Below are 56,423 nucleotides of genomic sequence, written 5' to 3' on the forward strand. Positions count from 1 at the left end.
TTCGCGACACAAGGCCGCTTCTACAGACGCTGCAAAATCAGCTCACCCTCGGCGCCAGCCAACCCAGGCTGCCCTTCCTGCCCCGGTCGGCCGTTAGCCCCGGCATCGGTGCGATACACCAGGCAACCTTTGCTCGCTCCGCCTTTACCGGCCTTGCCGGCAGCCCCGGCCTTGCCCGGCGCGCCCCCCTCCAGGCGTACCACCACGCGCTCCTGCGGGAACCCCTGTGGCAGGCTCAGGCGAATTCGCCCGCCCGGCGCACCATCATGCCCGTTGCCACCGTCATCGCCATTCGCCCCTCGACTTGCCTGGCCCCAGGTACAACCGCCAGCCTGGCCATTGGCGCCATCAAGGCCCACGTAACCCGGCGCACCGGCACCACCCCGGGCATCGATGGCCAGGCGCTCGGCGTCCACCGCAGCGAGCTTCAACTCCAGGCTGCGCCCGGCGCGGGCAGCACGCTCATAAGTGCCGGGCGCCCCTGGCGCGCTGATCTCGCTACCCTCGCCCAGCACAGCACTGCGTACATCGATCAGCAGCGGTGCTTCAGCAGGTGCAATGGCAATCCGCGCATCGCGGCCCAGTTGTAGGTGATCGACCTTCAGCTCGGTCAATGTGGCCGGTAGCAGCAAGGTCGCCGAATCCGCCACGCGCAATTGCTCCAGGTGCACGCTTGCCGACTTGTTCGGCAGACGCAGCATGGAATGGGAGGCAACCTCCAGGCTCTGCGCCTGGGCCATGGGTGCGGCCAATACCGCCAGCAACATCAATTTACGCATGGCGAGGCGCCTCCTGCGGACGGGGAATGGACATGACATGAAAGATACCGGTCAGCAGGATCTGCAACCGGTCGAACCAGCGATGGCTGCGGCCGCGCAAGGTGCCATTGAAAAACAGCACCTCAAGAAAATGCAGGCTCAGGACCAAAATACCCAACGCGTTGATCAGCAGATTCAACGGCAATGGTTGCGGCATCATCAGATTGAAAAGCACCACGCCCCAGAACGCCACGGTCAGGACCTTGCCCAGGCCCAGAATGAACTTCATACCCCGCCCCTACGTGTCTATTTATTGTTATGACTACGCGGCCCGAGCAAGCGCGCCGCGCAGCCAACACTACCTGCATGCCCACGCACACGCCAGCGTAGTCAGTTGAGGTGCAGGTCCACCCGTCGGTTGTGCGCACGCCCTTCTTCGGTGGCATTGTCAGCGATTGGCTCATGGGCGCCACGGCCCTCGCTGGTCACTTTCTGTGGCGCCACCCCCTGACGGATGAGGTACTCGGCGACACTGGCGGCACGGCGTTCGGACAGCGCCTGGTTATAGCTGTCAGAGCCCACGTTGTCGGTATGACCGACCACCTTGATACGGCTGACCCCCAGCTCATTGAGGCGCGGCAGCAGGCTTTTCAAGCGCTCCTCGCTACCCGGCGTGAGCTCGGCGGAATTGAAGGCAAACATCACCTGGCCCTGGTCGTCGAGGGTGATCACCTCAGGCTTGGGCTGCGGCGCGGGTTGCGACGGTGGATATTGCGGCAGTGGGCAGCCCATGTGGTTAACCGCAGTATCGGCCGGGGTATCGGGGCAGAGGTCGCGACGGTCGAACACGCCGTCACCGTCTTCGTCGCCATCCTGGACGTAGCAGATCAGCCCACCGGCGATCGCGCCGAGGGCACCGAGGCCAGCCGCCCAGCTCGAGTTTTCGATGGCGCCAAGACCACCACCCACCGCACCACCGAGCACGCTGCAGAGGGGCCAAGTCCTTTGATTGAGGGGCGCACTGCCGTCACTGTGGGTGGCGCAGCCTGCAAGCAGGCTGGTGACCAACAGCAACGGCATGGCCGCCTTCGACATTACACTCATGATGAATGCTCCTGTGTCATCGGCCGCAACCGGCTAGCAGGATTAAAGACGCGCCCGCGCCACTTCTCAAGGCGCGGGCGCAGGGACGTCAACGCTGGATCTTGATCTCGGTGCGACGGTTCATGGCACGCCCCTCGGCCGTGGCATTGTCTGCCACTGGCTGGGTTTCGCCAGCACCTACCACCGATACGAAGCTGGCACGAGGCACACCGCTGTCGATCAGGTAATCGGTTACGGCGTGGGCACGGTGCTCGGACAATTTCTGGTTGTACTTGTCGGAACCTACGCTATCGGTGTGGCCGGTCACGGTCAGACGGGCGCTCGGAGCCTCTTGCTTCAGGCGAGTGGCTACCGTGTTCAGGCGCTCCTTGTCGGCCGCCGTCAGGCGCGAGGAGTTGAATTCGAAGTGCACGTCACGAATAACGATCACTTCTTCCTTCTGCACGACCACTTCCTCGACCACAGGAGGGGGCGCTGGCGGACAGCCATTGGCATCGACCTTGACGCCACGCGGCGTACCTGGGCATTTGTCACGGCTGTCCGGCACGCCATCACCGTCTTCGTCACCATCGCCGTGAGCCCAGCAATAACCTGCCGCCAGGCCACCGCCGAGCAGCGCGCCCCAGCCAGCCCAGCTGGAACTCTCGATGGCACCCAGACCGGCACCGGCAACACCCCCGACGGCAGCACACTTCGGCCAGTCGGTTTTTTGCAAACCTGCACAACCAGTCAACACACTGGTGAGCAGTACCAGGGGTAACGCTGTGCGTACTATGCTCATTTTCGTAGCTTCTCCTAGGGGAATCGGCATAAGGCCGATCTCTGGGAGTAAAGACCGCGCAATCCATCCCTGCCAGCAATAAGCCACGACACGGCCACTTGCCTCTATGCCGGCGGACAGCAGCCCGCTAGTCTTGGATGACTTGAACGAGGATTGGCAATGATCGACGGTTTTTCCCAGCGCACGCCGCAACAAGCCCTGGCCGCCCTGCTGGAGCGTTTTACCCCGCAACGCCTGCTGCTGGTGGGTACCCGCTTCCCGGCGCTGGATGCCTTTGCCCAGGCTCACCCACAGGTGACCATCGAAACCTGCGCCCCGGGGCCCTTGCCGGCAGCGCTGGCGGCCCAGCGCTTCGACCTGGCAATGCTGGTGGACTGCCTGGAGCACTTGCCAAAACGCACCGGCCTGCAGTTGCTGGGCGGCATCCGCAACCTCAACGCCAGCCGAGTTGCAGTGCTGGCCGACTTGCCCGCCTGCGGCTGGCAAGACACCGATTTCTTCTCCCTGGCGCTGTCGGCCAGCGAGAAATTCCGCCGTGATGAGCAGGTGTTGAGCTTGTTCACCTATGATCTACATGACTACAAGCAGGTCCCGGACTGGCTCAACGCCAGGTTCTGGGCCAATCCTGAAAACTTCGGCAAGTATTGGTGGTGATGATGAGTGTCTCGGTTTGCCCTTGTGGCAGCGGCAATCTGCTTGACGCCTGCTGCGGGCATTACCATGCCGGCACCCCGGCTCCCGACGCCCAGACGCTGATGCGTTCGCGCTACAGCGCCTATGTATTGGGGCTGGTCGACTACCTGGTCGCCACGACCCTGCCAGCCCAGCAGGCCGGGCTGGACCGCACCGCCATAGCGGCATGGAGTGCCCAGAGCACCTGGCTGGGCCTGGAGGTGGAAAGCGCCGAAGTGCTCGGCGGCCAGCCCGAACACGCCTTCGTGACCTTCACCGCGCGCTGGCATGACCAGGCGGGCGACCATCAGCACCGTGAGCGTTCTGCTTTCGTGCAGCACGAGCGGCGGTGGTACTTCATCGATCCCACCGTCGCGCTCAAGGCCGGCCGCAACGATCCCTGCCCCTGCGCCAGCGGGCAGAAATTCAAGAAATGCTGCGCCAGCTACGTCGGTAACTGAGCATGATCGCCGCCATCCGCCTGCTCTTGCTCAGCACCCTGCTGGCACTGCTGGCGGGCTGTGCCAGCTGGGGTGAAGACTGGCGCGAGCCGGAACTGCACCTGGACCAGGTCGAAACGGTGAAGGCACGGCTGCTGCAGCAGGAGTTCGTGCTGCACCTGCGCGTCGACAACCCCAATGACAGCCGTCTGTTCATTCGCAACCTGAGTTACTCGGTGTGGCTCGACGACCTGCTATTGGCGCAGGATGAGGTCAGCCTCTGGCGCAGTGTCGGCGGGCATGCCCGGCGCACGTTCAAGATCACGGCGCGGACCAACCTTTGGCAGCACCTGAAACCATTGGCCAAGCTGCTCAAGAGCGGGCAGCCGCTGCATTACCGTTTGCAAGGTGAACTGGAGACCGGGCTGATCATCCATCAGGACCTGCACTTGTCGCGCAGTGGTGAGATAATCCCCGGCGATTTCATACCGGAGTAACCCTGCAATGACCCAGCAACCCCATGTTCATGGCCCGGACTGCAACCACGGTCACGATCATCATGATCACGACCACGGCCATGTACACGGCCCGCACTGCAACCACGGCCACCAGGAGCCGGTGCGCAACGCCCTGAAGGACGTTGGCCGCAACGACCCATGCCCGTGCGGCAGCCAGAAAAAGTTCAAGAAGTGCCACGGCGCTTGATCGAGCTTTAAGCGGCAGCTTCAAGCTGCAAGTAAAAGCAGATCTGGTTCTGTCTTGAGACTTGAAGCTTGAAGCTGATAACCGCTCGTAAATAAAGCTCCACCGCACCTTGCAAGGCGCCTGCGCGCTCACTACCTTAGCGCCTTTCGAACCCCGCCACGCCTTGCAGGAGCCCTTGTCATGGCCGCCCCCGTCCTTCCTCCCTTCCGCCCGCGGTTCACCGCCGCCGCCACGTTGCTCGGCATGCTCGGGCTCGCCGGCTGCCAGATGGGTGGCTATCAGGACAGCGTGCCACCGACCACGGGCGTGCAACCGCTCAAGGGCCTGGCACAGAACGTCTCGGTCCGGCGCAACGCCATGGGCGCGCCGCTGATCGAAAGCAGTAGCTTCCATGACGCCCTGTTCACCCTTGGCTATGTACATGCCGGCGATCGCATCGAGCAGATGCTCGCCATGCGCCTGCTCGCCCAGGGCCGCCTGGCCGAGCTGGCCGGCAGCGAAGCGCTGGACATCGACCGGCTGATGCGCGCCGCCAACCTCAAGCAGAGCGCCGCCCAGCAGTATGCCGATGCCTCGCCACGCCTGAAGCGCTTTTTCGAGGTGTATGCCCGTGGGGTCAACGCCTATCTGTTCCGTTATCGCGACAAGCTGCCGGCCAACCTGGCCAGCAGTGGCTATCGCCCTGAATACTGGAAGCCTGAAGATTCGGCACTGATCTTCAACCTGTACGCCTTCAGCCAGTCGGTGAACCTGCAAGAAGAGCTCAGCGCCCTGACACTGGCGCAGAAGGTCGGCAACGACAAGCTGCACTGGTTGCTGCCTGGCGCACCGGACGAACCCCTGGCTGAAGCCGAGGTGGAAAAACTCAAGGGCCTCAACCTGAGCAGCCAGCTGCCCGGTTTGCCCGCGCTGGCGGCGGCCAGCCAGAAACTCGCCGACCTCGACCTGCTCGGCAGCCCCGGTTCGGCCAACCTGGCGCTAGGCCCGCAACGCAGCCGCAGCGGCAAGAGCCTGCTGGCCAGCGACAGCCGCGCCGCCTGGGCCCTGAGCCCAGTGCAGATCCACACCGCCAAGTACCAGGTTGCCGGCCTGTCACTGCCAGGCCTGCCCATCGTGCTGGCCGGCTACAACGGCAAACTGGCCTGGAGCAGCAGTGCGGTGATGGCCGACAACCAGGACCTGTACCTGGAGCAGCTGCGTCATGCCGGCAGCCAGGTGACCTACCTGGCCGACGGCAAGTGGCTGCCGGCCCGGGCCCGCAGCGAAACCTTCTTTGTTCGTGGCCAGCGCCCGCAGCGCGAAGTGTTCTACGACACCCGCCATGGCACCCTGCTCCCCCAGGCGGGCAACGCCAGCCTGGGCCTGGCCCTGAGCCTGCCGCAGATCAAGGGCGACCGCAGCCTCGACGCACTGTTCGACCTGACCCGCGCACAGAACATCGAACGTGCCTTCGACAGCACCCGTGAAGTCGCCACCGCCGCCCTCAACTTCGTCTTCGCCGAGCCTGAGCACATCGGCTGGCAGGTCAGCGGCCGCTACCCGAACCGCCGTGAAGGCCAGGGCTTGCTGCCCTCTCCGGGTTGGGACGGTCGCTATGACTGGGACGGCTATGCCGACCCGATGCTGCACCCTTATGACCAGGACCCACCGGCCGGCTGGATCGCCCACGCCAACCAGCGCAGCCTGCCGCGCGGCTATGGCATGCAGCTGTCCAGCACCTGGTACTACCCCGAGCGCGCCGAGCGTCTGGGCCAGCTGGCCGGCAACGGTCGCCACGACAGCCGCAGCCTGATGGCCCTGCAGAACGATCAGGTGACGCTGCTGGCTGACAAGCTCAAGCAGATGTTCGATGCCCCCGGCATGGCCCAGCCACTCAAGCAGGCGATCGACGCCCTGCCCCCGGCCCAACGCGACAAAGCGCGCGACGCCCTGGCCCGGCTGAAAGCCTTCGATGGCCGCTTGAGCCCGGTGTCGGCAGATGCCGCGCTGTACGAGTTGTTCCTCCAGGAAATAGCCCGCCAGACATTCATGGATGACCTCGGCCCGGAATCGAGCCCAGCCTGGCAGGCGTTCGTCAGCAACGCCCGCCTGTCGTACTCGGCCCAGGCCGACCACCTGCTGGGCCGTGACGACAGCCCGTTCTGGGATGACCGCAGCACGCCGCAAAAGGAAGACAAACCCACCATCCTCGCCCGCAGCCTGGCGGCCGCCGTGGATGCCGGCACCGCGCAACTGGGCAGTGACCGCCGCGCCTGGCAGTGGGGCAAGCTGCATCAGTACCGCTGGCCGGCCCCTGCCTACCACGGGTTGGGCGATGCACTGAGCCGCTCACCACTGGCCGCCGGTGGCGACTTCAGCACCCTGGCCCTGACCCCTTACGCGTGGGGCAGCGACTTCGACACCCGACTGCCGGCCTCGGCGCGGATGATCGTCGACTTCGGCCAGGCCGAGCCGCTGCAGGTACTGACCAGTAACGGCCAGTCGGGCAACCCGGCCAGTGCGCATTACAGCGACGGGCTGGATGCCTGGTTCAAGGGCAGGTTCATGAGCCTGCCGCTACAGCCGCAGAACTTTGGCCGGGCCTATGGCAGCCAACGGGTGACGTTGGTGCCGGGCCGCTAGTGAAAATAAGCCGCCTGGACTGGCGGCTTTTTCTTAGGGGCTGTCAAGCCGTGACGACAGCGAGTTCGATTCGCTGACCGAGCACATGCAAGGCATGCTCGACCTGCTCGATCTTTGAACGATGCAACAGATCCACCAAGCGATCCACCTGAGGGCGATTGACGCCCAGTCGCCGAGCCATCTCGGTCTTGCTCACTTTCTGTTCAACCATTGTGTTCCAGAGGGCTGCCTTCGCCGCTGTCAGAGCCGGCAAGCGTACGACGGGCTGATCAGCCAATTTCATTGCAGGAAGCGGTATCGCAATCTTCTGGTCAACATAGAACGAAAGCGCGGACTCCATGGCGTCTACAGCATCGAACAGCGCCTCTTCCTCGGTATCGCCTGCACTGGACATCTCAGGCACATCCGGGCAACTGATCCAGACACTGCCCGCCTCTCGATGAATGACTACTGGATAGTCGAAGGTCATGGTGTTCTCCCCTAAATTCAACATTCACTCAGGCCCAGATCTTTGAGGATCTTTCTTCTCAGCCCCTCGCCAATCTCTTTGGCGCCGTGGTCGGGAAAAATCGTTTGGCGATTACCGAGATAAACCTTGAAGTGGCTGCCTTTGGCCGGAACGAACGTAACACCTCGGGCGCGTAGCCATCGGCGAAATTCACTGTATTTCATACGGGCCTTCGATGCTCAATGTGCGTTAAACGCACGCTAAACGCAACATTTTTGTTGCACTGTACACATGTGAGCCCGTAGTAAACCGCGAATCGCGCGTCTGCGTTTCCGAACGACTTGTAGTCTTTTTCGCTGCTTCGCAACGTTCGGGGAGGTCGCGGCCAGCGGTTGACGCTGGTGCCGGGCCGCTAGCGGCCAGAGTTCCTTCTGATCCCCCGCGAGTCAGCTGCTTAGCATCCTGTCGTACTGCGTTTGCCCTTCGGCGAGCGCAGCCCGACTCAATCCAAAGGATGACTTACATGAGCAGCGAAACCCTCAAGCTCGAAATCTCCTGGCCAGCATCGATGGCCGTTCCCGAAGGCGCGACCATCAATGCGCAACTGTGGGCCGGCAATGCAAGCGCTGGCTACAACCTGATCGGCGAGCTGGACGCCTCGGCGGCAGCTGGCAGCTCGCCGGCCACACTGGAAATTGCCTTTAGCCAGGAAGACCTGCAGTCCTATGACGGCAAGAGCACCTGGGACTACTTCCACACCTCACCCTATCTGGCACACGGCAACAAACGCCTGAACATCAGCTATACCGAAAAAATCAGCATTGCCGATGCCAAGGCCAACGGCTGGAAAATAAACCTGCGCTAAGCAGTCGAGGCGCCAGCCCTGCATCCAGGCTGGCGCTCGTCATCAGCCGAACTTCCCTCACCTCATGACGTTCTCAACTGGTAAGCCCTCTACCCAGGCATTGCCATGGACCTCGTCATCGCCCGCCCCGAAGGCCTGTACTGCCCACCCGGCGACTTCTACATAGACCCGTGGCGCCCGGTCGAGCGCGCCGTGATCACCCACGGCCATGGCGACCATGCCCGCACGGGCAACCGCCACTACCTGACTGCCGCCCCGGGCGCGGGCATCCTGCGCAGCCGCCTGGGCCAGGACATCGACCTGCAGCCGCTACCCTACGGTGAGCGTATCCGACACCACGGCGTCACCCTGAGCCTGCATCCGGCCGGCCATGTGCTGGGTTCGGCACAGGTGCGCCTCGAGTACCAGGGTGAAGTCTGGGTCGCTTCAGGGGATTACAAAGTCGAGCCGGATGGCACCTGCGCTGCCTTCGAACCCGTGCGCTGCCATACCTTCATCACCGAGTCGACTTTCGGCCTGCCCATCTACCGCTGGCCCAGCCAGGCAAGCATCTTCGCCGGGATCAATGCCTGGTGGCGGAGCAACTGTGAGCAAGGCAAGGCCAGCGTGCTGTTCTGCTATGCCTTCGGCAAGGCTCAGCGAATCCTCCATGGACTGGACCCGGACATCGGGCCGATCCTCGTGCACGGTGCTGTCGAGCCGCTGAACCGGGTATACCGCGATGCCGGAGTGCACCTGCCAACCACCCGCTATGCCGGTGATATCCCGCGCAACGACCCGCTACTGCGCCAGGCTTTGATCATGGCGCCGCCCTCTGCCGCAGGTAGCAGCTGGATGCGTCGTTTCGGTGACTACAGCGATGCCTTTGCCAGCGGCTGGATGCTGTTGCGCGGTACCCGGCGCCGGCGCGGTGTCGACCGTGGCTTCGTATTGTCCGACCACGCCGACTGGCCGGGGCTGCTGTGGGCCATCGAGCAGACAGGGGCCGAGCGCGTCATGGTCACCCACGGCTCGGTGAATGTGCTGGTGCGTTACCTCAACGAACAAGGCCTGGATGCCCGGGCCTTCATCACCGAATACGGCGAAGAGGATGACACCACGACCACGGAGCCTGCGGTATGAAAGCCTTCGCCGAACTGTACCTGCGCCTGGACGCTACCACCTCCAGCAACGCCAAGCTCGAAGCCCTGCGCGACTACTTTGCGGCAGCGCCCGCCGAGGATGCCGCCTGGGCCGTCTACTTTCTTGCTGGCGGGCGCCCCCGCCAGCTGGTCCCGACCCGCGTGCTGCGCGAGCTGGCCACGGCATTGGCGGAGTTGCCCGAGTGGTTGTTCGAAGAGAGTTACCAAGCCGTAGGTGACTTGGCCGAAACCATCTCGCTACTGTTGCCGCAAGCCTCCCATGCCAGCGACGACGGCCTGGCACACTGGGTCGAGGCCCATCTGCTGCCCTTGCGCGGCCTGCCACCAGAGGACATCCAGCGTCGCCTGCCCCCTCTGTGGGCACAACTGGACCGCCCCAGCCTGATGCTGTGCCTGAAGCTGATTACCGGCAGCTTCCGCGTCGGGGTGTCCAAGCTGCTGGTCACCCGCGCCTTGGCACAGCTGGCGGGTCTCGATGCCAAACGCGTGGCCCAGCGACTGGTCGGCTATACCGATATCGGCCATCGCCCAACGGCCGCCAGTTATCACAAACTGATCGCCGATGAGTCCGCAGACGAACATAGCCAGCGCGGTGGCCAACCCTACCCGTTCTTCCTGGCTCACGCCCTGCAGGCTCCGCTGGAGCAGTTCGAAGCCCTGCTCGGTCCGCCCGCTGCATGGCAGATCGAATGGAAGTGGGATGGCATCCGTGCCCAGGTCGTCAAGCGCGATGGCCAGTTGTGGGTCTGGTCACGGGGCGAAGAGCTGGTCACCGAGCGCTTTCCCGAGCTGCATGGCCTGGCCGAAAACCTGCCGGATGGCACGGTGCTCGACGGCGAGATCCTGGTCTGGAAGCCTGGCGTCGATGCCAGCCTGCCGGCAGTGCAACCGTTCGCCGTGCTGCAGCAACGTATCGGCCGCAAGACCCTGGGCAAGAAGCTGCTGACTGACGCCCCGGTGGTGCTGCAAGCCTATGATTTGCTGGAATGGCGAGGCGAGGACTGGCGCAGCCGCCCGCAACACGAACGGCGCCAGCAGTTGCAGCGGCTGGTGGCTGAGCACCCTTTGGCCCCGCTGCTGCTTTCACCGCTGCTCACAGGCAACGACTGGAGCGACCTGGCCCGCCAACGCGAGCAGTCGCGCAGCCTGGGTGTGGAGGGTTTGATGCTCAAGCAGCGTGAGGCCCTGTATGGCGTGGGCCGGACCAAAGACATGGGCCTGTGGTGGAAGTGGAAGATCGACCCGTTCAGCGTCGATGCGGTGCTGATCTATGCGCAACGGGGCCATGGCCGGCGTGCCAGCCTCTACAGCGACTACACCTTCGCAGTGTGGAACGCGCCCCCCGGCACGCCCGACCGCGCGCTGGTGCCTTTCGCCAAGGCGTATTCAGGACTCAGCGACGAAGAGATGCGCAAAGTGGATGCGATCATCCGCAAGACTACCGTGGAAACCTTCGGGCCGGTGCGTAGCGTCACCCCCACGTTGGTGTTCGAACTGGGCTTCGAGGGTATCGCGCTGTCCAAGCGCCACAAGAGCGGTATCGCCGTGAGGTTTCCACGGATGTTGCGCTGGCGCCTGGACAAGCCAGTCGATGAAGCCGATGACCTGGCAAGCCTGCAGGCATTGCTGGTCTGAAAGAAGGCAACGCGGTGAGGCGCGATAACGGAAATTATGCTTCTATCTTTGAGCCGACCCGTGTCGCAGTCCGTTTTCGCCACGCAGCCAGGACCACCATGCACCATTCGACCCACGACTTGCTCTCGCCCGTACCGGGCATTACCCGCCAATTGCACAGCTTCCACTTCGGCCCACGGGGTGGTGCCAAGGTGTATATCCAGGCCTCGCTGCATGCCGACGAACTGCCCGGCATGCTGGTAGCCTGGCATCTCAAGCGCCGCCTGGCCGAGCTGGAGCTGCAGGGTCGCCTGCTGCGCGAGATCATCCTGGTACCGGTGGCCAACCCGGTCGGCCTGGAACAGGTGATGCTGGATGCGCCCCTGGGGCGCTTCGAACTGCAGAGCGGCGAGAACTTCAATCGCAACTTCGTCGACCTGTCCGACAGCATCGGCGACCAGATCGAAGGCCACCTGACCCAGGACCCTGCTCACAACCTGGCACTGATCCGCGAGTACCTGCGTCGCGGCCTGGATGCCCACCCGGCGCGCACGCCGCTGCAGTCCCAGCGCCTGACCTTGCAGCGGCTGGCCTGCGATGCCGACCTGGTGCTGGACCTGCACTGTGATTTCGAGGCTGTCGAACACCTCTACACCACCCCGGAAGCTTGGCCACAGGTCGAGCCACTGGCCCGTTACCTGGGCGCCCAGGCCAGCCTGTTGGCTACCGACTCCGGCGGGCAATCATTCGACGAGTGCTTCAGCCTGGTCTGGTGGCAACTGCAACAACGCTTCGGCAAGCGCTACCCGATCCCGCTGGGCAGCGTCGCGGTGACCGTCGAGCTGCGTGGCCAGGCGGATGTAAGCCATGACCTGGCCAGCCAGGACTGCCAGGCGATCCTCGACTACCTGACCCACGTTAACGTCATCGAAGGTAGCGCCGCCCCGCTGCCGGAACTGGTGCGCCCCGCCACACCGCTGGCCGCCGTCGAACCCGTGGCGGCCCCGTTGGGCGGGCTGCTGGTGTATCACGCCCGACCCGGCCAGCACCTGGAGGCAGGGCAACTGATTGCTGAAGTCATCGACCCACTCAGCGACCGGGTCACTGCCGTGCACAACAGCCAGCCCGGCCTGCTCTACGCCCGTAGCGTGCGGCGCATGGCCACGGCCGGCATGGTCATTGCCCATGTCGCTGGTGAACAGGTGTTACGCAGCGGCTACCTGCTGGCCAACTGATCGGTTAAAACCAAAGCGTGCGGCGAGTGGTCTGTAGAAGCACAGCCTTGTCAGGACCACTCGCACGCATGTCCATCTCTTCTGACCTCGCCAACGCCTGGTTCACCGCCCGCGGCTGGAAGCCTTTCGCCTTCCAGCGCCAGGTGTGGGCAGCGGTTGGGCGCGGTGAATCGGGGCTGCTGCATGCCAGTACCGGAGCGGGCAAGACCTATGCGGTCTGGCTGGCCGCATTGCGTGCCTTCGCCAAGCCAGCCAGCGGCCGCCAGCCCGCTGCGCTGCAGGTGCTGTGGATCACCCCCATGCGGGCACTGGCAGCCGATACCGCGCGTGCCTTGCAAACGCCGCTGGATGAACTCGGCCTGAACTGGAGCGTCGGCGTGCGCAGCGGTGACACCGGTAGCGCCGAGCGCGCACGCCAGGCCCGGCGTTTGCCAAGCACCTTGATCACCACACCGGAAAGCCTGACCTTGCTGCTGACCCGGGCACAAGCCAGCGATGACTTCGCCAGCCTGCGACTGGTGGTGGTGGATGAATGGCATGAACTGCTCGGCAACAAGCGCGGCGTGCAGCTGCAACTGGCCCTGGCCAGGCTGCGCCGCTGGCACCCGGGCCTGATGACCTGGGGCTTGTCAGCCACGCTCGGCAATCTGCCGCACGCCCTGGAGGTGCTGTTGCCGGCTGGGGGCCAACTGGTGAAAGGCCGCCAAGACAAACAGCTGGTCGTCGACACCTTGCTGCCCGATGCCATCGAGCGCTTCCCCTGGGCCGGGCACATGGGTCTGAAAATGCTCGGCCAGGTTGCCCGTGAGCTCGATACGAGCACCAGCAGTCTGGTATTCACCAACACCCGCGCCCAGGCCGAACTCTGGTATCAGGCGTTGCTCGACGCCCGCCCCGACTGGGCTGGGCAGATTGCCTTGCATCATGCTTCACTGGCCCGGACGACCCGCGATTGGGTAGAACAAAGCCTCAAGCAAGGCACGCTCAAGGCCGTCATCTGTACGTCCAGCCTCGACCTAGGGGTGGACTTCCTCCCGGTCGAACGGGTGCTGCAAATCGGTTCGGCCAAAGGCATTGCCCGCCTGATGCAGCGCGCCGGGCGCTCTGGCCACGCACCGGGGCGCCGCTCGCGCATCACCCTGGTGCCGACCCATAGCCTGGAGCTGGTGGAAGCGGCGGCCGCCCGCGCCGCACTGGCTGCCGGCCATATCGAAGCTCGCCGCTCGCCACGCCTGAGCATGGACGTACTGGTCCAGCATCTGGTCAGCATGGCGCTGGGTAGTGGCTTTCGCCCCGATGAGCTGCTTGCGGAAGTGCGCAGCACCTGGGCGTTCCATGACCTTCGCGACAGCCAGTGGCAATGGGCGCTGGACTTCGTCAACCACGGCGGCCACACGCTGACTGCCTATCCCGATTATCAGCGGGTCGAGGCGCACCCCGACGGGGTCTGGCGGGTGGCCAGCGAACGTCTGGCACGTCGTCATCGCATGGGCATCGGCACCATCGTCAGCGACGCCAGCGTGCAACTCAAATACTGGAGCAAGGGGGGCGGTGGCAAGCACCTGGGCAGTGTCGAGGAAGCTTTCATTGCTCGCCTGCGCCCTGGCGATACCCTGGTGTTCGCCGGCCGGGTCCTGGAGTTGGTACGGGTAGAAGGCATGACCGCCTACGTGCGACGCAGCACGGCACGCAAAGCCGCCGTAGCACGCTGGAATGGCGGGCGCATGCCGCTGTCCAGTGAACTGGCCGACGCACTGGTCGAACAACTCGACGCAGCTGCGCACGGGCACTGCATCGGCCCGGAAATGCAAACCGTCCGGCCACTGCTGGCGTTGCAGTCGCAGTGGTCAGCCTTACCCACTCGCTGCACGCTATTGGCGGAGACGCTGGGATCGCGCCAGGGTTCGCATTTGTTCCTCTACCCTTTCGCCGGGCGCATGGCCAACCTGGGCCTGGCCAACTTGATCGCCTGGCGGGTGAGTCGACTGCAGCCACTGTCTGTATCCATCGCCGTGAACGACTATGGCTTCGAGCTGCTCAGCCCCAGCACCGTAGACTGGGCCAGCTGCCTGCCAGACGCGCTGTCGGGCGACAACCTGCTGGAGGACGTGCTGGCCAGCCTGAACGCTGGCGAAATGGCGCTGCGGCGTTTTCGCGAAATTGCCCAGATCGCGGGGCTGGTGTTCGGCGGCTACCCGGCAGCGCAGAAGAGTACACGGCAGATCCAAGCCTCCAGCGGGTTGTTCTACGAAGTGTTCCGCAAACATGATGCAGACAACCTGTTGCTCGGCCAGGCACGCGACGAGGTGCTGAGCGAAGAACTGGAGATCGAACGCCTGCACCGCCAGTTGCTCAAGCTGCAGCGCCTGCAATTGGACCTGCGCGCCCTCCAACGCCCCAGCCCCATGGCGTTTGCCCTGCTGGTCGAAGGCATGCGCGAAACCTTGAGCACGGAAAAGCTGGCAGACCGCATCGCGCGAATGGTGGCCGACCTGGAGAAAGCGGCAAGCCGATCATGAATACCTACCTGCCTATCGAGCACAGTGGCGAAACGCTCTGGCTGTTGCCGGACAAGGCTATCTATTGGCCTGCCCGCCGCACCCTGCTTGTGGCCGACGTTCATATCGGCAAGGCGGCCAGTTATCGGTTGTTGCATCAACCTGTTCCGCGAGGCACCACAGCCACTACCCTGGCACGCCTGGACAGGTTGCTGACCCGCTATGACTGCGAGCAGCTGATCATCCTCGGAGATTTTTTTCATTCGCGCGCTGCGCACTCGCCACACACGCTGGCCAGTCTGCAAGGGTGGATAAGCCGCCATGGCGCGCTGAAGGTAGTGCTGGTGCGTGGCAACCATGATCGCCACGCCGGTGACCCGCCTGCGGAACTCGGTATCGAAGTACGAGATGAACCCTTGCTGCTGGAGCCCTTTGCCCTGCAGCACGAACCCGTAGCTCACCCCAGCCACCCGGTACTGGCCGGGCACGTGCATCCGGTGTACATGCTGCGGGGGCGAGCCCGGCAAAGGCTCAGACTGCCCTGCTTCCTGATCGATGCTCAGGTCAGCCTGCTGCCGGCGTTCGGCGAGTTCACCGGCGGATGGTTGGTCGAGCCGGGCCAAGGCACCCGCGTATTCCTCGCCGGAGGCGATCAGGTGTGGGCGCTGGCCAACTGATCAGGCGACAGGCGCAGGTGGTGGCTCATCAGGAAGAGTTGGCTCACCTGGCTCCATCGGCGGATGCTCACCGGGCTCTGGCGGCTGCGGCGTATCGGGATCAGGCTGGTGCGGCACGCCACCTGCCTGCATGGGCAGCGGGTGTGCCAGCAGTGACCACGCCAGCAACCCGATCTGGTTGGGCTGCAATACGGCCAGCTTCGCACTGATTGTGGGGTCGAGTTTCATTGGCAGCTCCTGGCGAGGGCCGATACGCTTCATGCATATCGGCACTGTTCACAGCGTTGGAGTGCCATCAGGGAAACTAATTCCCCGCGCTCGTCGGCTCAGGTGCGTGGCAGGGTGACGCCGCGCTGACCCTGGTACTTACCGCCACGGTCCTTGTACGACACTTCGCACTCTTCGTCGGACTGCAGGAACAGCATCTGCGCCACGCCTTCGTTGGCGTAGATTTTCGCCGGCAGCGTAGTGGTGTTGGAGAACTCCAGGGTCACGTGGCCTTCCCACTCCGGTTCGAGCGGGGTGACGTTGACGATGATGCCGCAACGGGCGTAGGTGCTCTTGCCCAGGCAGATGGTCAGCACGTCACGCGGGATGCGGAAATACTCGACGGTGCGGGCCAGTGCGAAGGAGTTCGGCGGGATGATGCAGACGTCACTCTTGATGTCGACAAAGCTGCCGGCGTCGAAGTTTTTCGGGTCGACAGTAGCCGAGTTGATATTGGTGAACACCTTGAATTCGTCGGCGCAGCGCACGTCATAGCCGTAGCTGGAGACGCCGAAGGAGATGACACGGCTGTCTTGCTCGCCGCGCACCTGGCGCTCGACGAAGGGTTCGATCATGCCGTGTTCCTGCGCCATGCGGCGAATCCACTTGTCCGATTTGATGCTCATGGCGGGGGTGTCCTGAAGAGTTGCGAGGGGAAAATCCAGACGCGCATATTACCGGTCCCGGCGCCCGGGTTAAAGTTCCAGTGCCTCATCCCGCGCCGGACGGGGGCTGTAGCCGCCGTCGATCCGAATTTGCGTAAAGCGTTCACAGACCATTGGCAGCTCGCGGAAAGTGGGGTAAGGTGGCGCCACTGTGCTGCACGTGACACCGAGAATCTCTAGTTTGATGCACGATCCTGATCGGCCCATCGCTGAATTTTCTGCTCTCTTTGCGCTCAGTCCCGGCCAGGGTTTTTCCTGACCGTTATCAAATTGTCCAAGGAGACAGAAAAATGTCCAACCGTCAATCCGGTGTTGTTAAGTGGTTCAACGATGAGAAAGGCTACGGCTTCATCACCCCTCAGTCGGGCGACGACCTGTTCGTGCACTTCAAAGCCATCCAAGCTGACGGCTTCAAAACCCTGAAAGAAGGCCAGGCTGTTACTTTCGTCGCTACCCGCGGCCAGAAAGGCATGCAGGCTGAAGAAGTTCAGATCGCCTAAGTCGATCTCAGCTTCCTAGCTTTCAAAAAAACCCGCCTTCTGGCGGGTTTTTTTATGGCTGACTGAAAATCGGTGCTGGCTTCTTCGCGGGCGAACCCGCGAGAAGTCCAATTCAAGCTTCAGTCTTCGCTGATGGTAATGCTCGGCATCGCTGGAGCAGCCGCTTCCTGCAGCACGATCCGTGCGCCCACCTGGCGGGCCAGTTCCTGATAGACCATGGCAATCTGGCTTTCCGGTTCGGCAATCGCTGTCGGCTTGCCGCTGTCGGCCTGCTCGCGGATCAGCATCGACAGCGGCAGCGAGGCCAACAGGTCGACGCCGTACTGCGCCGCCAGCTTCTCGCCACCGCCCTCACCGAACAAGTGCTCGGCATGCCCGCAGTTCGAGCAGATGTGCACGGCCATGTTCTCCACCACGCCCAACACCGGAATGTTGACCTTACGGAACATCTCCACGCCTTTTTTTGCATCGAGCAGGGCCAGATCCTGTGGCGTGGTGACGATCACTGAACCGGCCACCGGCACCTTCTGCGCCAGCGTCAACTGGATATCACCGGTACCCGGCGGCATGTCGATGACCAGATAATCCAGGTCATCCCAGGCAGTCTGAGTCACCAGTTGCAGCAGCGCCCCGGACACCATTGGCCCACGCCAGACCATCGGCGTGTTGTCATCGGTGAGAAACGCCATGGACATGACTTCCACGCCGTGGGCCTTGATCGGCACGAACCACTTCTGCTCGCGGATCTGCGGGCGGGTACCCTCGGGGATACCGAACATCACGCCCTGGCTGGGGCCATAGATGTCGGCATCGAGAATGCCCACGCGGGCACCTTCACGGGCCAGGGCCAGGGCAAGGTTGGCGGCGGTGGTCGACTTGCCGACCCCGCCCTTGCCCGAGGCCACGGCGATGATGTTCTTGACGTTGGCCATGGCCGGCACCTGGGCCTGGGCCTTGTGCGCAGCAACTTGGCAATCGATCGACACCTGGGCCGAACTGACACCGTCGAGGTTTTCGATCGCAGTCTGCAGCACCTGGGCCCAGCCGTTCTTGAACAGGCCCGCGGCATAGCCCAGTTGCAGCTGCACGGCGACCTGGCCACCCTGGATGTCGATCGCGCGCACGCAACCGGCGCTGACCGGGTCCTGGTTCAGGTAAGGGTCGGTGTACTGGCGAAGCACGCCTTCGACGGCGGCACGGGTGACGGCACTCATGGACACTCCCATTGGCAAACTGAGTACAAAACAGACGCCTATCCTAACCCGTCAATCGTCAGCAGATGCGAGCTTGGGGTGAAATATCTTCGCCGGCCCTTTATAGTGGCCGATCACCCTCATTTTTACCCGAGCCAGATAAGTAGCCGAGCCACCATGTCCGAGCCACGTCAGATTCTCGTCACCAGCGCCCTGCCCTATGCCAATGGATCCATCCACCTTGGCCATATGCTGGAGTACATCCAGACGGACATGTGGGTGCGCTTCCAGAAGCTGCGCGGTAACCAGTGCATCTATGTTTGCGCCGACGATGCCCACGGCTCGGCCATCATGCTGCGCGCCGAGAAGGAAGGCATCACGCCAGAGCAGCTGATCGCCAATGTCCAGGCCGAGCACAGCGGCGACTTCGCCGACTTCCTGGTGGACTTCGACAATTTCCACTCCACCCACAGCGACGAAAACCGCGAGCTGTCGAGCCTGATCTATGGCCGTCTGCGTGACGCCGGGCACATCGCCACCCGTTCAGTGACCCAGTACTACGACCCTGAAAAGGGCATGTTCCTCGCTGACCGTTTCATCAAGGGCACCTGCCCGAAATGCGCGGCTGAAGACCAGTACGGCGACAACTGCGAGAAGTGCGGCGCGACCTATGCCCCGACCGAGCTGAAGAACCCCAAGTCGGCGATCTCCGGTGCCACCCCGGTGCTGCGCGATTCCCAGCATTTCTTCTTCAAGCTGCCGGACTTCCAGGCCATGCTGCAGCAGTGGACCCGTAGCGGCACCCTGCAGGATGCCGTGGCCAACAAGCTCGCCGAATGGCTGGATTCCGGCCTGCAGGAGTGGGACATCTCCCGTGATGCGCCGTACTTCGGCTTCGAGATCCCGGGCGAGCCCGGCAAGTACTTTTACGTCTGGCTGGACGCGCCGATCGGCTACATGGCCAGCTTCAAGAACCTCTGCGCACGCCGCCCGGAGCTGGACTTCGACGCGTTCTGGAACGAAGGCTCCAAGGCCGAGCTGTACCATTTCATCGGCAAGGACATCGTCAACTTCCACGCCCTGTTCTGGCCAGCCATGCTCGAAGGCGCCGGTTTCCGCAAACCGACCGCGGTCAACGTGCACGGCTACCTGACCGTCAACGGCGCCAAGATGTCGAAGTCGCGCGGCACCTTCATCAAGGCACGCACCTACCTCGACCACCTGCAGCCGGAATACCTGCGCTACTACTACGCCGCCAAGCTGGGCCGCGGCGTCGATGACCTCGACCTGAACCTCGAGGACTTCGTGCAGAAGGTCAACTCCGACCTGGTCGGCAAAGTCGTCAACATTGCCAGCCGTTGCGCCGGCTTCATTCACAAGGGCAATGCTGGCGTGATGGTCGCCGGCGATGCTGCGCCGGAGCTGACCGAGGCCTTCCTCGCCGCCGCCCCGTCGATCGCCGAGGCCTATGAGGGCCGCGACTTCGGCCGTGCCATGCGCGAAATCATGGCCCTCGCCGACCGCGCCAACGCCTGGATCGCTGACAAGGCGCCCTGGTCGCTGGCCAAGCAAGAGGGCAAGCAGGACGAAGTCCAGGCCATCTGCGCCCAGGGCATCAACCTGTTCCGCCAGCTGGTCATCTTCCTCAAGCCAGTGCTGCCGCTGCTCGCCGCTGATGCAGAGGCATTCCTCAACGTCGCCCCGCTGACCTGGAACGACCATCAGTCGCGCCTGGAGAACCACCAGCTGAACCCGTTCAAGGCACTGATGAGCCGTATCGAACCCGCCAAGGTCGAAGCCATGGTCGCTGCCAGCAAGGAGGACCTGTTGGCTGCTGAAGCTCAACAGGCCCCAGCCGGCAATGGCGAGCTGAGCAAGGACCCGCTTTCGGCGGAGATCGAGTTCGACACCTTCGCCGCCGTCGACCTGCGCGTCGCGCTGATCGTCAAGGCTGAAGCCGTCCCTGGCGCCGACAAGCTGCTGCAACTCACCCTGGACATCGGTGACGAGCGCCGCAATGTGTTCTCCGGCATCAAGTCGGCCTATCCGGACCCGTCCAAGCTGGAAGGCCGCCTGACCATGATGGTGGCCAACCTAAAACCGCGGAAAATGCGCTTTGGCATGTCCGAAGGCATGGTCATGGCGGCCGGCCCAGGCGGCGAAGAGATCTACCTGCTCAGCCCCGACAGCGGCGCCAAGCCAGGCCAGCGCATCAAGTAACACCCCTGCCCCGGCCTCAACGCCGGGGCAGTTCCATCTGCTGCGCCAATGCCGGACGATCACGGCGATTCCCGGCTATTGTCATTCACATGAACGACTACATTCTGATCCTGGCCAGCGCTGCGCTGATCAGCCACCTGCTCTTGCAACAACAGCCGCTGAGTCAGCTACGCCTGCACGTGTGCGGCCTGGCGGGTGCCTTGTCGATTGCACTCGGGGTAGCCGGTGCGCTAGTGCTCGAACGACTGTTCGTGGCGCCCTGGCATCTGCAAGACCTGCGTCTGTTCCTGCTGCTGCCCTGGCTGGGCTTGCTGGCATGCGGCGTGCCGCAGGTGCTGGCAAAACTACGCCCACAGTGGCCCACCGAGCACCTTGCGCCGCCCTTGATGGGCAATGCCTTGCTGCTGGGCCTGGCACTGCAAATGGCGAGCGAGCGGGCCACAGTGCTTGCAACGTTGAGCGAGGGCACCGTGGCCGGCCTGGGCTTCTGGCTTGCGCTGGCGCTGTTCAACGACCTGCACCAGCGCAGCCAGCACGCTGAAGTACCGGCAGCGCTGCGCGGCCTGCCCATCACATTGCTCGGTACGGGTGTCATGGCCCTGGCGTTCTCGGGATTCAACGGACTATTCACGCAATGATCTTGATTCAACGCATCGACGCCCTGTTGCCGCAGACCCAATGCGGAAAATGCGGCCACAATGGTTGCCGGCCCTACGCCGAAGGCCTGGCGGCGGGCGAGGCCATCAACAAGTGCCCGCCCGGCGGCAGCGAAACCATCGCCGCCCTCGCCGCGCTGCTCGAGGCGCCGCTGATGGCGCCTGACCCTCAGCGTGGTAGCGCACCGCCTCAGGTAGCCTACATTCGCGAAGCCGAATGCATCGGCTGTACCAAGTGCATTCAGGCCTGCCCGGTAGATGCCATCATCGGCGCCGCCAAACTGATGCACACGGTCATCGCCAACGAATGCACCGGCTGTGACCTATGCCTGGCACCCTGCCCGGTCGATTGCATCGACATGCGCCCGCTACCGGCGACAGTGGTGCCGATTGTCAGCGGCCTGGCCCATACCCCCGAGCAACTGCAAGCCCGCCATCTGCGCCGTGATCATGCGCGCCAGCGCCACGAGCAGCGCAGCGCCCGTCTGCAACGCGACGTGGCGCGACGGGAAGCGCAGCGCCTTGCACGTACGGCCGAAGCCGCAAACGGCGCGGCCGACCCGATCAAAGCCGCCCTCGAGCGGATCAAAGCGCAAAAAGCCGCCGCTGCCGATGCTGTGCACACAGCGGCCGGGCACGACAATGGCAAGCCCTGACCCACGGTTACGCAACGCCATGGGCCTGGTACTGTTGGCCTGTATGCCCGGCTTGCTCGCGTCCTTCTGGACGCAAGGCTGGGGGGTACTGTTCAGCTTGCTGCTATGCGCCTGCAGCGCTTTGTGCTGGGAAGCGGCACTGCTGGCTGTGCGGCGCCAGCCTGTGCTGCCGGCATTGAACGACGGCAGTGCCCTGGTGACTGCCGTGCTCCTGGCGATCGCCCTGCCAGCCCCGGCGCCCTGGTGGTTGCCGGTCACGGCGGCAGGCATTGCCATCGGCGTCGGCAAGCAGGCTTTCGGCGGCGTGGGCCGTAATCTGTTCAACCCGGCAATGGTCGGATACGTCTTTGTGCTGCTGAACTTTCCGCTGCAGATGACCCACTGGCCCAGCCAGTCACTCGGCTTTATCGATAGCGTTCAACAGGTGTCGGGCAGTGCTCCCCAGATCGATGCCTGGGCAGGGCCGACCCTGCTCGACGGCCTGCGCCACAACCGCAGCCTGACCATCGACGAGCTGTTCGCTAACCACCCGGGGTTTGGCAGTATTGGCGGCCGCAGCAGCGAGTGGGTCAACCTGGCGCTGCTGTGCGGCGGGCTTATTCTATGGCAGCGCAAGGTTATCAGCTGGCATGCCCCGGCAGGCCTGCTTGGCGGCCTGTTGCTGTTCAGCCTGTTGGCCTGGAATGGCTCCGGTTCGGACTCGAACGGCTCACCGCTGCTGCACCTGTTCAGCGGCTCGACCATGCTGGCGGCATTCTTCATCGCCACGGAGCCGGTGTCCGGCCCCCGCGCCAATCTGGCCAAGCTGCTATTCGGTTTTGGGGCAGGCACACTGATCTACCTGATCCGCACCTGGGGCAGTTATCCGGATGGCACGGCGTTCGCCATTTTGATAATGAACCTGGCGGTGCCCGCCTTGGATCGGTTCGCCTCTCAACGACGGCAGGTCTTTCCATGATCACATCGGTTCGCAGCAACTTGCTGTTACTTGCCATCGGGGGATCGGCTGTAGCAGTGACGCTGGCCTGGCAGCACTGGACCCGCCTTGCCATCGCCGATGCCGAGCACCAGCTGCGAGCCAGCCAGCTTCTCGCGGCCCTTTCGGCGCGGAGCTACGACAATCACCCGCTGGACAGCCCATTGCCATTGCCGGCCGATCAGCCAGTGCATAGCAAAGTACTCGCTGCCTATCGGGCTACACTCGGCACCTCGCCAACCGCCATCGTGTTGGTGAGCCAGGTACGAGGTTATGCAGGCCCTATCAAGCTGACCATTGCGATCGGCGACGATGCCCGCCTGATCGGTACGCGGGTGGTCGAACAGCAGGAAAGCCCCGGGCTGGGCGGCCAGATTGCCGATCCTCAGTCGGCTTGGCTAACACAGTTTGCCAGGCGTGGCCTTGGCGACCGTTGGGCGATCAGGCGCGACCAGGGCGACTTTGACCAGTTGGCCGGTGCGACCGTCACCTCTCGGGCAGTCATGCAAGCCCAGCAGGAAGCATTGCGCTATTTTGACCAGCATCGCAGCGAATTGCTCGGAGCGCCCGACCATGAATAGGTTCTGCTTGCTGGCAACCGGCCTGGCTCCGCTGCTGGGCGCGACTGGAACCTTTTCTCAGGCTGTAGCCATCGGCCTGTGCATGCTCGTGCTGCCTCTTCTTCACCAAGGCTTGTTGACCCCGCTGCGGGCAACACTCAGTGGCACGAAGTACTGGCTGACAAGCCTGCTGCTACTTGCTGCGCTTTCCAGTTGCCTGCAGCTGGCACTGCGTGCCTGGGCATTGCCATTGGCGCTGACGCTTGGCTACTTCCCGGCGCTGATCTGCCTGCACTGCCTTGCCATCGACACACGGTTGCCACGCGAAAGGCGCTGGCGACAACTACTGCATCATTTGACTGGCTTGCTGCTCGTCTGCCTGCTGCTAGGTGCTGGTCGTCAATGGCTGGACCAGGTCGCTGGCATGCACCAGGCCAACCTGCCGTCAGGTGCACTGCTACTGCTCGGCGCGCTGCTGGCCTTGTACAATTGGCTCCGCCCCACCCTCACACGTCGTCAAGGAAAGCGTTGACCCCATGAATGCCGCCAAACGCCTGGAGATCTTTCGCAGGCTGCACGAAGACAATCCCGATCCGAAAACGGAATTGGCTTACACCACCCCTTTCGAACTCCTGGTTGCCGTGACGCTTTCCGCTCAGTCCACGGATGTCGGCGTCAACAAGGCCACCGCGCGCCTGTTCCCGGTCGCTAATACACCGCAAGCCATCCATGCGCTCGGTGTCGAGGGGTTGAGCGAATACATCAAGACCATCGGTCTCTACAACAGCAAGGCCAAGAATGTGATCGAGGCATGCCGACTGTTGATCGAGCGCCATGACGGCGAAGTCCCGCAGACCCGTGAAGCACTGGAAGCGTTACCGGGCGTTGGACGCAAGACTGCCAACGTGGTGCTCAACACGGCCTTCCGTCAGCCGGCCATGGCTGTGGACACGCACATATTCCGGGTCAGCAACCGCACCGGCATCGCGCCCGGCAAGACGGTGCTCGAAGTGGAGAAGAAACTGCTCAAGTTCGTCCCCAAGGACTATCTGCTCGACGCCCACCATTGGCTCATCCTGCATGGCCGCTACGTTTGCCAGGCACGTAAGCCGCGTTGTGGCAGCTGCCGCATCGAAGACCTGTGTGAATACAAGCACAAGACCTCCGACGATTGAGCCAATAGCGAAAACTCCTGCATCACGATTGAAAAAATCTTTTTTACCGGACTTCGCTTTCTCGCTATAAGGACGGCCAATGGCCCTTTGGCTTGGAGCGACTCATGAGCACCGATAAAGACGACCTGGCGATCGAAGATGATTTTGTCACCGCTGACGACGAAGCGGAGCCGCAGGTAGAAACCGCGAAGACCAACCTGAGCAAGCGTCGCACCATAGACAACCTGCTCGAAGAGCGGCGCCTGAAGCGGCAACTCGCCGACTTCGACTACGACCTGTAGCTGCACACCAAGCCTCCCTCACGGAGGCCTGGTGCATGCCAGGCTCAGCTCAGACCATGACGCCGGGCCAGTTCGATCAGATCCACCAGCGAGTGGGCATTGAGCTTCAGCAGCAGGCGGGTCTTGTAGGTGCTGACCGTCTTGTTACTGAGGAACATGCTGTCGGCAATCTCCTTGTTGGACCGCCCCCGTGCAAGCTGCTGGAGCACCATCATCTCCCTCGCCGACAAGCGATCGACCATGTCCGCCTCACTTGCCCCGCCCACCCGACCCCGCGACTTGTGCAATGCCTGGTTCGGGAAATAACTGTACCCAGATAGCACAGCCTTGATGGCGCTGAGCAGTTCGGTGAGCTCTTGCTGCTTGCACACATAACCGGAAGCCCCCGCCTGCATGCAGCGCATGGAGAAATGCCCGGGCGCCTGAGAAGTCAGTACCAGAACACGGCTGCGAGGGTTGGCCGCGGCCATACGAGCAATGACCTCCAGGCCATCGAGTTTGGGGATGCCGATATCGAGTACGACAACATCGGGAAGGTGTTCGCGGGTGAGCTGCAAGGCCGCTATGCCGTTGTCGGCTTCAGCGACAACATCGTACCCATGCCGCTCCATCAGCATGCGCACTGCCAAGCGTATGACCGGATGATCATCCACGATAAGGACTTTATTCATGCGATATCCATCATTCGTTATTTTGCTTTGACGACCGCCTCACCATAACCGAGCAGAACGCTCAATGGCGCGCACATTCCCCGCACAAATAGCCGAATAGATGAACCCTACGTCGGTTTGGGAATTTTCCTACAAGAAAAAATTTACAGTTTCCTCGCATAAGTACCTACGAGCAGGCGAATGAACAATAATCGACGCGCGCATTCATCGGCCCCGTCGAAAAATCCCCTCACCCGGAAAAACTCCACAATTTAGTTGAGGCGACCAGTAGGTTATTGATAAGCCGAACTTGCAGGAGGCATTAACATGACCGATAACCAACCTGTTGCGCCGTTGACGATAATCGCCATTTTCGCTGGCATCATTGAGGCTTCTGCATTGGCAACCCTGCCTTTTCTCAGCGAGAGAAGTCAGACGTACTACACCTGGTTCCTCGTGGGGTTTCCGTTCTTTCTCACCGCTCTGTTCTTCCTGACCCTGAACTTCAACTACAAATCTTTTTACAAGCCTGACCCGACCGAGCAAAAGAGCGCGCCCGAACCAGCGGGGCGTGCGGAACCGACAGAAACTGTAACCATGATGTTTTCCGGCCCCGACGCGCAGACACTGATTCAACAACACGTCATGCAGGCCATTGCCCAGCCGCATGTCGAGAACAGACAGTGGCGTTTGTGCAACATGGATCTACACCAATGCGTTGTTCTATCAACCACCCGCCTGCCGGAGGATCCAGCCTATGGGCAATGAGCAGAACACCGCCCGGAAGGCAAAAAAAACCCCGGCCAGTGCCGGGGTTTCATTTGCCAGTTCGGGGCAGATGCTTAGAGCATCCCGCGGCCCTTGTTGGCAGCGATGCGCATGCGCAGCGCATTGAGCTTGATGAAGCCAGCAGCATCGGCCTGGTTGTAGGCGCCGCCGTCTTCTTCAAAGGTCGCGATGTTGGCATCGAACAGCGAATCGTCCGACTTGCGGCCGACCACGATGACATTGCCCTTGTACAGCTTCAGGCGCACGACACCGTTCACGTTGACCTGCGAAGCGTCGATCATCTTCTGCAGCATCAGTCGTTCCGGGCTCCACCAGTAGCCGGTGTAGATCAGGCTGGCGTACTTCGGCATCAGCTCGTCTTTCAGGTGAGCGACTTCGCGGTCCAGGGTGATCGACTCGATGGCGCGGTGCGCCTTGAGCATGATGGTGCCGCCTGGGGTTTCGTAGCAGCCACGGGACTTCATGCCCACATAGCGGTTTTCCACGATGTCCAGACGGCCGATGCCGTTGGCGCCGCCGATGCGGTTCAGTTCGGCAAGTACGGTAGCCGGGCTCATGTCGACGCCGTCGATGGCGACGATGTCACCATTGCGGTAAGTCAGCTCCAGGTAGGTCGCCTGGTCCGGGGCGTTCTCTGGCGAGACGCTCCAGCGCCACATGTCTTCTTCGTGCTCGGTCCAGGTATCTTCCAGGACACCGCCTTCGTAGGAGATGTGCAGCAGGTTGGCGTCCATCGAGTACGGCGACTTCTTCTTGCCGTGACGCTCGATCGGGATACCGTGCTTCTCGGCATAGTCCATCAACTTCTCGCGGGACAACAGGTCCCACTCGCGCCATGGCGCGATAACCTTGACGCCTGGCTTGAGTGCGTAGGCACCCAGCTCGAAGCGCACCTGGTCGTTACCCTTGCCGGTAGCGCCGTGGGAAATGGCGTCGGCGCCGGTCTCGTTGGCGATTTCGATCAGGCGCTTGGCGATCAGCGGACGAGCGATGGAAGTACCCAGCAGGTACTCGCCTTCGTAGACGGTGTTGGCGCGGAACATCGGGAAGACGAAATCGCGCACGAACTCTTCGCGCAGGTCGTCGATGTAGATCTCTTTAACGCCCATTGCCTGCGCTTTGGCACGAGCCGGCTCGACTTCTTCGCCCTGACCCAGGTCAGCGGTGAAGGTCACCACTTCGCAGTTGTAGGTATCCTGCAGCCACTTGAGAATCACCGAAGTATCAAGGCCGCCGGAATACGCCAGTACGACCTTTTTTACGTCCGCCATGCCATCACTCCACGGGGTTGTACGGAAAGGGGCCGATTCTACCGGCGTTGCGGATAAATTTACAGTGGGGCGACAGCTTCTGACGACAAAGCGACAGGAACTGTCGGTGGGGCGACGTGTTCGCCGCTAAAGGTTCAGCACCTGGCGGCCCTGATGCAATCCCGCTTTGATATCAGGGTGTCTTGGTCCCAGCCGGCGCCGCAGCAGCTGGCGGGACAGCAGGTGCAGCCTGCACCGGTTGCTGCACCGGCTGGACCATCGGTTTTTCTGCCATCGCCACCCGATCCAGCTCGATATTCACCCGCCGGTTACGCGCCCGATTGGCCGGGCTGTTGTTCTTCACCAGCGGATACCGCTCACCATGGAAACGCACGTCTATCTGCTCTTCCGGCACACCATGGGCCTTGAAGTAATCGGCAACGGCCAACGCCCGACGCCGCGATGTGTCGCGATTGGTCAGCCGGTTACCACTGTTGTCGGAGTGACCGTTGAGTTCGATGTGGTTCACCGTCGGGTCGGCCTTGAGGTAATCGAGGATCACGTCCAGCCTCGCTCGGGCATCGGCGTCGAGGTCGAAGCCCCCCCCCGGGAAGCCGACCTGGGTCTGGCGAACCTGGTCATAGTTCATCGGCAGCATCTTGCTGGCACAGACCTGATAGTCGCTGTATGCCTTGACGAAGCTCACCGGTAATACCCGTACTTCCATCACTCGCCCACCTTCGCCGGCGTAATTGCGTACCACCGTGCTGCGCCCGTCGAGCAAGCCATTGATCAGGCGGCTGGCCTGGCTTTGCGACGAGCTGAACAGCACGCCGCTGCGGGCCATGCGCACAGCGCCGAGGTTCACATCACCCCGCCCCGGTTGCCAAGGGGCTGCGGCAGCCAGCAAGGTGGCGGATCCTGCGCCCAGCACATTGCTGTGCGACCGAAGCTGGAACACGGGCTGCTCACCGGCCTTGCGCACGAACTCGCCACTGCCGAAACCGTCAATCGGCTGAATCAGGCGGCATTCGAACTGGTCACCCTCGACTTGCCAGGCGACATTCTCCATGCGGGTCTGGAAAGTCAGTGCACCGGCCGGCAGGCTGGCGACAAGGGTCAACAGGGCTAAGTAACGCTGGCGCACGAGGGGCTCCACAAATTCTGACGGCTTACAGGCAGGCTATCGGACACTTGCCGGAAAACTTGATAGCCGTGCTCGGACCGGGGTTTTCCGGTAGCATTGGGGCCTGAGTTCGACCCGCCTGGAATCCCCAATGTCCGATCGCCTGACCCTCCTGCGTCCCGACGACTGGCACATCCATCTGCGCGATGGTGCCGTCCTGCCCCATACCGTTGGCGATGTGGCGCGTACTTTCGCCCGTGCCATCATCATGCCTAACTTGGTCCCGCCGGTGCGCGATGCCGTCGAAGCCAGCGCCTACCGCGAGCGCATCCTTGCCGCCCGCCCGGCTGGCAGCCGCTTCGAACCGCTGATGGTGCTGTACCTCACCGACCGCACCAGCCCCGAGGACATCCGCGTGGCCAAGGCCAGCGGCATCGTGTACGCCGCCAAGCTTTACCCGGCCGGTGCCACCACCAACTCCGATTCGGGCGTCACCAGCATCGACAACATCTTCCCGGCCATCGAGGCACTGGCGAAAGTCGGCATGCCACTGCTGGTGCACGGTGAAGTAACCCGCAGCGAGATCGATGTATTCGACCGCGAGAAGCGCTTCATCGACGAGCACATGCGTCGTCTGGTCGAGCGTTTCCCGACCTTGAAAGTGGTGTTCGAACACATCACCACCGGTGATGCCGCGCAGTTCGTCACCGAGGCTCCGGCCAACGTGGGCGCCACCATCACTGCCCAGCACCTGCTGTACAACCGCAACCACATGCTGGTCGGCGGTATCCGCCCGCACTTTTACTGCCTGCCGATCCTCAAACGCAACACCCACCAGGTGGCGCTGCTGGACGCGGCCACCAGTGGCAACCCGAAGTTCTTCCTCGGCACCGACTCGGCACCGCACGCCCGTCACGCCAAGGAAGCTGCTTGCGGTTGCGCAGGCTGCTACACCGCCTATGCGGCGATCGAGATGTACGCCGAGGCGTTCGAGCAGCGCAATGCGCTGGACAAGCTGGAAGGCTTCGCCAGCCTCCACGGCCCGGCTTTCTATGGCCTGCCGGCGAACACCGACACCATCACCCTGGTCCGTGAAGAATGGACCGCCCCGGACAGCCTGCCATTTGGCGAGCAGACCGTGATCCCGCTGCGTGCCGGTGAAAAACTGCGCTGGCGCCTGCTGGAGGAAAACGCGTGAGCGAAGACCTCTACGAAGACGACCAGGACGGTCAAGGCGGCGGCGGCTCGCGCCACCCGATGGCTGAGCGCTTCCGCGGCTATCTGCCGGTCGTGGTGGATGTCGAGACCGGCGGCTTCAACAGCGCCACCGACGCCCTGCTGGAAATCGCCGCAGTGACCATCGGCATGGACGAGAAGGGCTTCCTGTTCCCCGAGCACACCTACTTCTTCCGGGTAGAGCCGTTCGAAGGGGCCAATATCGAGCAGGCCGCGCTGGAGTTCACCGGCATCAAGCTGGACCACCCGTTGCGCATGGCGGTGAGCGAGGAAAGCGCGCTCACCGACATCTTCCGCGGTGTGCGCAAGGCGCTGAAGGCAAACGGTTGCAAGCGGGCGATCCTGGTCGGTCACAACAGCAGCTTCGACCTTGGCTTCCTCAATGCAGCGGTTACCCGCAACGATATCAAGCGCAACCCGTTCCACCCGTTCTCCAGCTTCGACACCGCCACCCTGGCTGGCCTGGCGTATGGCCAGACCGTGCTGGCGCGGGCCTGCCAGAGCGCCGACATCGACTTCGACGGCCGTGAGGCACATTCGGCGCGTTACGACACCGAGAAGACGGCCGAGCTGTTCTGCGGCATCGTCAACCGCTGGAAAGAAATGGGCGGCTGGCGCGACTTCAACGATTGAACTGAAAATCTTCGCGGGTAAACCCGCTCCCACAGGTACCGCATCGGCCTCAGCCATTTTGCGATTCCTGTAGGAGCGGGTTCACCCGCGAAGAGGCCAGTACAAGCTGGCACAAAAAAACCGGCCACATGGGCCGGTTTTTTCATGCGCGTGGCAATTACAGCTTGCCAGCGTTCTCGCTCAGGTAAGCAGCAACGCCTTCGGGCGAAGCGGTCATGCCCTGGTCGCCTTTCTTCCAGTTGGCCGGGCAGACTTCGCCGTGCTCTTCGTGGAATTGCAGGGCGTCGACCAGACGCAGCAGTTCGTCCATGTTGCGGCCCAGTGGCAGGTCGTTGACGATCTGCGAACGGACAACACCGTTGGTGTCGATCAGGAAAGCACCACGGAAGGCTACGCCGCCTTCGGACTCGACGTCGTAGGCCTTGCAGATTTCGTGGGTGATGTCGGCAGCCAGGGTGTACTTGACCTGGCCGATACCGCCGGCGTTGACCGGGGTGTTACGCCAGGCGTTGTGGGTGAAGTGCGAGTCGATCGAAACGCCGATCACTTCAACGTTGCGCGCCTGGAAGTCAGGGATGCGGTTGTCCAGGGCGATCAGCTCGGACGGGCAGACGAAGGTGAAGTCCAGTGGGTAGAAGAACACCAGGCCGTACTTGCCCTTGATGGCCGAAGCCAGGTTGAAGCTGTCGACGATTTCGCCATTGCCCAGGACGGCTGGGACGGTGAAGTCGGGGGCTTGTTTGCCAACGAGTACGCTCATTGCAATCTCCTAGTGAGAGTGGAAAACCGTTTGCCGGGCCAAGCAGGCTTGCCCGACATCCAACAAAGGCTGACCATCATACACGGCTTCCGGTGACAGGCCGAATGCAACCGTCGGTCGCTCAAGCACGGCCCTTTCAGAAAGTCCTTTGACAAGCATTCTCATTAACATTAAGCTCCAACCCATCGACTCAACCCGCGATGGTCAGCCCTTATGTATGTGTGTCTTTGTGTCGGCGTCACCGACGGACAGATCCGCGATGCGATCTATGAAGGATGCTGCAGTTACAAGGAAGTCCGAGCTGCGACCAACGTCGCCAGCCAGTGTGGCAAATGCGCCTGCCTGGCCAAAGAGGTGGTCCGTGAGACCCTCACCGAATTGCAGGTGAGCCAGCACGCCGCCCTGCCCTATCCGGTGGAATTTACTGCTGCCTGATGTTACAGAATTCGAAGAACCGGACCTTGTGTCCGGTTTTTTTATGCCGGTATATCAACAAGTTAGCGCTTCAACGCGGTTCACAAACATTCTTATTCCTATTAATTTTCACTTATTATTCAAATACTTAGGTTTGACAGCCCCCAGTTACAAGCTCAAACTTCCCTGTATTGGCACACTTCTACAGGGCAGGAACCCGTCATGAAAGGCGACGTAAGCGTCATCCAGCATCTCAACAAGATCCTCGGAAACGAGCTGGTCGCGATCAACCAGTACTTCCTGCACGCACGCATGTACGAAGATTGGGGCCTGAACAAGCTCGGCAAGCACGAGTACAAAGAGTCCATCGACGAGATGAAGCACGCTGACAAACTGATCAAGCGTATTCTCTTCCTCGAAGGCATCCCCAACGTTCAGGACTTGGGCAAGCTGCTGATCGGCGAGCACACCAAAGAGATGCTCGAGTGCGACCTGAAGATCGAACAGAAAGGCCTGGTTGACTTGAAAGCCGCCATCGCCCACTGCGAAACCGCTGGCGACTTCGGTTCGCGTGACATGCTCGAAGACATCCTCGAGTCCGAGGAAGAGCATATCGACTGGCTGGAAACCCAACTCGGCCTGATCGACAAGATCGGCATCGAGAACTACCTGCAGTCGCAGATGGGCGAAGAGTAATTTCCCCGCCCATAAAAAAACCCGCCTTGAGCGGGTTTTTTTGTCTGGCTGAACGTCAGGCTTCGGAAGCCTTGGCCTTGGCGGCGGCGTCCTTGATCAGGGCCTGCAGTTCACCCTTCTCGAACATTTCCAGCATGATGTCGCTGCCGCCAACCAGCTCACCGGCTACCCACAGTTGCGGGAAGGTCGGCCAGTTGGCGTATTTTGGCAGGTTGGCGCGGATTTCCGGGTTCTGCAGGATGTCGACGTAGGCGAACTTCTCGCCGCAACCCATCACAGCCTGCGATGCCTTGGCCGAGAACCCGCACTGCGGGGCATTCGGCGAGCCTTTCATGTAAAGCAGAATGGTGTTGTTGGCAATCTGCTCTTTGATCGTATCGATGATATCCATCTAGCACCTCAGCTGAACTTTCCGACGCGATCGTCGGCACGGTGACGCATTGTATCGGAAAGCCGAGCAGCGTGCTCGGCCTTACCATTGCTCATGCGGCCTCGACCTGCACCGGTACGCCATTGAGCGCAGCGTTACCGGAAACCGCGTCCCGTAGGCGTTCATCGGTGAGGTCGTTGGCACTCACACCCGCTTGTGCCTGGGCAACCTGCAAGCGCACACCCTGGCGACCATGGCCGAACCCATGGGGCAGGCTGACCACCCCGGGCATCATGTCTTCACAGGCCTGCACTTCGACCTCCAGGGTGCCGGTGCGCGAGCGGATACGCACCCGCTGGCCGTCTTGCAGTTGCCGGTGCTGCAGGTCCTGCGGGTGCATCAGCAGTTGATGGCGCGGCTTGCCTTTGACCAGACGATGGTAATTGTGCATCCACGAATTGTTGCTGCGCACGTGGCGGCGGCCGATCAGCAGCAACTCGCCCGGCGCGGGCGGCGCCTGCAGGGCCAAGCGCTGCAGATCATCCAGCAGCGCCTGTGGCGCCGCCTCGACAACTTTGCTGGCGGTTGCCAGCCGCGCTTCAAGATTGGCGCGTAGCGGCCCCAGATCAAGCCCATGGGGGTGCTCGTCCAATGCCCGCAGCGAAAGGTTCCAGCTGGACGCTTCGCCATAGCGGCCTTTGCGCAGCGCTACATCGATCATTTGCGCCGGTGGCCAGGTCGGCTTGAGTTCGAGGTCAGCGCGTTTGGCAAACGCCTGCGCCAGGCCGACGAAGATCTCCCAGTCATGCAAGGCGCCCTCAGGCTTGGCCAGGATGGCGCGGTTGAAACGGGTCACGTTACGCACGGCCAGCAGGTTGAAGGTGCTGTCGTAATGGTCGTTTTCCAGCGCCGAAGTCGAAGGCAGAATCAGGTCGGCATGGCGGGTGGTTTCATTGATATAGAGGTCGATGCTGAGCATGAACTCCAGCCCGTCCAACGCTGCATCCAGCTGCCGGCCGTTGGGCGTGGACAACACCGGATTGCCGGCTACCGTCACCAGGGCGCGCACCTGGCCGTCCCCGGGCGTCAGCATCTCCTCGGCCAGGGCCACCACCGGCAGCTCGCCGCCATACTCGGGAAGCCCCGAAACCCGGCTCTGCCAGGCATTGAAATGACCACCAGAAGTGGTCGCCACCAGATCGACTGCGGGTTCGGTACATAGCGCCCCACCCTCTCGATCGAGGTTGCCGGTCACCAGGTTGATCAATTGCACCAGCCAGTGGCTCAGGCTGCCGAAAGCCTGGGTTGAGACGCCCATGCGACCGTAGCAGACGGCCTTGCCGGCGGCCGCGAAGTCCCGCGCCAGCTGACGGATGTCGGCAGCCGCGACGCCGCAATGGGCGCTCATGGCCTCGGCCGTGAACGATGCGATCGCCTCACGCACCTGCGTCAGCCCGTTGACTGGCAAGTGCGAACCACGCGCCAGGTCTTCCTCAAACAGGGTATTGAGCAGGCCACACAACAAGGCAGCATCGCCGCCGGGCCGGATAAACAGATGCTGGTCAGCCATGGCGGCAGTTTCGCTGCGTCGGGGGTCGACCACCACCAGGCGGCCACCCCGACCGCGCAAGGCCTTCAGGCGCTTTTCTACATCCGGTACGGTCATGATGCTGCCATTGGAGGCCAGCGGGTTGCCGCCGAGGATCAGCATGAACTCGGTGTGGTCGATATCCGGGATCGGCAACAGCAGCCCATGGCCGTACATCAAATGGCTGGTCAGGTGCTGTGGCAGCTGGTCGACCGAGGTGGCGGAGTAACGGTTGCGGGTCTTGAGCAGGCCGAGGAAGTAATTGCTGTGGGTCATCAGCCCATAGTTGTGCACGCTGGGGTTGCCTTGATAGACCGCCACGGCGTTGCGCCCATGGGCCTGCTGGACCGCCCACAACCTGTCGGCGGCCAGGGCAAAGGCCTCGTCCCAGCCGATCGGCTGCCACTGGTCCCCTACCCGCCGGTGCGGTTGGCGCAGGCGGTCCGGGTCGTTCTGGATGTCCTGCAGCGCAACTGCCTTCGGGCAAATGTGGCCGCGGCTGAACGGGTCTTCAGGGTCACCCTTGATCGAACTGATCAGCGCCCGCCCGTCATGTTCATGGCTGACTTCTATGTTCAGGCCGCAGATCGCTTCACACAGGTGACAGGCACGGTGGTGCAGGGTCTTGGTCATGGCCGCCTCTGCCTTGCTGTTGTAATGAGTCATCGACTATGCGCTGCGGCCCTGGCGCGGGCCAGCGCCCTTCGCGGCGTGAATCCTGCGGTATCAGGCGCACGATTCGCGACAGGCATTTGCCAAATTGCCAGCAAGCCGTGTACAACCTTCTGTAGCAAATAAAAAACAGCACGGGCTCAAGTGTTACGACACCCTTTGCAACATCCTTTGAAACGAGCCGCTGTTTCCCCTCTTGGTTTCAGGCGACATTTAATTATAGTATTGCGCCTTTCCCCATTTCGTCCGCCCCGTGCGGCTTACGCCGCAGGTCACTCCCGTTGTCAAAAAAAACCATACGGTCGACCTGCATACCGTTGCAGATAAGGTAGTCAATCATGAGCGCTAGGCACTTTCTCTCCCTGCTGGATTTCACCACCGACGAATTGCTCGGTGTGATCCGCCGAGGCATCGAGCTGAAGGACCTGCGCAAGCGAGGCGTGCTGTTCGAGCCCCTGAAGAACCGCGTACTGGGCATGATCTTCGAGAAGTCCTCGACCCGTACCCGCGTGTCGTTCGAAGCCGGCATGATCCAGCTCGGTGGCCAAGCCATCTTCCTCTCGCCGCGCGACACCCAGCTGGGCCGTGGCGAGCCGATCGGTGACAGCGCCATCGTGCTGTCGAGCATGCTCGACGTGGTGATGATCCGTACCCACGCCCACAGCACCCTGACCGAATTCGCCGCCAAGTCCCGCGTGCCGGTGATCAACGCGCTGTCCGACGAGTCGCACCCGTGCCAGCTGCTGGCCGACATGCAGACCTTCCTCGAACACCGCGGCTCGATCCAGGGCAAGACCGTGGCCTGGATCGGTGACGGCTTCAACATGTGCAACTCGTACATCGAGGCGGCCAAGCAGTTCGATTTCCAGCTGCGCATCGCTTGCCCGGAAGGCTATGAACCCGATCCACGCTTCATGGCCCTGGGTGGCGACCACGTGCAGATCATCCGTGATCCGCAGGAAGCCGTGCGTGGTGCACATCTGGTGACCACGGATGTCTGGACTTCCATGGGCCAGGAAGAGGAAACTGCACGGCGCCTGGCGCATTTCGCGCCTTACCAGGTTACCCGTGCATTGCTCGACCTGGCGGCACCCGACGCCCTGTTCATGCACTGCCTGCCCGCCCACCGTGGCGAGGAAATCAGCCATGACCTGCTCGACGACCCCCGTTCGGTCGCCTGGGACCAGGCTGAAAACCGCTTGCATGCACAGAAGGCCCTTCTCGAATTCCTTGTCGAACCGGCTTACCACCACGCATGAGTCAACCCCTACTGCTCAACCTGCGCAACCTCGCCTGCGGCTATGGCGACCAGCGCATCGTCCAGAACCTCAACCTGCACCTGAACGCGGGCGACATCGGTTGCCTGCTGGGCTCGTCGGGTTGCGGCAAGACCACCACACTGCGCGCCATCGCTGGCTTCGAGCCGGTGCACGAGGGTGAAATCCAGCTGGCCGGCGAGGTCATTTCCCGCGCCGGCTTCACCTTGGCGCCGGAGAAGCGCCGCATCGGCATGGTGTTTCAGGACTATGCCCTGTTCCCGCACCTGACCGTGGCGCAGAACATCGCCTTCGGCATCGCCAAGCACCCGAACCAGGCGCAGGTGATCGAGGAAATGCTCGAACTGGTCAAACTCGGCGGCCTCGGCGGTCGTTACCCGCATGAGCTGTCGGGTGGTCAGCAACAGCGGGTCGCCCTGGCCCGGGCGCTGGCACCTGAGCCGCAACTGCTGCTGCTTGATGAGCCGTTCTCCAACCTCGATGTGGAACTGCGCCGGCGCCTGAGCCACGAAGTGCGCGACATCCTCAAGAGCCGCGGCACCAGCGCGATCCTGGTGACCCACGATCAGGAAGAAGCGTTTGCCGTCAGCGACCACGTCGGTGTGTTCAAAGAAGGCCGACTGGAGCAATGGGATACGCCCTACAACCTGTATCACGAACCGCAGACGCCTTTCGTGGCCAGTTTTGTCGGCCAGGGCTACTTCATCCGCGGCCAGATGAGCAGCCATGAAGCTGTCAACACCGAACTGGGCGAGCTGCGTGGCAACCGTGCCTACACCATGGCGCCGGGCAGCTCGGTAGATGTGCTGCTGCGACCTGATGACATCGTGCCGGCCCCTGGCAGTGCGCTGCAGGCGAACATCGTGGGCAAGAGCTTCCTTGGCGCGTCGACGCTGTACCGTTTGCAGTTGCCCACTGGCAGCCAGCTCGAGGCGATCTTCCCGAGCCATATCGACCACCAGGTCGGTGAGGATGTGGGGATTGCGGTGAAGGCCGACCACCTGGTGCTGTTCCCGGTGCCGGGCAGTGTCGCGACACAGTTGGCGCGTCAGGAGAGTGGGGTTCGCCGCTACAGTTCGGCGACCTGAATCAATACACCGGGGCCGCAAAGCGGCCCCGGTGGCTTCAAGCCTTGCCGATTGCGGCAAATTTGCCCTGGGTATGCTCTGCCAGCACCACCGCCGCCAGCTCGACCTCCAGCCCTCGCCGCCCGGCGCTGACATGGATTGTTGCAAAGTTCTGCGCCGAATCATCGATGAAGGTGCGCAGGCGCTTCTTCTGCCCCAACGGGCTGATTCCACCTACCAGATAACCGGTCGCCCGCTGAGCCGCAGCCGGGTCGGCCATTTCGCATTTCTTCACCCCGGCCGCATGGGCCAAAGCTTTGAGATCCAACGTCCCCACCACCGGCACCACCGCCACCAGCAACTCGCCCTTCTCGCTGCTCGCCAGCAAGGTCTTGAACACCTGCTGCGGTTCCAGCCCGAGCTTCTCCGCCGCCTCCAGCCCATATGACGCCGACTTGGGGTCATGTTCATAACTGTGCACGCGATGTTCGGCGCGGGCTTTTTTCAACAGGTCGAGTGCGGGGGTCATGCAGTGCTCCGGTCTGGGACAGCTCGCGGCTACTTTAGGGCAAATCCTGTATCCCAGCCAGCCAATGGCTCACGCCGCCCTCTACTACGGGCATCAGCCTTTGAAACAGGCGACCAAAACGTGACTACCCGTTCACTTTCGACCTTTGACATCAGCGTTTCTTGTCTATATTTTTTCGTTTCTGAATAAATGGTGCCCTTTTAAGGTGCGCTTCTTGATACCCGCTTGAGGTCTATGGGGATGGACATCAGGCTTTGCTGTCGAGCGCTTTGCGCCTCACAACAAAAACAACGAGGTCATACATGACGACTGCTCTTCGCGAACCTACGCTATCCAGCCAATGCCTGGCCGAATTTCTCGGCACCGCCTTACTGATCTTCTTCGGTACCGGTTGCGTCGCCGCGCTCAAAGTCGCTGGCGCCAGCTTTGGTCTGTGGGAAATCAGCATCATCTGGGGCGTCGGCGTAAGCATGGCGATCTACCTCACCGCCGGTATTTCCGGCGCGCACCTGAACCCGGCCGTGAGCATCGCGCTCACCCTGTTCGCTGGCTTCGACAAGCGCAAGCTGCCTTTCTATGCCCTGGCCCAGATCTGCGGCGCCTTCTGCGGCGCCGCACTCGTTTATACGCTCTACAGCAACCTGTTCTTCGATTTCGAACAGGCCCACGCCATGCTGCGTGGCAGTTCCGAGAGCCTGGAACTGGCCTCGGTGTTCTCGACGTATCCGCACCCGTCACTGTCCACTGGCCAGGCGTTCCTGGTCGAAGTGGTGATCACTGCAATCCTGATGGCGGTGATCATGGCCCTGACCGATGACAACAACGGCCTGCCGCGCGGCGCCATGGCGCCATTGCTGATCGGCCTGCTGATTGCCGTGATTGGCAGTGCCATGGGCCCGCTGACCGGCTTTGCGATGAACCCAGCCCGCGATTTCGGGCCAAAATTGATGACATTCCTGGCTGGCTGGGGCGAAATCGCCTTCACTGGCGGTCGGGACATTCCGTATTTCCTGGTTCCGGTGTTCGCACCGATCCTCGGTGCTTGCCTGGGTGCCGCGATCTATCGCGGCCTTATCGCCCGCAACCTGCCGACGGCGCAAAACGCAAGCGCCGAGACAACCGACAACCGCCAGGGCGATACTCAAGCCAACTGATGCTGACGCCCTGAACTCCTCTTTATGCAAGGCCTACGACCATGACAGACTCCCAGGATAAGAACTACATCATCGCCCTGGACCAGGGCACCACCAGCTCGCGCGCGATCATCTTCGACCGCGATGCCAATGTGGTCGGCACCTCGCAGCGCGAGTTCGCCCAACACTACCCGCAAGCTGGCTGGGTCGAGCACGACCCGATGGAGATCTTCGCCACCCAGAGCGCGACCATGGTCGAGGCCTTGGCCCAGGCCGGTATCAGCCATGCACAGGTTGCCGCACTGGGCATCACCAACCAGCGCGAAACCACCGTGGTATGGGACAAGGAAACCGGCCGCCCGGTGTACAACGCCATCGTCTGGCAGTGCCGCCGCAGCACCGAGATCTGCGCCCAGCTCAAGCGCGATGGGCATGAAGAATACATCCGCGAGACCACCGGCCTGGTCACCGACCCATACTTCTCGGGCACCAAGCTGAAGTGGATCCTGGATAACGTCGAAGGTGCCCGTGAACGCGCCGAGCGCGGCGAGCTGCTGTTCGGCACCATCGATACCTGGCTGATCTGGAAGTTTTCCGGTGGCAAGGTACATGTCACCGACTACACCAACGCCTCGCGCACACTGATGTTCAACATCCACAGCCTGCAGTGGGACGACAAGCTGCTGGAGATTCTCGACATTCCTCGGCAGATGCTGCCCGAAGTACGTCCGTCGTCGGAAGTCTATGGCCACACCAAGAGCGGTATCGCCATCGCGGGTATCGCAGGCGACCAGCAGTCGGCGCTGTTCGGCCAGATGTGCGTGGAGCCTGGCCAGGCCAAGAACACGTATGGCACCGGCTGCTTCCTGCTGATGAACACCGGCGACAAGGCAGTGAAGTCCTCCCACGGCCTGCTCACCACCATCGCCTGCGGCCCGCGCGGCGAGGTGGCCTATGCCCTGGAAGGCGCGGTGTTCAACGGCGGCTCCACCGTCCAGTGGCTGCGTGACGAGCTGAAGATCGTCAATGACGCGCTGGACACCGAATACTTCGCCAGCAAGGTCAAGGACAGCAACGGCGTTTACCTGGTGCCGGCCTTCACTGGCCTGGGTGCCCCGTACTGGGACCCGTATGCCCGTGGCGCGCTGTTCGGCCTTACCCGTGGCGTGAAGGTGGATCACATCATCCGCGCCGCGCTGGAATCGATCGCCTACCAGACCCGTGACGTGCTCGACGCCATGCAGCAGGACTGCGGCGAACGCCTGTCGGAACTGCGTGTTGACGGTGGTGCGGTAGCCAACAACTTCCTCATGCAATTCCAGGCCGACATCCTCGGCACTTGCGTGGAGCGCCCGAAAATGCGCGAAACCACCGCCCTTGGCGCCGCCTACCTGGCAGGCCTGGCTTGTGGCTTCTGGAGCAGCCTGGAAGAACTGCGCGACAAGGCGATCATCGAGCGTGAGTTCAGCCCGCAGCTGGACGAAACGCAGAAAGAGAAGCTGTACGCTGGCTGGAAGAAGGCCGTCGACCGCACCCGTGATTGGGAAGATCACGAGGCATAAACGACAGGGGGGCCGTGATGCGGCCCCCATCGTCTACTGGCCGTAGTCCCCTTCCTACGGCATCATTGCAGAATTTGTCCGGCAGCCCCAAAGGACCGCCCATGAATCTGCCCCCACGCCAACAACAAATCCTCGAGCTGGTGCGCGACCGCGGCTACGTCAGTATCGAAGAAATGGCGCAGCTGTTCGTCGTCACCCCGCAAACCATCCGACGCGATATCAACCAGCTTGCCGAGCTCAACTTGCTGCGCCGCTACCACGGTGGTGCTGCCTATGATTCGAGCGTTGAAAATACCGCTTACGCCATGCGTGCCGACCAGATGCGTGACGAGAAGCAGCGCATCGCCGAAGCCGTGGCCCGGCAGATCCCCGACCATGCCTCGCTGTTCATCAACATCGGTACTACCACCGAGTCGATTGCCCGGGCGCTGCTCAACCACAATCACCTGAAAGTCATTACCAACAACCTGCACGTCGCCGCGATACTCGCTGCCAAGGATGATTTCGAGGTTCTGGTGGCCGGGGGAACGGTACGTCGCGATGGTGGCGTGGTCGGCCAGGCCAGCGTCGACTTCATCAATCAGTTCAAGGTCGATTTCGCCCTGGTCGGCATCAGCGGCATCGACGAAGACGGCAGCCTGCTCGACTTCGATTACCAGGAGGTGCGGGTGTCCCAGGCAATCATCGCCAACGCCCGCCAGGTGGTGCTTGCCGCCGACTCCAGCAAGTTCGGGCGCAATGCCATGGTGCGCATGGGGTCGATCAGCCTGGTGGATTGCCTGGTGACCGACCAGACCCCTACTGCGGCCCTGACCCAGCTGCTTAACCAGCACAAGATCCGCCTCGAGGTGGTCTGACCTCACGACGGGCCGTTAAAAGGCCCGTCATTTTCGTTATTGTTCACTTTATTGTCATCTGATCAGTTTTTTCTATAAAGACTGACTGGCGACCGGCTTTCTGTTGCGCTAATATTTTCGGAAACGAACATCAATGTTCATATTCGATGTGAACAGCCTCAGGAGGCCTTGCCCGTGTCCCAGCCCGTTTCGTCCCAGCTCCCAGTCGCCGACTGCTACGACATCGCCGTGATCGGCGGTGGCATCAATGGCGTGGGTATCGCTGCAGACGCCGCCGGGCGCGGCCTCAAGGTGTTTCTCTGCGAGAAGGACGACCTGGCTCAACACACCTCCTCGGCCAGCAGCAAGCTGATTCACGGCGGCCTGCGCTATCTGGAGCACTACGAGTTCCGGCTGGTACGTGAAGCACTGGCCGAGCGTGAAGTGCTGCTGGCCAAGGCGCCACACATCGTCAAGCCGATGCGCTTCGTGCTGCCGCACCGCCCGCACCTGCGCCCTGCCTGGATGATCCGTGCAGGTCTGTTCCTCTACGACCACCTGGGCAAGCGCAAGCGCCTGGGCGCCTCGCGCAGCCTGCGCTTCGGTCCGGGCTACCCGCTCAAACCGGCGATCACCCGGGGTTTCGAATATGCTGACTGCGCCGTGGACGATGCCCGCCTGGTGGTACTGAACGCCATGAGCGCACGTGAGCACGGCGCGCACATCCACACCCACACCCGTTGCCTGCGCGCCGAGCGTGTGGATGGTTTGTGGCAGGTTGAACTGCAGCACGCCGACGGCAGCCTGCGGAGCATTCGCGCGCGCGCCCTGGTGAACGCCGCCGGCCCTTGGGTCGCCAACTTCATCAAGGACGATCTCAAGCTCGACGCCCCTTACGGCATCCGTTTGATCCAGGGCAGCCATATCATCGTGCCGCGCCTGTACGAAGGTGAACACGCCTACATCCTGCAGAACGAAGACCAGCGCATCGTCTTCTGCATTCCGTACCTGGACCGCTTCACCCTGATCGGTACCACCGACCGGGAATACAGCGGCGACCCGGCCAAAGTGGCGATCACCGAGCAGGAGACCGATTACCTGTTGAAGGTGGTGAACGAGCACTTCAACCATCAACTCAGCCGTAGCGACATCGTGCACACCTATTCCGGCGTGCGGCCGCTGTGCAACGATGAGTCGGACAACCCATCTGCGGTGACCCGCGACTACACCCTGGCCTTGTCGGCCGGGGAAAACGAGGCACCGCTACTGTCGGTGTTCGGCGGCAAGCTGACGACCTACCGCAAGCTGGCCGAGTCGGCCATGGGCGAGCTGAAACCGTTCTTCACCCAGATGCGTGGCAGCTGGACAGCCGATGCTGCACTACCGGGAGGCGAGAACATGACAACCGCCCCGGCCTTGGTCGATGCCATCCTTTCGCGTTGCGGTTGGTTGCCGGTGGACATCGCCAAACGCTGGGCGGTCACTTACGGGAGCCGCGTCTGGCGCCTGCTGGACGGCGTGCATGGCCCGGATGATCTCGGCCAATCGATAGGGGGCGGCTTGTTCAGCCGTGAAGTGGATTACCTGTGCAACGAGGAATGGGCTAGCGACGCCGAAGATGTGCTGTGGCGTCGCACCAAACTGGGCCTGTTCACCAGCAGCGCTGAACAGCAAGCATTGCGCGATTATCTCGAGCAAACCAACCCGAAGCAGGGCCGTACCCGCGCTGCCTGATCAATTTGGGGTCCGCAGCGTACCCGCACGGTGCTGCGGACCTACCTTCAATGATCGGCGCGTTGCCAGGCTTCCAAGGCAAGACTCCGATACAGTTGCTGTTCAGCCAGTTCCAATTCCTGCATCAGCTCATTGCTCCTGACCACATAAGATTGTTCCTGGCCGCCCTCGGCTAGCCGCTCACTCTCGGCCAAACGCTCGTGAAACGGTGCCGCCAGTGCCTCGAAACGCTCTGGATAGCGCTGCCTCACGAAACGCTGCCAGAAGGGGCGCTGCGCCAGCGAATCCAGTACTGCCATCTGGGTGTCATCTTGCAGCACTTGCATCTGCGCGCGTTGCAGGTCACCTTGGGTCACGTTGGCATAAGACGCGTAGTGCATGTCATCGACAGGCACAGGCAACTCGAGAGCCTGGGCTAACTGGTTGCGGTAGTAAAGGCGGATCTCGACTTCATCGACCAAGCGCAAACCGCTGCTGCGCATCTGCTGGATATACCGTGTAGCAATGCTGTCGACCAGATCCAACCGGTGCAACTGTCGACCAAGATGCAGCAAGCGTGTCTCCATCCTCTCAGCCGGAACGTCCGCTATACCTCGTTGAACCAGCACCCCCACTTCCATCTGACCGAGCATCAGCAGCGAGCGATCTTCACAGGTGAGCGATTGCCTGGCTTCAGCGAAAATCTGCTCGCGCAGCACCTCGCTTTGTTCGCAGGCATCGAGTATTCGCCAGATTCTCCGGCGAAAATGCCCGGGATGCTCGCCGAAGTCTTCGGATTTGACGAAGTCTGCAAGAAATCGGAACAAATCGCTCGAACCTGGCTCATCGCGCAGCCTGTCCCACGTGAGCTCACGCCGGGTGCGCAGTTGAGCATCTGAGCTCTGGACCCAGGCATCACGTATTTGCGTGGTGACTTCAGCATGCCTGTGGGACGGGCGCCCGCGAGCGCCTCGGACACTGCTATCACGGGCCCGTTCGAGATGCTGCTGGCTAGGCCCATCAAGCGGGTTGTCATGCAACTCGAACCGAGACAATCGCTGAGTCAACCCATGCACTTCCTGTTGCAGCTGCCATATCCGGTTGTCTCGAAGGTCTACCACTGCCCGCCACGACGCACGCTCGAGAAGCTGGGGAATATCCACCTGGCCACTTGCGCGCAAGTGCAGATGCCGCACATGCCGGAGCCCTGAAAGATCGGGCGCCTGCATCAGTGGGTTGAAGCTGAGTTCACAGGAGTCCAGCAGGGCCAGCTGGGCAAGCCGCTGATTACCCTCGGCATCGATGGTCAGCCGGTTTCGCGAGAGATTCAAACGCCTGAGCTGCACCAGCTGTTCTATACCGGCGGGAACGCTGGTCAGGCGGTTGCCACTGAGGTCGATCTCCACGACATTGGGAAAACGCCGCAAGAAGTCCTCAGGAACCTCATCCAGGTTCATGTCTCTGAGCACCAAGCGCCTGACATGCGCAAAGTTCACCCCTTCTGGCAACGTAGGCAGCGCATCGATGCGCTCACCGTCCAGCACAAGCTCGTAAGTATCATTGACGTCAACCAGCTTCCTTCGCCAGCTACGCCGCAACGTGTCGGCGACCCGCCGGCGTCTGATCGCATCAGCAGGACTGCGCCATGCCGATTGCCACTCATGCAGAGCCTGGCGCAATGCACCCAACTGCTGCTGCAAGGTCTGGTAGTGATCCCAAAGGTTTACGCCCCGCTCTCTGACGGCCTGCAGATAGGCATCGAGCTGCAAGTCACTCATGGTCGAGAATATTTGCTGTATCCCGCGCCGGATCGCCTGCTGACTGCTTTCCCCGCCCCCACTCAGTGCATACCCCAGACGCCCATCAGCGAAGTGCCTGGGCGGTCTCATTCCCTCTGCCAAGGGCTTCAGGCCCAGCATGCCGGCCAACTGCTCGCGCTCGCGACACGCCGCTTGCATCATCCACTCCTGGAGCTGCGCGCTCGTCATCCTTGCGCCACCTGCCATGGCAGTCTTCTGCTCTTCACTCAAGCATCGCAGTAACACGGTGAACAGCGACTCATCTTGTTCAGCAAGGGTGTCGGCAGGTGTTTCGCTCAACCAATACCCTTGTCGGCTTCGCACGATTACCCGTGCCGGACTTGCACCTTCGGCATCGCTTGCATATAGCAACCTGCCTTCGCGATTGCCAACGCGTAATTCCATTCGAGTGGATGACGGCCAGGCGGAGTGCTTGTCAACGAGCGCCATCACCAAGCGCTCGGTGTCAGCGTTGATCGCCTGGGGCAATCGCAAGCCAACACAGGCCTTGTCGAGACGGCTGTCGCGAAGGTACCAGCGCGCTTTTTCCGCCATGCCCAGCGGGATTCGCGCTGAAGCCTGCAGTGAGTCCCTTTGCACGCTGCTCGATTGTTCAATGATTTCTTTCGCCGCTCGCGGCGTAAGCCCAGAGAAAGCACTGATCAAGCGGGCTTGGTCCTCACTCGGCTGAGGCTGCCGTTGCGCGACTTCCGCATCCAGAGCATCACCACGCAAGTCCGGAAATTCCGTGCAGGTGACAAAGCGGTCGTACTGGTCAAGCAGCTTCGCTGGCGCGTTCGCATTCTCCACCCTCAAGCGGCGCACCTGATCAAGATTCAAGCCGGTGGTCGCTAACAACGCATGAGCATCTTTATTCAAGACGCCGTTGAAGTGCTCATTGTCCAGCGCTTCCAACAATGAGCCCGGGCTGTTTTCGATATGTGCCAATTGAAGTTCGCGCGCCAACTTCAGCTCGCCCTGCGTGATCTTGGGGACAAGACCGTCAACGAAAGGGAAACGTTTGAGCGTATGAGCCGCACCCGCTGTGAAGGCCCCCAACGCAAGGGTCTGCGCAACAGCGAACAAGTGATTCAATGCGTCTTCGCGATCTCCCAGGCGCCAGTCCTGATACCCCTCGTAAGCATCGTCGAGCAACTGCGCCGCACACACCACTAGCATAAGTTCCCCCAGAACCGGGACGAACAGACCGGCCCAGCCAAGCAAGTCAAGGCCTGCGGAGAGCATTCCCTGTAAACGAGCGTGCCTGCTGCGAAGATCTTCATCACCTGTAGGAACGGCCAGATAACGTGCGTCAGCGAAAATCTTGTCGATACTCAGCTCGCGCACATGGGAAAATATCGCCTCGGCTGTGGGAAAGTTTCGCCCGTCTAGCCCCACTGCTTCTCCAGGCGACGCTCGCAACAGCGCGGAAGCAAGGGCCTGATCGAATGCGACCCTGTCGTCGGCCTTGATGAATCGGCTGAAGTAGGTCCGATACGAAGGCCGACACAAGCGAACAGCAAGGTTTTCGTACAGCTGTTGCCAGGAGTCATGGCGGTGAATGAGCTGCTCCGGATCATCAGGCAACCAGACGACCACTGACTGCAGCCGATCGTCGGTCAGGCTGCGAATCTCAACGGCCACAGCGCCAACGATGCATTTGCCAAGCAAATACAGCTGGCTTTTCACAAGCGTGGTAGTGGCCCGCGTTTTATCAGAAGCGGTGGTGAATAATGCCAGAAGAGCATTGTAGGTCGGATCGTCCAACTGTTCCTTGATCGCAGCCTCATGCACGGCAATTTCCATCCGCGCGCGCAAACTGTCCTGGAACAACTGCTCGACCGCCTGGCGGGCACGTCCTTCAGGCCTCGACTTTGGCTGCAGCACGCTGCGCAATTGCACCTGATACTGAGCGCCGATATCCAGTTGGCGGCAAAGCAGGACGAAACGCTCAAAACTCAGTGCCAGTGGTTTTCCATTAGCATCTTCGAGATGCGCTTTGCGCAACAGCCAAGGCCTGGCTTCCTTTTCCTCGAAGTTATGCAATGCCGCCGCTAGCAGGCTTTGACGCGAGGTGTACCGGACGATTGGTTTGTAGAGCTTCTCGGCGGCGGAAGGTAACTGAACGTCCTCTGTCAGGACCACCTTCATCGCGCGCACATTGATGTCGCTCAAACCCGCATCCAACAACGCCTTTTCGAGGCGCGGCGCAGCGAACTCGTCAAGACTAGGGATGGCCTGAAACAAGGATTTCATGCGCTGCGCCAGCATCTGCTGTGTCGCAAGCGCACGGTTGTATGCCTGCAGCCGATTCGCACTGCCGGCAGTCAGCCAAGCCGGAAGTCGCTGTGCCAACAATTGATCGACAGAGCCTGGTGGAAATGCAAGGTGATTAGACATGGCGATGCCTCCGGTTATCGAGGCAACAGAAGAACATCGCGTCAGTGCACTGAAGCGGTAATGATATCTTTCAGGCTCAAGGTCGCAGGCGCTGGTAGACCTCCCACGCCAAGTCTTTCACCAGGCGCCTCTCCGCCAGATCGAAATCGCTCATCAATGCTTCCAGTCGCTCCTTGTACTGCCCCTCATTGATGTGGCCCGCTTCCTGATCCGCCTCGACGCCAGCAAACCGCTCCCAGAATGGCTGGTTGATCTCGTTGAAGCGGCTTGTATGGCGCTGCCGTGCATACCGCTCCCAAAACGGGCGCTCAGCGAGGGATGAGATCAGCGCATCATCGCTTTCGAGCGACAACACCTTGGCTTTGGCCACATTGAGATCGTACTGGCTGACATGAGAAACGTGACCGTAGTGCATGCCATCCTGCTCCAGAGGCAATTTCAGAAAGTCGTTGAGGCCAACCTGGTAAGCCAGTCGCGTTTCAACCTCATCCAACAAGCCGGCTTGTTGAGCTTTGAGGCGTGAAAAGTGCTCATCGGCGATGGCCGTGACGGCATCAAGACGGAACAAGGAGCGGGCCAGGTCAATCAGGTTGCGCTCGACCTGGGGACCGGGTACACCAATTATTGCTCGCTCGGCCAGGACACTGACTTCCAATTGCCGAAGCGTCAACAGCAACCGGTCGTCACAGCCTCGTGGGCCATCGGTTTCCTCGAACACCCGATCACGTACCTGTTCATCGTGCGAGCAGGCCTCCAGAAGCCTCCAGATGCGAGGCCGAAAGCGCGCTGGTGCATCGCGAAAATCAGCCGAAGTGGCGAAGTCGGCCAAAAACTGGAATAACGAGACAGAACCCGGTTCTCTCTCCAATGCCTCCCACAGCGCCAGGTATTGACTTCGCAGTTCACCCGCAGTCTCTCCCAGCCAGCGAGCACGAAGTTTCACAGGATCAACGGCAGCGTGCTGGAAAGACAGGTCTTCATGCCCTCCCCCTCGCCTTGTACCGCTCAACTGCGCCAACGACTCGTTGCTGGATGACGCTTCGCTGTTGCTTTCCGTGATGGGATTGTCGTGCAGCAGAACACGATCAAGCTGCCTGCGCATGGCTCTATTTTCCAGCTGCAGTACCTGAATTCGATTGCCACGCATGTCAACCAGCGCGACGGGCGGAATATGGGTTGGCGGAGACGCCACACCAGTATCACGCAAGGCCATGTTGCGCAGCATCGACAGGTTGACCAGGTCAGGCGCCCTGCCCAGCTCCACGTTGTGATTGAGGTTGAGATCGTGCAAGGCAATCAAACTGTTCAGGTAGTGCTCACCTTGGGCCTCCATCACAATGTTGTTGCGTGAAAGATTCAGACGCCGCAACTGGCCGAGATGCTCGAGGCCTGAAGGCACACGGGTCAAGCGGTTGCCCTGGAGGTCAAGCTCACGCAAGTTGCCAAAACGCTGGAGGAAGGCCGCGTCGATATCAGCCAGCCCCATATTGCGCAAGATCAGGCGTTCGACATGATCGAACCGAAGATCAGCAGGCAGCGAAGGCAAGCTGCCCACGTGTTCATCCTTGATGATCAAGACATATCGCCCCGACTCATCGGTGATCTTGCGCCGCCAGCTGCGCCTGATCTGGTTCGCCACCCGGCGTCGGCGCAATGCGGCAAACGGCCCGCGCGCTTCGTTGCGCCAGGCCTGCAGCCCACTGCGTAACAGCTCCAGTTGCTCTTGAAGCAGTGAGAAGTGCTGCCACAAACCCACTCGTCGGTTAACAAGATCCTGCACATAATGGTCCACCTGAAGATTCGTCAGCGTGGGGAAAATCCGTTGGATACCTCGCGTAATGGCCTGACGGCTGCTTTCTCCCCTCCCGCTCAACGCATAGCCGATTCGCCCGTCTCCATAACGATAGGGTGGGCGGAACGCGCCTGTCTCACTCATGCCAAGCAGCTTGGCAACACGCGGCCTGTCCATGGCAGCCCGCTCTGCCAGGCAGTCCTCGAGCGCCTCGACTGTTCTGACAGGTAACCCCAGGCGCTGTACTTGCCGGTCGCTCAGGGTGTCCAACACCAGCGACAGCAAATCCTGAGCGGTGTCTGCGCCCTCAAGCTGATACCGGCTGCCTGTACGAACGATGCGATACAACCGAGCGGCGTCGGCCTTGCCACATTTGGCCAGCAATTCTCCTTGCGGCGAGCCTTGGCGTATCTCGACTCGGGTGTCTGCCGACCAAGGGGCCAGCGTATCGATCAGGCCCAATGCCAGACGTTCGGTATCGGTACTGGTCGCCCTGAACAAGCGCAAACCTGCGCAGGCCCGATCAAGGCGGCTCTGACGCAGCGCCCATCGTGCCCGCTCCAGCAGTGACAGAGACAACTTGCCATCCTTGGCCAGCACCGCTGCCATTTCGGCACTGCTCGATTGCGCATAGATTTCCCGTATACAGCGCATTGAGAGCCTAGGGAAAAACCGCAAGAGCTTGTTCTCTTCGTCGTTGGCGAAGGGCTGGTGTTCGTTGATTACCGCCTCCAACCGCTCACCGCCCAAGTCAGTATGGCGCTCATGCAGTTGATAGCGCTCCAAGGCATCCAGCAATCGGGCGGGCGGGCCCATGTTTTCCAGGTGCAATTGGCGGATCTGCGCCTCACTGTATCCAGTGATCTGCAACAGGTGCCTGGCGGTTTCGTCTGCGAGACCGGCCAGCCGCCCACTCAGCCTTCGAACCAGTAGGCCGGCGCCGGACCAGGACTGTGGATGTTCGAGTTCGTGACGCCACCCGCCACCTTCGTTTTCTTCAATCAGCGGGGCATAGGCATGATCCTGTGCCGGGTGTCGAATGCGTCCAGCCCCGGCGTTCGCGACCCGGTACAAGTGATCATCCGTATCCAGTAACCATTGCCCCTTAGGCATGCTCGCTGCTGCGGTTTGCGGCTCGGCCCGATAAGCACGCAGCTCGCTGTCGCATAACCTCAAATCACCGCCATCACGCCGGATCAGTGCCAACCCATCAATGAACGGGGTACGTTTGATAGTGCGCGCAACGGCAGAGATCCCTTTACCGATCAGTATCCCGGCAACCAGGTTCTCGGCGACGCCGAACAGGTGATCGATAGCGCCTTGTCGGTCACCATGCTGCCAGTGTTCATAACCTTCATAGACTTCCTCCGCAATCTGACCGGCAGCCAACATCAGTAACGCTTCGCCTAGAACGGGTACGAACAGACTGGCGATATTCGCCAGGTCCAAGCCCAACGAAGCATAACCCTGCAATCGCTCAAGTCGATCAGCTTCGTCCTCGACACCGGTAGGCACTGCGAGAACACGGGCATCACTGAACACCTTGTCGATTTGCTGCTTCGCCAGGTATTGCATCAACGGACCAGCAATCGGCTCGTTGCCTCCTCCAAGGGTCGCCAGGTGCTCGGACTTCCAGTTAGCCGCCTGGCTGGCCAGCTTGGAGGAAAATCCGATGCGGTCAGCCTCGCCAATGAAGCGCGCAAAAAAGTGCCGGTAACTTCTGGAAAACAGCCGCCTGGCCAAGCCGTCATACAGAGACTGCCAGGAATCGAAGCGCTGGATCGGAGCAATAGGGTCGCAAGGCACCCATAGAATGATGCCGGCGATGACATTGTCCAAGGGTGTCCGCACTTCTATGCATACCACACCCTGGATGATCGACCCCAGCAGGTAGAGCTGGCGCGGCTCGACCGCCTCAGGCAATGCCGGAACGACAGCAGGAGTGCTGATCAGATGCTGCATGTGCAGATAACTGCGCTCATCCAGCTCACCCTTGAAGTAAGCCATGCGTACAGCAACTTCCAAGTGCGCGTGCTGGTTTTCCTCGACGATCAGCTGCACAGCCTCGCTGCCCTTCTCCGGCCGCAGCACCTCTGCTAGCAGAGATTGGTATTTACCCCCAATGTCGAGTTCGCGACATCGGCCCGCGAAGACTTCAAATCCGATACCGATGTTTCTGCCCAATGAATCGTGCAACTGCCCCCGCCGAAGAATGGAAGGCCGGGTTTCCCCTACATGGTAGTTGTGCAGTGCCGCAGCCAGCACGCTCTGGGTGGAGGCCGGTACAAACTGCCGCAGTGAATACAGCAGGCCAATGTTTGGCATCACCGGCCGCTTCCAGATATGTACGTGGCTGCGCCGCACATCAACGTCGTTGATTCCCAACTGGCCAAGCCGGCCGCTCAGCAAAGGCTCGGCGAATGCTTCCAGGGGCGGGATAGCATCCAGAAGAACACGCATGCGGGCGACCGCTTTTTCTTGCCTGATCAGGGCATTGCCCAGCGCGCGCAAACGCGTGACACGCCGCGGGTCGTTTTGATCATCGCGTAACCAATGGGGCAAGCGGGTGGCGATGAAGGCATCGACTGAATCAACCGGAAATGGAGTGTCTTGCATTGTTCGACCTTGAAGGATGGTAAAGACCCTATTGCACCATCCAGGTCTGCAGCCGGAAGCCTAACTATTTAGTGGATACACCCATTCGGATTACCGAACAAGGCATGAAAACGCGTTCGGAAAGCCGTCTAAAAAGTGGGCAGCAAACCTGTCAAAAAAGATTAATGCCCCACGTTTTCGCGGCGTTATGATCGATATCAGAGCTTGGCACGACTCATGCTCTACACTTGGTAGCCGAATGCACCCGCTTCTGCGGTATTCGTTGAACGAAAGAGTCCGCCAACGGCTCCATAAAAAAAACAAACACGTCGAGGAAAATTTGATGCGCATCGTTCGTCATCTGTTGGGCGCAACCATCGCCGCCGCGATCATCGCTTCGCCAGCCATGGCTGAAGAGCTGACCGGTACTCTGAAGAAGATCAAGGACTCGGGCACCATCACCCTGGGCCACCGCGACTCTTCCATTCCATTTTCCTATCTGGCCGGCGGTCAAACGCCCGTGGGCTACTCCCACGACATCCAGCTGGCCGTGGTCGATGCCCTGAAGAAGCAACTGGGTACCGACATCAAGGTCAAATACAACCTCGTCACTTCCCAGACGCGCATCCCGCTGGTGCAGAACGGCACCGTCGACCTGGAATGCGGCTCCACCACCAACAACGTCGAGCGCCAGCAGCAAGTCGGCTTCTCGGTCGGTATCTTCGAAGTGGGCACCCGCCTGCTGACCAAAGTCAAGGACGGTCAGCCTTCCTACAAGGACTTCCCGGACCTGGCCGGCAAGAACGTCGTGACCACCGCTGGCACCACTTCCGAGCGCCTGCTCAAGGCGATGAACGCCGACAAGCAGATGAAGATGAACGTGATTTCCGCCAAGGACCACGGTGAAGCCTTCAACATGCTCGAAAGCGGCCGCGCCGTGGCCTTCATGATGGACGACGCCCTGCTTGCCGGTGAGATGGCCAAGGCGCGCAATCCAAAAGATTGGGTCATCACCGGTACTCCACAGTCGTACGAAATCTACGGCTGCATGGTGCGCAAGGATGACGCGGCATTCAAGAAAGCGGTCGATGACGCCATCGTCGGCTACTTCAAGTCGGGCGAAGTCAACAAGAGCTACGACAAGTGGTTCACTCAGCCGATCCCACCGAAAGGTCTGAACCTGGACTTCAAGATGAGCGACGAGCTGAAGAAACTGATCGCCGAGCCAACCGACAAGGCCGCGGACGAGAAGAAGTCCTGATCCTCAGCCAATAGTGGCCTGGTGCGCATCCGCACACGATTCAACCCACAGGCCACGCTTTAGTGTCTACCCTTTCATCCAAGGGCGTTCATCGCCCTTGGATGCTCGAAGGTGCCCGTGAAACAACCGTCTGAGGGGAAATCCCGATGAATTACAACTGGGACTGGGGCGTGTTCTTCAAGTCCACCGGCGTGGGCAGCGAGACCTATCTGGACTGGTACGTCACCGGTCTGGGCTGGACCATCGCCATCGCCATCTCCGCCTGGATCATCGCACTGCTGCTGGGGTCGGTCCTCGGCGTCATGCGTACCGTGCCTAACCGCCTGGTATCGGGCATCGCCACCGTCTACGTGGAGCTGTTCCGCAACGTGCCGCTGCTGGTGCAGCTGTTCATCTGGTACTTCCTGGTGCCGGACCTGCTGCCCGAAGGCCTGCAGGAATGGTTCAAGCAAGACCTCAACCCGACCACCTCGGCGCTGATCAGCGTGGTCATCTGCCTGGGCCTGTTCACCGCCGCCCGCGTCTGCGAACAGGTGCGCACCGGCATCCAGGCGCTGCCGCGCGGCCAGGAAGCCGCCGCCCGCGCCATGGGCTTCAGCCTGCCGCAGATCTACAACAACGTGCTGCTGCCGCAGGCCTACCGGATCATCATCCCGCCACTCACCTCGGAATTCTTGAACGTGTTCAAGAACTCCTCGGTGGCCTCGTTGATCGGCCTGATGGAGCTGCTGGCGCAAACCAAGCAGACCGCCGAATTCTCGGCCAACCTGTTCGAGGCCTTCACCCTGGCCACGTTGATCTACTTCACCCTGAACATGGGCCTGATGCTGCTGATGCGCATGATCGAGAAGAAAGTCGCCGTGCCTGGCCTGATTTCCGTGGGGGGCAAGTGAATGGACATGGATTTCAGCGAAATCATCCCCGCACTGCCAGCCCTCTGGGACGGCATGATCCTGACCCTGCAACTGATGGTCATGGGCGTGGTCGGCGGTATCGTGCTGGGTACCCTCCTGGCCCTGATGCGCCTGTCGTCGAGCAAGCTGCTGGCACGTGTGGCCGGTGCCTACGTCAACTACTTCCGCTCGATCCCGCTGCTGCTGGTGATTACCTGGTTCTACCTGGCGGTGCCGTTCGTGCTGCGCTGGATCACTGGCGAGGACACTCCGGTGGGTGCCTTCACTTCGTGCGTGGTGGCGTTCATGATGTTCGAGGCCGCCTACTTCTGCGAAATCGTCCGCGCCGGTGTGCAGTCGATTTCCAAAGGTCAGATGGGTGCTGCACAAGCCCTTGGCATGACCTACGGCCAGACCATGCGCCTGATCATCCTGCCCCAGGCGTTCCGCAAGATGACCCCGCTGCTGCTGCAGCAGAGCATCATCCTGTTCCAGGACACCTCACTGGTGTACACCGTGGGCCTGGTCGACTTCCTCAACTCGGCACGCGCCAACGGCGACATCATCGGGCGCTCCCATGAGTTCCTGATCTTCGCCGGTGTCGTGTACTTCCTCATCAGTTTCTCCGCTTCGTGGCTGGTCAAACGCCTGCAAAAAAGGATCACCGTATGATTTCCATCAAGAACGTCAACAAGTGGTACGGCGACTTCCAGGTGCTGACCGATTGCACCACCGAGGTGAAGAAGGGTGAAGTGGTGGTGGTGTGCGGCCCGTCCGGCTCGGGCAAGTCCACCCTGATCAAGTGCGTCAACGCGCTGGAGCCGTTCCAGAAAGGCGACATCGTGGTCGATGGCACGTCGATTGCCGACCCCAAGACCAACTTGCCCAAACTGCGTTCGCGGGTGGGCATGGTGTTCCAGCACTTCGAACTGTTCCCTCACCTGAGCATCACCGAGAACCTGACCATCGCCCAGCGCAAGGTGCTCGGCCGCAGCGAAGCGGAAGCGACCAAGAAGGGCCTGGCCCTGCTCGACCGCGTCGGCCTCAGTGCCCATGCCAAGAAGCACCCTGGCCAACTGTCCGGTGGCCAGCAGCAGCGCGTGGCGATCGCCCGCGCGCTGTCGATGGACCCGATCGTCATGCTGTTCGACGAACCGACCTCGGCGCTGGACCCGGAGATGGTCAACGAAGTACTGGACGTGATGGTCGAACTGGCCCACGAAGGCATGACCATGATGTGCGTGACCCACGAAATGGGCTTTGCCCGCAAAGTCGCCAACCGCGTCATCTTCATGGACAAGGGCAACATCATCGAGGACTGCCAGAAGGAAGCCTTCTTCGGTGACCCGAGCGCCCGCCACGAACGTACCCAGCACTTCCTCAGCAAGATCCTGCAACACTGATTCGGCAACAACGGCACCGCTGCCCGGGTTCGCCCGGCAGCGGATGCTGGCCGTGACAAGGCCACTGTGATGAAATGCGACCCTTCGCTTCTTCTCCCTGCCAAGCCCGCCGTGAAATCCCGCCTGATTCGCCAATTGCTGCTGCCACCCCTGATCATCCTGCTAATGGTCGGCTTGGGGCTGGCCGGCTACCTGATCAGCGAAAGCAACGGCATCCGCACCCTCAGCGAGAACGGCGAGCGTGCCCTCGAACTGCATGCGCGCACGGTGGAAAGCGAAATCAGCAAGTACACCTACTTGCCGAGCCTGCTGGAGCTGGAAGACAGCGTCTCGCAGCTACTTACCGACCCTGATGGCGCCAACCGGCAAACCGTCAACGAATACCTTGAAGGCCTGAACCGCCGCAGCCGCAGCCGGGCGATCTTCGTGCTCGACACCAACGGCCGGGTGCAGGCCACCAGCAACTGGCGCGATGCCGACTCGTTCCTTGGTGAAGACCTGTCGTTCCGCGCCTATTTCCAGACTGCCGTACGTGGCGAGCCTGGCCGTTTCTACGGCATCGGCAGCACCACCGGCGAGGCCGGCTACTATCTGGCTCACGGCCTCGAAGAGCACGGCAAGATCATTGGCGTGGCGGTGATCAAGGTACGCCTGGACACCCTCGAAGAACGCTGGCAACGCGCCCGCCTGGAAGCCTTCGTCAGCGATGAGAACGGCATCATCATTCTCTCCAGTGACCCGGCCCGGCGCTTGAAGTCGGTGCGCCCGTTAACTGCGCAGACCAAGGAACGCCTGGCGCGCAGCCTGCAATATTATTGGTGGCCGTTGAACGAGCTCCAGCCTCTGGCGCGGGAAACCCTGGCCGATGGCGTGGAAAAGCTGACATTCCCGGCCAACAGCGAAACGGCTGGAGGCAAGCCCCGTGAAGTGGCTTACCTGGCACAGACCCGGCGCCTGGTCGACACCCCCTGGCATTTCACCCTGCTGACGCCATTGCAGGATCTGCGCCGCGAATCCATGGTGCAAGGCATCCTGGTTGGCGTCGCCTTCGCCCTGCTGACCATCCTCGGCATCGCCTGGAACGAGCGGCGCAAGGTAGTGGCCACACGCTTGGCCGCCCGTGAAGCGCTCGAAGAAGCCAACAGCCAGCTGGAACGGCGCATCGCCGACCGTACCGCTGACTTGCGCGCCAGCAACGAACGGCTCAAGGGCCAGATTCGCGAACGCCGCCACGCCGAACAGACCCTGCGCCATGCCCAGGACGAACTG

The 56,423-nt window shown here is 61.6% G+C and carries 53 protein-coding genes and 1 pseudogene (1 of these 54 running past the window's edge); 36 read left to right on the plus strand and 18 right to left on the minus strand.

Annotation, left to right across the window (positions count from 1 at the left end; all coding sequences use genetic code 11):
• Positions 1-20: 20 nt before the first annotated feature.
• The 4 genes from APH28_RS22225 to APH28_RS22240 form a co-directional block, all read right to left on the minus strand.
• Positions 21-779 (minus strand): hypothetical protein, encoded by a 759-nt coding sequence (locus APH28_RS22225; protein WP_060512676.1) that lies wholly within the window; start codon positions 777-779, stop codon positions 21-23.
• A complete protein-coding gene (locus tag APH28_RS22230; protein ID WP_060512677.1) occupies positions 772-1,047 on the minus strand; it encodes a DUF1145 domain-containing protein in 276 nt (91 codons plus the stop codon). The genes APH28_RS22225 and APH28_RS22230 overlap by 8 nt, the downstream gene beginning before the upstream one ends.
• Positions 1,048-1,148: 101 nt before the next feature.
• Complete coding sequence (locus tag APH28_RS22235) at positions 1,149-1,862, minus strand: OmpA family protein (RefSeq protein WP_060512678.1); 714 nt, start codon at positions 1,860-1,862, stop codon at positions 1,149-1,151.
• Positions 1,863-1,950: 88 nt separating this feature from the next.
• A complete protein-coding gene (locus tag APH28_RS22240) occupies positions 1,951-2,643 on the minus strand; it encodes an OmpA family protein (protein ID WP_060512679.1) in 693 nt (230 codons plus the stop codon).
• A gap of 159 nt (positions 2,644-2,802) precedes the next feature.
• On the opposite strand from APH28_RS22240, the gene APH28_RS22245 reads away from it, so the two are divergent.
• The 5 genes from APH28_RS22245 to APH28_RS22265 all read left to right on the plus strand — a co-directional run bounded on the left by APH28_RS22245 (position 2,803) and on the right by APH28_RS22265 (position 7,082).
• Positions 2,803-3,297 (plus strand): DUF6231 family protein, encoded by a 495-nt coding sequence (locus tag APH28_RS22245; RefSeq protein WP_060512680.1) that lies wholly within the window; start codon positions 2,803-2,805, stop codon positions 3,295-3,297.
• Between the two features lie 2 nt (positions 3,298-3,299).
• A complete protein-coding gene (locus APH28_RS22250) occupies positions 3,300-3,776 on the plus strand; it encodes a YchJ family protein (protein WP_060512681.1) in 477 nt (158 codons plus the stop codon).
• A gap of 2 nt (positions 3,777-3,778) precedes the next feature.
• On the plus strand, positions 3,779-4,252 hold the full coding sequence (locus tag APH28_RS22255; RefSeq protein ID WP_060512682.1) for an LEA type 2 family protein: 474 nt from the start codon (positions 3,779-3,781) through the stop codon (positions 4,250-4,252).
• 7 nt (positions 4,253-4,259) lie between these two features.
• Positions 4,260-4,460 (plus strand): SEC-C metal-binding domain-containing protein, encoded by a 201-nt coding sequence (locus APH28_RS22260; RefSeq protein WP_023379046.1) that lies wholly within the window; start codon positions 4,260-4,262, stop codon positions 4,458-4,460.
• Between the two features lie 180 nt (positions 4,461-4,640).
• Complete coding sequence (locus tag APH28_RS22265) at positions 4,641-7,082, plus strand: penicillin acylase family protein (protein ID WP_060512683.1); 2,442 nt, start codon at positions 4,641-4,643, stop codon at positions 7,080-7,082.
• Positions 7,083-7,125: 43 nt separating this feature from the next.
• Here the strand turns inward: APH28_RS22265 and APH28_RS22270 are convergent, their stop codons facing one another.
• Entirely contained in the window at positions 7,126-7,551 is a 426-nt protein-coding gene (locus tag APH28_RS22270; RefSeq protein WP_060512736.1) for a type II toxin-antitoxin system HicB family antitoxin, read from the minus strand.
• 17 nt (positions 7,552-7,568) lie between these two features.
• The gene (locus APH28_RS28290; protein WP_082432369.1) at positions 7,569-7,754 is read right to left on the minus strand and encodes a type II toxin-antitoxin system HicA family toxin; all 186 of its coding nucleotides are present in this window, start codon (positions 7,752-7,754) and stop codon (positions 7,569-7,571) included.
• Positions 7,755-8,053: 299 nt separating this feature from the next.
• Between APH28_RS28290 and APH28_RS22275 the strand changes: the two genes are divergently transcribed.
• The 6 genes from APH28_RS22275 to pdeM all read left to right on the plus strand — a co-directional run bounded on the left by APH28_RS22275 (position 8,054) and on the right by pdeM (position 15,561).
• The gene (locus tag APH28_RS22275; RefSeq protein WP_060512684.1) at positions 8,054-8,395 is read left to right on the plus strand and encodes a hypothetical protein; all 342 of its coding nucleotides are present in this window, start codon (positions 8,054-8,056) and stop codon (positions 8,393-8,395) included.
• Positions 8,396-8,500: 105 nt separating this feature from the next.
• The gene (locus APH28_RS22280; RefSeq protein ID WP_060512685.1) at positions 8,501-9,517 is read left to right on the plus strand and encodes a ligase-associated DNA damage response exonuclease; all 1,017 of its coding nucleotides are present in this window, start codon (positions 8,501-8,503) and stop codon (positions 9,515-9,517) included.
• Positions 9,514-11,172, plus strand: coding sequence for an ATP-dependent DNA ligase (locus tag APH28_RS22285; protein WP_060512686.1), 1,659 nt, complete (start codon positions 9,514-9,516; stop codon positions 11,170-11,172). The genes APH28_RS22280 and APH28_RS22285 overlap by 4 nt, the downstream gene beginning before the upstream one ends.
• A 98-nt stretch (positions 11,173-11,270) precedes the next feature.
• Positions 11,271-12,386 carry a succinylglutamate desuccinylase/aspartoacylase family protein gene (locus APH28_RS22290; protein ID WP_060512687.1) on the plus strand — a complete coding sequence of 372 codons (1,116 nt, stop codon included), beginning with the start codon at positions 11,271-11,273 and terminating at the stop codon, positions 12,384-12,386.
• 68 nt (positions 12,387-12,454) lie between these two features.
• Complete coding sequence (locus tag APH28_RS22295) at positions 12,455-14,905, plus strand: ligase-associated DNA damage response DEXH box helicase (protein WP_060512688.1); 2,451 nt, start codon at positions 12,455-12,457, stop codon at positions 14,903-14,905.
• Positions 14,902-15,561 (plus strand): ligase-associated DNA damage response endonuclease PdeM, encoded by a 660-nt coding sequence (gene pdeM, locus APH28_RS22300; protein WP_060512689.1) that lies wholly within the window; start codon positions 14,902-14,904, stop codon positions 15,559-15,561. Before APH28_RS22295 ends, pdeM begins: the two co-directional genes overlap by 4 nt.
• Here the strand turns inward: pdeM and APH28_RS22305 are convergent, their stop codons facing one another.
• The gene (locus APH28_RS22305; protein WP_060512690.1) at positions 15,562-15,789 is read right to left on the minus strand and encodes a hypothetical protein; all 228 of its coding nucleotides are present in this window, start codon (positions 15,787-15,789) and stop codon (positions 15,562-15,564) included. It abuts the gene before it with no gap.
• Positions 15,790-15,887: 98 nt separating this feature from the next.
• Entirely contained in the window at positions 15,888-16,454 is a 567-nt protein-coding gene (dcd, locus tag APH28_RS22310; protein ID WP_003258001.1) for a dCTP deaminase, read from the minus strand.
• A 329-nt stretch (positions 16,455-16,783) separates the two neighbouring features.
• Here dcd and APH28_RS22315 point away from each other — a divergent pair, with 329 nt between their 5' ends.
• On the plus strand, positions 16,784-16,993 hold the full coding sequence (locus APH28_RS22315; RefSeq protein ID WP_003254922.1) for a cold-shock protein: 210 nt from the start codon (positions 16,784-16,786) through the stop codon (positions 16,991-16,993).
• Between the two features lie 119 nt (positions 16,994-17,112).
• Here APH28_RS22315 and apbC read toward each other — a convergent pair whose 3' ends face one another.
• Positions 17,113-18,207, minus strand: a complete 1,095-nt coding sequence (gene apbC / locus APH28_RS22320) for an iron-sulfur cluster carrier protein ApbC (RefSeq protein ID WP_060512691.1) — start codon at positions 18,205-18,207, stop codon at positions 17,113-17,115.
• A gap of 156 nt (positions 18,208-18,363) precedes the next feature.
• Between apbC and metG the strand changes: the two genes are divergently transcribed.
• The 8 genes and pseudogenes from metG (at position 18,364) to APH28_RS28910 (ending at position 24,710) form a co-directional block, all read left to right on the plus strand.
• Positions 18,364-20,406: a methionine--tRNA ligase gene (gene metG, locus APH28_RS22325; protein ID WP_060512692.1), complete on the plus strand. Its 2,043-nt coding sequence runs from the start codon at positions 18,364-18,366 to the stop codon at positions 20,404-20,406.
• An 89-nt stretch (positions 20,407-20,495) separates the two neighbouring features.
• Positions 20,496-21,044, plus strand: coding sequence for an Rnf-Nqr domain containing protein (locus APH28_RS22330; RefSeq protein WP_060512693.1), 549 nt, complete (start codon positions 20,496-20,498; stop codon positions 21,042-21,044).
• A pseudogene (locus APH28_RS22335) lies at positions 21,041-21,679 on the plus strand (RnfABCDGE type electron transport complex subunit B); the annotation flags it as partial. The gene APH28_RS22330 and the pseudogene APH28_RS22335, both read left to right, overlap by 4 nt.
• A 25-nt stretch (positions 21,680-21,704) precedes the next feature.
• A complete protein-coding gene (locus APH28_RS22340; RefSeq protein WP_060512694.1) occupies positions 21,705-22,676 on the plus strand; it encodes an RnfABCDGE type electron transport complex subunit D in 972 nt (323 codons plus the stop codon).
• Positions 22,673-23,275, plus strand: a complete 603-nt coding sequence (locus APH28_RS22345; RefSeq protein ID WP_060512695.1) for an RnfABCDGE type electron transport complex subunit G — start codon at positions 22,673-22,675, stop codon at positions 23,273-23,275. The genes APH28_RS22340 and APH28_RS22345 overlap by 4 nt, the downstream gene beginning before the upstream one ends.
• The gene (locus tag APH28_RS22350) at positions 23,268-23,786 is read left to right on the plus strand and encodes an Rnf-Nqr domain containing protein (protein WP_060512696.1); all 519 of its coding nucleotides are present in this window, start codon (positions 23,268-23,270) and stop codon (positions 23,784-23,786) included. The genes APH28_RS22345 and APH28_RS22350 overlap by 8 nt, the downstream gene beginning before the upstream one ends.
• A 4-nt stretch (positions 23,787-23,790) precedes the next feature.
• Positions 23,791-24,429, plus strand: a complete 639-nt coding sequence (gene nth, locus APH28_RS22355) for an endonuclease III (RefSeq protein WP_060512697.1) — start codon at positions 23,791-23,793, stop codon at positions 24,427-24,429.
• A 104-nt stretch (positions 24,430-24,533) separates the two neighbouring features.
• A complete protein-coding gene (locus APH28_RS28910; protein ID WP_177334288.1) occupies positions 24,534-24,710 on the plus strand; it encodes a PA3496 family putative envelope integrity protein in 177 nt (58 codons plus the stop codon).
• 44 nt (positions 24,711-24,754) lie between these two features.
• Here the strand turns inward: APH28_RS28910 and APH28_RS22360 are convergent, their stop codons facing one another.
• A complete protein-coding gene (locus APH28_RS22360) occupies positions 24,755-25,381 on the minus strand; it encodes a response regulator transcription factor (RefSeq protein WP_060512698.1) in 627 nt (208 codons plus the stop codon).
• 306 nt (positions 25,382-25,687) lie between these two features.
• Here APH28_RS22360 and APH28_RS22365 point away from each other — a divergent pair, with 306 nt between their 5' ends.
• A complete protein-coding gene (locus APH28_RS22365; protein WP_060512699.1) occupies positions 25,688-26,128 on the plus strand; it encodes a hypothetical protein in 441 nt (146 codons plus the stop codon).
• A 74-nt stretch (positions 26,129-26,202) separates the two neighbouring features.
• Here the strand turns inward: APH28_RS22365 and APH28_RS22370 are convergent, their stop codons facing one another.
• Both APH28_RS22370 and APH28_RS22375 read right to left on the minus strand, forming a co-directional pair.
• Positions 26,203-27,420, minus strand: coding sequence for an argininosuccinate synthase (locus tag APH28_RS22370; RefSeq protein ID WP_060512700.1), 1,218 nt, complete (start codon positions 27,418-27,420; stop codon positions 26,203-26,205).
• A gap of 172 nt (positions 27,421-27,592) precedes the next feature.
• Positions 27,593-28,546, minus strand: a complete 954-nt coding sequence (locus APH28_RS22375; protein WP_060512701.1) for an OmpA family protein — start codon at positions 28,544-28,546, stop codon at positions 27,593-27,595.
• A 130-nt stretch (positions 28,547-28,676) separates the two neighbouring features.
• On the opposite strand from APH28_RS22375, the gene pyrC reads away from it, so the two are divergent.
• A complete protein-coding gene (gene pyrC, locus APH28_RS22380) occupies positions 28,677-29,723 on the plus strand; it encodes a dihydroorotase (protein WP_060512702.1) in 1,047 nt (348 codons plus the stop codon).
• A 59-nt stretch (positions 29,724-29,782) separates the two neighbouring features.
• A complete protein-coding gene (rnt, locus tag APH28_RS22385; RefSeq protein WP_371263104.1) occupies positions 29,783-30,394 on the plus strand; it encodes a ribonuclease T in 612 nt (203 codons plus the stop codon).
• Positions 30,395-30,551: 157 nt separating this feature from the next.
• On the opposite strand, the gene APH28_RS22390 is transcribed toward rnt, so the two are convergent.
• On the minus strand, positions 30,552-31,154 hold the full coding sequence (locus APH28_RS22390; protein ID WP_027918971.1) for a peroxiredoxin: 603 nt from the start codon (positions 31,152-31,154) through the stop codon (positions 30,552-30,554).
• Between the two features lie 213 nt (positions 31,155-31,367).
• On the opposite strand from APH28_RS22390, the gene APH28_RS22395 reads away from it, so the two are divergent.
• Positions 31,368-31,589, plus strand: a complete 222-nt coding sequence (locus APH28_RS22395; RefSeq protein ID WP_054885863.1) for a bacterioferritin-associated ferredoxin — start codon at positions 31,368-31,370, stop codon at positions 31,587-31,589.
• A gap of 201 nt (positions 31,590-31,790) precedes the next feature.
• Positions 31,791-32,264, plus strand: coding sequence for a bacterioferritin (gene bfr, locus APH28_RS22400; protein ID WP_003258014.1), 474 nt, complete (start codon positions 31,791-31,793; stop codon positions 32,262-32,264).
• A gap of 55 nt (positions 32,265-32,319) precedes the next feature.
• On the opposite strand, the gene grxD is transcribed toward bfr, so the two are convergent.
• Together grxD and APH28_RS22410 are read right to left on the minus strand one after the other, a co-directional pair.
• The gene (gene grxD / locus APH28_RS22405; protein WP_060512704.1) at positions 32,320-32,655 is read right to left on the minus strand and encodes a Grx4 family monothiol glutaredoxin; all 336 of its coding nucleotides are present in this window, start codon (positions 32,653-32,655) and stop codon (positions 32,320-32,322) included.
• Between the two features lie 91 nt (positions 32,656-32,746).
• Positions 32,747-34,855: a molybdopterin oxidoreductase family protein gene (locus APH28_RS22410; RefSeq protein ID WP_060512705.1), complete on the minus strand. Its 2,109-nt coding sequence runs from the start codon at positions 34,853-34,855 to the stop codon at positions 32,747-32,749.
• 377 nt (positions 34,856-35,232) lie between these two features.
• Between APH28_RS22410 and argF the strand changes: the two genes are divergently transcribed.
• Complete coding sequence (argF, locus tag APH28_RS22415) at positions 35,233-36,153, plus strand: ornithine carbamoyltransferase (RefSeq protein WP_060512706.1); 921 nt, start codon at positions 35,233-35,235, stop codon at positions 36,151-36,153.
• On the plus strand, positions 36,150-37,259 hold the full coding sequence (locus APH28_RS22420; protein WP_060512707.1) for an ABC transporter ATP-binding protein: 1,110 nt from the start codon (positions 36,150-36,152) through the stop codon (positions 37,257-37,259). The genes argF and APH28_RS22420 overlap by 4 nt, the downstream gene beginning before the upstream one ends.
• A 37-nt stretch (positions 37,260-37,296) precedes the next feature.
• Here the strand turns inward: APH28_RS22420 and ybaK are convergent, their stop codons facing one another.
• Positions 37,297-37,767: a Cys-tRNA(Pro) deacylase gene (ybaK, locus tag APH28_RS22425; RefSeq protein WP_060512708.1), complete on the minus strand. Its 471-nt coding sequence runs from the start codon at positions 37,765-37,767 to the stop codon at positions 37,297-37,299.
• A 302-nt stretch (positions 37,768-38,069) separates the two neighbouring features.
• Here ybaK and APH28_RS22430 point away from each other — a divergent pair, with 302 nt between their 5' ends.
• The 4 genes from APH28_RS22430 (at position 38,070) to glpD (ending at position 43,032) form a co-directional block, all read left to right on the plus strand.
• Positions 38,070-38,921 (plus strand): MIP/aquaporin family protein, encoded by an 852-nt coding sequence (locus APH28_RS22430; protein WP_060512709.1) that lies wholly within the window; start codon positions 38,070-38,072, stop codon positions 38,919-38,921.
• A 41-nt stretch (positions 38,922-38,962) separates the two neighbouring features.
• A complete protein-coding gene (glpK, locus tag APH28_RS22435) occupies positions 38,963-40,462 on the plus strand; it encodes a glycerol kinase GlpK (RefSeq protein ID WP_060512710.1) in 1,500 nt (499 codons plus the stop codon).
• 101 nt (positions 40,463-40,563) lie between these two features.
• On the plus strand, positions 40,564-41,319 hold the full coding sequence (gene glpR / locus APH28_RS22440; protein WP_060512711.1) for a DNA-binding transcriptional repressor GlpR: 756 nt from the start codon (positions 40,564-40,566) through the stop codon (positions 41,317-41,319).
• A 174-nt stretch (positions 41,320-41,493) separates the two neighbouring features.
• Positions 41,494-43,032 carry a glycerol-3-phosphate dehydrogenase gene (gene glpD, locus APH28_RS22445; RefSeq protein WP_060512712.1) on the plus strand — a complete coding sequence of 513 codons (1,539 nt, stop codon included), beginning with the start codon at positions 41,494-41,496 and terminating at the stop codon, positions 43,030-43,032.
• A gap of 47 nt (positions 43,033-43,079) precedes the next feature.
• Here the strand turns inward: glpD and APH28_RS22450 are convergent, their stop codons facing one another.
• Positions 43,080-47,210 carry an NEL-type E3 ubiquitin ligase domain-containing protein gene (locus APH28_RS22450; protein WP_060512713.1) on the minus strand — a complete coding sequence of 1,377 codons (4,131 nt, stop codon included), beginning with the start codon at positions 47,208-47,210 and terminating at the stop codon, positions 43,080-43,082.
• A 76-nt stretch (positions 47,211-47,286) separates the two neighbouring features.
• Complete coding sequence (locus APH28_RS22455; RefSeq protein WP_082432371.1) at positions 47,287-51,618, minus strand: NEL-type E3 ubiquitin ligase domain-containing protein; 4,332 nt, start codon at positions 51,616-51,618, stop codon at positions 47,287-47,289.
• A gap of 322 nt (positions 51,619-51,940) precedes the next feature.
• Here APH28_RS22455 and APH28_RS22465 point away from each other — a divergent pair, with 322 nt between their 5' ends.
• The 5 genes from APH28_RS22465 to APH28_RS22485 all read left to right on the plus strand — a co-directional run.
• Complete coding sequence (locus APH28_RS22465) at positions 51,941-52,858, plus strand: glutamate/aspartate ABC transporter substrate-binding protein (RefSeq protein ID WP_060512716.1); 918 nt, start codon at positions 51,941-51,943, stop codon at positions 52,856-52,858.
• 146 nt (positions 52,859-53,004) lie between these two features.
• On the plus strand, positions 53,005-53,751 hold the full coding sequence (locus APH28_RS22470; protein WP_060512717.1) for an amino acid ABC transporter permease: 747 nt from the start codon (positions 53,005-53,007) through the stop codon (positions 53,749-53,751).
• Positions 53,752-54,423: an amino acid ABC transporter permease gene (locus APH28_RS22475; protein ID WP_060512718.1), complete on the plus strand. Its 672-nt coding sequence runs from the start codon at positions 53,752-53,754 to the stop codon at positions 54,421-54,423. It begins immediately after the preceding gene.
• Complete coding sequence (locus APH28_RS22480) at positions 54,420-55,154, plus strand: amino acid ABC transporter ATP-binding protein (protein ID WP_060512719.1); 735 nt, start codon at positions 54,420-54,422, stop codon at positions 55,152-55,154. The genes APH28_RS22475 and APH28_RS22480 overlap by 4 nt, the downstream gene beginning before the upstream one ends.
• A gap of 69 nt (positions 55,155-55,223) precedes the next feature.
• Positions 55,224-56,423: the 5' portion of an ATP-binding protein gene (locus APH28_RS22485; protein WP_060512720.1), read on the plus strand. 705 nt of this gene lie beyond the right edge of the window; 1,200 of the gene's 1,905 nt are visible here — the first part of the coding sequence; it begins with the start codon at positions 55,224-55,226; the stop codon falls past the right edge of the window.

Origin of the sequence: Pseudomonas sp. NBRC 111124 (assembly GCF_001320245.1) — a bacterium.
Classification (GTDB): domain Bacteria; phylum Pseudomonadota; class Gammaproteobacteria; order Pseudomonadales; family Pseudomonadaceae; genus Aquipseudomonas.

Coding starts and splice junctions, on each gene's coding strand:
- APH28_RS22245 (WP_060512680.1), top strand. CDS start 2,803: ATGATCGACGGTTTTTCCCAGCGCACGCCGCAACAAGCCCTGGCCGCC.
- APH28_RS22340 (WP_060512694.1), top strand. CDS start 21,705: ATGGCAAGCCCTGACCCACGGTTACGCAACGCCATGGGCCTGGTACTG.
- APH28_RS22260 (WP_023379046.1), top strand. CDS start 4,260: ATGACCCAGCAACCCCATGTTCATGGCCCGGACTGCAACCACGGTCAC.
- rnt (WP_371263104.1), top strand. CDS start 29,783: ATGGCTGAGCGCTTCCGCGGCTATCTGCCGGTCGTGGTGGATGTCGAG.
- APH28_RS22345 (WP_060512695.1), top strand. CDS start 22,673: ATGATCACATCGGTTCGCAGCAACTTGCTGTTACTTGCCATCGGGGGA.
- APH28_RS22465 (WP_060512716.1), top strand. CDS start 51,941: ATGCGCATCGTTCGTCATCTGTTGGGCGCAACCATCGCCGCCGCGATC.
- APH28_RS22350 (WP_060512696.1), top strand. CDS start 23,268: ATGAATAGGTTCTGCTTGCTGGCAACCGGCCTGGCTCCGCTGCTGGGC.
- APH28_RS22285 (WP_060512686.1), top strand. CDS start 9,514: ATGAAAGCCTTCGCCGAACTGTACCTGCGCCTGGACGCTACCACCTCC.
- APH28_RS22280 (WP_060512685.1), top strand. CDS start 8,501: ATGGACCTCGTCATCGCCCGCCCCGAAGGCCTGTACTGCCCACCCGGC.
- APH28_RS22250 (WP_060512681.1), top strand. CDS start 3,300: ATGAGTGTCTCGGTTTGCCCTTGTGGCAGCGGCAATCTGCTTGACGCC.
- pyrC (WP_060512702.1), top strand. CDS start 28,677: ATGTCCGATCGCCTGACCCTCCTGCGTCCCGACGACTGGCACATCCAT.
- APH28_RS22480 (WP_060512719.1), top strand. CDS start 54,420: ATGATTTCCATCAAGAACGTCAACAAGTGGTACGGCGACTTCCAGGTG.
- APH28_RS22240 (WP_060512679.1), bottom strand. CDS start 2,643: ATGAGCATAGTACGCACAGCGTTACCCCTGGTACTGCTCACCAGTGTG.
- APH28_RS22365 (WP_060512699.1), top strand. CDS start 25,688: ATGACCGATAACCAACCTGTTGCGCCGTTGACGATAATCGCCATTTTC.
- APH28_RS22475 (WP_060512718.1), top strand. CDS start 53,752: ATGGACATGGATTTCAGCGAAATCATCCCCGCACTGCCAGCCCTCTGG.
- APH28_RS22290 (WP_060512687.1), top strand. CDS start 11,271: ATGCACCATTCGACCCACGACTTGCTCTCGCCCGTACCGGGCATTACC.
- APH28_RS22360 (WP_060512698.1), bottom strand. CDS start 25,381: ATGAATAAAGTCCTTATCGTGGATGATCATCCGGTCATACGCTTGGCA.
- ybaK (WP_060512708.1), bottom strand. CDS start 37,767: ATGACCCCCGCACTCGACCTGTTGAAAAAAGCCCGCGCCGAACATCGC.
- APH28_RS22430 (WP_060512709.1), top strand. CDS start 38,070: ATGACGACTGCTCTTCGCGAACCTACGCTATCCAGCCAATGCCTGGCC.
- APH28_RS22235 (WP_060512678.1), bottom strand. CDS start 1,862: ATGAGTGTAATGTCGAAGGCGGCCATGCCGTTGCTGTTGGTCACCAGC.
- pdeM (WP_060512689.1), top strand. CDS start 14,902: ATGAATACCTACCTGCCTATCGAGCACAGTGGCGAAACGCTCTGGCTG.
- dcd (WP_003258001.1), bottom strand. CDS start 16,454: ATGAGCATCAAATCGGACAAGTGGATTCGCCGCATGGCGCAGGAACAC.
- APH28_RS22225 (WP_060512676.1), bottom strand. CDS start 779: ATGCGTAAATTGATGTTGCTGGCGGTATTGGCCGCACCCATGGCCCAG.
- APH28_RS22275 (WP_060512684.1), top strand. CDS start 8,054: ATGAGCAGCGAAACCCTCAAGCTCGAAATCTCCTGGCCAGCATCGATG.
- APH28_RS22330 (WP_060512693.1), top strand. CDS start 20,496: ATGAACGACTACATTCTGATCCTGGCCAGCGCTGCGCTGATCAGCCAC.
- glpR (WP_060512711.1), top strand. CDS start 40,564: ATGAATCTGCCCCCACGCCAACAACAAATCCTCGAGCTGGTGCGCGAC.
- APH28_RS22265 (WP_060512683.1), top strand. CDS start 4,641: ATGGCCGCCCCCGTCCTTCCTCCCTTCCGCCCGCGGTTCACCGCCGCC.
- APH28_RS22450 (WP_060512713.1), bottom strand. CDS start 47,210: ATGTCTAATCACCTTGCATTTCCACCAGGCTCTGTCGATCAATTGTTG.
- grxD (WP_060512704.1), bottom strand. CDS start 32,655: ATGGATATCATCGATACGATCAAAGAGCAGATTGCCAACAACACCATT.
- APH28_RS22420 (WP_060512707.1), top strand. CDS start 36,150: ATGAGTCAACCCCTACTGCTCAACCTGCGCAACCTCGCCTGCGGCTAT.
- metG (WP_060512692.1), top strand. CDS start 18,364: ATGTCCGAGCCACGTCAGATTCTCGTCACCAGCGCCCTGCCCTATGCC.
- APH28_RS28910 (WP_177334288.1), top strand. CDS start 24,534: ATGAGCACCGATAAAGACGACCTGGCGATCGAAGATGATTTTGTCACC.
- APH28_RS22295 (WP_060512688.1), top strand. CDS start 12,455: ATGTCCATCTCTTCTGACCTCGCCAACGCCTGGTTCACCGCCCGCGGC.
- nth (WP_060512697.1), top strand. CDS start 23,791: ATGAATGCCGCCAAACGCCTGGAGATCTTTCGCAGGCTGCACGAAGAC.
- APH28_RS22390 (WP_027918971.1), bottom strand. CDS start 31,154: ATGAGCGTACTCGTTGGCAAACAAGCCCCCGACTTCACCGTCCCAGCC.
- APH28_RS22305 (WP_060512690.1), bottom strand. CDS start 15,789: ATGAAACTCGACCCCACAATCAGTGCGAAGCTGGCCGTATTGCAGCCC.
- APH28_RS22370 (WP_060512700.1), bottom strand. CDS start 27,420: ATGGCGGACGTAAAAAAGGTCGTACTGGCGTATTCCGGCGGCCTTGAT.
- APH28_RS22230 (WP_060512677.1), bottom strand. CDS start 1,047: ATGAAGTTCATTCTGGGCCTGGGCAAGGTCCTGACCGTGGCGTTCTGG.
- APH28_RS28290 (WP_082432369.1), bottom strand. CDS start 7,754: ATGAAATACAGTGAATTTCGCCGATGGCTACGCGCCCGAGGTGTTACG.
- APH28_RS22455 (WP_082432371.1), bottom strand. CDS start 51,618: ATGCAAGACACTCCATTTCCGGTTGATTCAGTCGATGCCTTCATCGCC.
- APH28_RS22410 (WP_060512705.1), bottom strand. CDS start 34,855: ATGACCAAGACCCTGCACCACCGTGCCTGTCACCTGTGTGAAGCGATC.
- APH28_RS22315 (WP_003254922.1), top strand. CDS start 16,784: ATGTCCAACCGTCAATCCGGTGTTGTTAAGTGGTTCAACGATGAGAAA.
- bfr (WP_003258014.1), top strand. CDS start 31,791: ATGAAAGGCGACGTAAGCGTCATCCAGCATCTCAACAAGATCCTCGGA.
- apbC (WP_060512691.1), bottom strand. CDS start 18,207: ATGAGTGCCGTCACCCGTGCCGCCGTCGAAGGCGTGCTTCGCCAGTAC.
- APH28_RS22270 (WP_060512736.1), bottom strand. CDS start 7,551: ATGACCTTCGACTATCCAGTAGTCATTCATCGAGAGGCGGGCAGTGTC.
- APH28_RS22395 (WP_054885863.1), top strand. CDS start 31,368: ATGTATGTGTGTCTTTGTGTCGGCGTCACCGACGGACAGATCCGCGAT.
- argF (WP_060512706.1), top strand. CDS start 35,233: ATGAGCGCTAGGCACTTTCTCTCCCTGCTGGATTTCACCACCGACGAA.
- APH28_RS22255 (WP_060512682.1), top strand. CDS start 3,779: ATGATCGCCGCCATCCGCCTGCTCTTGCTCAGCACCCTGCTGGCACTG.
- APH28_RS22470 (WP_060512717.1), top strand. CDS start 53,005: ATGAATTACAACTGGGACTGGGGCGTGTTCTTCAAGTCCACCGGCGTG.
- glpK (WP_060512710.1), top strand. CDS start 38,963: ATGACAGACTCCCAGGATAAGAACTACATCATCGCCCTGGACCAGGGC.